At 69.1% G+C, this 54,750-nt stretch carries 55 protein-coding genes and 2 tRNA genes (1 of these 57 only partly in view); 25 read left to right on the plus strand and 32 right to left on the minus strand.

Annotated elements, in window-relative coordinates; all coding sequences use genetic code 11:
• Together KW83_RS22030 and KW83_RS22035 are read left to right on the plus strand one after the other, a co-directional pair.
• Window positions 1–346 (plus strand): helix-turn-helix domain-containing protein (locus KW83_RS22030; protein ID WP_036180821.1); only part of this gene is annotated, 346 nt, incomplete at its 5' end.
• 32 nt (window positions 347–378) lie between these two features.
• A complete protein-coding gene (locus KW83_RS22035; RefSeq protein WP_407667877.1) occupies window positions 379–918 on the plus strand; it encodes an IS630 family transposase in 540 nt (179 codons plus the stop codon).
• Between the two features lie 113 nt (window positions 919–1,031).
• Here KW83_RS22035 and KW83_RS15555 read toward each other — a convergent pair whose 3' ends face one another.
• From KW83_RS15555 to gspG, 8 genes are all read right to left on the minus strand, one after another.
• On the minus strand, window positions 1,032–1,892 hold the full coding sequence (locus KW83_RS15555; protein ID WP_036180824.1) for a PhzF family phenazine biosynthesis protein: 861 nt from the start codon (window positions 1,890–1,892) through the stop codon (window positions 1,032–1,034).
• Window positions 1,889–2,581 carry a DUF533 domain-containing protein gene (locus tag KW83_RS15560; protein WP_036180826.1) on the minus strand — a complete coding sequence of 231 codons (693 nt, stop codon included), beginning with the start codon at window positions 2,579–2,581 and terminating at the stop codon, window positions 1,889–1,891. Before KW83_RS15560 ends, KW83_RS15555 begins: the two co-directional genes overlap by 4 nt.
• Before the next feature lie 70 nt (window positions 2,582–2,651).
• Complete coding sequence (locus KW83_RS15565; protein ID WP_036180828.1) at window positions 2,652–4,256, minus strand: acyl-CoA dehydrogenase family protein; 1,605 nt, start codon at window positions 4,254–4,256, stop codon at window positions 2,652–2,654.
• A 383-nt stretch (window positions 4,257–4,639) separates the two neighbouring features.
• Window positions 4,640–6,583 carry a type II secretion system secretin GspD gene (gene gspD, locus KW83_RS15570; protein WP_081904649.1) on the minus strand — a complete coding sequence of 648 codons (1,944 nt, stop codon included), beginning with the start codon at window positions 6,581–6,583 and terminating at the stop codon, window positions 4,640–4,642.
• A gap of 14 nt (window positions 6,584–6,597) precedes the next feature.
• Window positions 6,598–7,461 carry a type II secretion system protein N gene (locus KW83_RS15575; RefSeq protein WP_036180830.1) on the minus strand — a complete coding sequence of 288 codons (864 nt, stop codon included), beginning with the start codon at window positions 7,459–7,461 and terminating at the stop codon, window positions 6,598–6,600.
• The gene (gene gspI / locus KW83_RS15580) at window positions 7,458–7,838 is read right to left on the minus strand and encodes a type II secretion system minor pseudopilin GspI (RefSeq protein ID WP_036180832.1); all 381 of its coding nucleotides are present in this window, start codon (window positions 7,836–7,838) and stop codon (window positions 7,458–7,460) included. The genes KW83_RS15575 and gspI overlap by 4 nt, the downstream gene beginning before the upstream one ends.
• Window positions 7,835–8,299: a prepilin-type N-terminal cleavage/methylation domain-containing protein gene (locus KW83_RS19335; protein ID WP_051928569.1), complete on the minus strand. Its 465-nt coding sequence runs from the start codon at window positions 8,297–8,299 to the stop codon at window positions 7,835–7,837. The genes gspI and KW83_RS19335 overlap by 4 nt, the downstream gene beginning before the upstream one ends.
• A gap of 9 nt (window positions 8,300–8,308) precedes the next feature.
• Window positions 8,309–8,791, minus strand: coding sequence for a type II secretion system major pseudopilin GspG (gene gspG, locus KW83_RS15590; protein WP_051928570.1), 483 nt, complete (start codon window positions 8,789–8,791; stop codon window positions 8,309–8,311).
• A gap of 108 nt (window positions 8,792–8,899) precedes the next feature.
• Between gspG and gspL the strand changes: the two genes are divergently transcribed.
• Genes gspL through KW83_RS15610 form a run of 4 tightly spaced genes read left to right on the plus strand, consistent with a single transcriptional unit; the run spans window position 8,900 to window position 13,140 of the window.
• The gene (gspL, locus tag KW83_RS15595; RefSeq protein WP_036180834.1) at window positions 8,900–10,000 is read left to right on the plus strand and encodes a type II secretion system protein GspL; all 1,101 of its coding nucleotides are present in this window, start codon (window positions 8,900–8,902) and stop codon (window positions 9,998–10,000) included.
• Window positions 9,997–10,446, plus strand: coding sequence for a type II secretion system protein GspM (gene gspM / locus KW83_RS15600; protein ID WP_036180837.1), 450 nt, complete (start codon window positions 9,997–9,999; stop codon window positions 10,444–10,446). The genes gspL and gspM overlap by 4 nt, the downstream gene beginning before the upstream one ends.
• The gene (locus KW83_RS15605; RefSeq protein WP_036180839.1) at window positions 10,443–11,930 is read left to right on the plus strand and encodes a GspE/PulE family protein; all 1,488 of its coding nucleotides are present in this window, start codon (window positions 10,443–10,445) and stop codon (window positions 11,928–11,930) included. Before gspM ends, KW83_RS15605 begins: the two co-directional genes overlap by 4 nt.
• 4 nt (window positions 11,931–11,934) lie before the next feature.
• Window positions 11,935–13,140: a type II secretion system F family protein gene (locus KW83_RS15610; RefSeq protein ID WP_036180841.1), complete on the plus strand. Its 1,206-nt coding sequence runs from the start codon at window positions 11,935–11,937 to the stop codon at window positions 13,138–13,140.
• An 11-nt stretch (window positions 13,141–13,151) separates the two neighbouring features.
• On the opposite strand, the gene gspN is transcribed toward KW83_RS15610, so the two are convergent.
• Complete coding sequence (gene gspN / locus KW83_RS15615) at window positions 13,152–13,751, minus strand: type II secretion system protein N (RefSeq protein WP_161785518.1); 600 nt, start codon at window positions 13,749–13,751, stop codon at window positions 13,152–13,154.
• Window positions 13,752–13,792: 41 nt separating this feature from the next.
• Here gspN and KW83_RS15620 point away from each other — a divergent pair, with 41 nt between their 5' ends.
• From KW83_RS15620 to KW83_RS15630, 3 genes are read left to right on the plus strand one after another with little or no spacing between them, the layout of a single operon-like run.
• Window positions 13,793–14,890 (plus strand): penicillin-binding protein activator, encoded by a 1,098-nt coding sequence (locus tag KW83_RS15620; protein ID WP_152563618.1) that lies wholly within the window; start codon window positions 13,793–13,795, stop codon window positions 14,888–14,890.
• Window positions 14,887–15,393: a type II secretion system protein GspJ gene (locus KW83_RS19340; protein ID WP_051928571.1), complete on the plus strand. Its 507-nt coding sequence runs from the start codon at window positions 14,887–14,889 to the stop codon at window positions 15,391–15,393. The genes KW83_RS15620 and KW83_RS19340 overlap by 4 nt, the downstream gene beginning before the upstream one ends.
• Entirely contained in the window at window positions 15,390–16,277 is an 888-nt protein-coding gene (locus KW83_RS15630) for a type II secretion system protein GspK (protein ID WP_036180850.1), read from the plus strand. Before KW83_RS19340 ends, KW83_RS15630 begins: the two co-directional genes overlap by 4 nt.
• A gap of 51 nt (window positions 16,278–16,328) precedes the next feature.
• On the opposite strand, the gene KW83_RS15635 is transcribed toward KW83_RS15630, so the two are convergent.
• Together KW83_RS15635 and KW83_RS15640 are read right to left on the minus strand one after the other, a co-directional pair.
• Window positions 16,329–16,553, minus strand: coding sequence for a hypothetical protein (locus KW83_RS15635; RefSeq protein ID WP_036180852.1), 225 nt, complete (start codon window positions 16,551–16,553; stop codon window positions 16,329–16,331).
• Between the two features lie 23 nt (window positions 16,554–16,576).
• A complete protein-coding gene (locus KW83_RS15640) occupies window positions 16,577–18,160 on the minus strand; it encodes a DUF4331 domain-containing protein (RefSeq protein ID WP_036180853.1) in 1,584 nt (527 codons plus the stop codon).
• A 135-nt stretch (window positions 18,161–18,295) separates the two neighbouring features.
• Between KW83_RS15640 and KW83_RS15645 the strand changes: the two genes are divergently transcribed.
• On the plus strand, window positions 18,296–18,772 hold the full coding sequence (locus KW83_RS15645) for a prepilin peptidase (RefSeq protein ID WP_051928572.1): 477 nt from the start codon (window positions 18,296–18,298) through the stop codon (window positions 18,770–18,772).
• Between the two features lie 319 nt (window positions 18,773–19,091).
• Here KW83_RS15645 and KW83_RS15650 read toward each other — a convergent pair.
• From KW83_RS15650 to KW83_RS15680, 7 genes are all read right to left on the minus strand, one after another.
• A tRNA-Gly gene (locus tag KW83_RS15650) sits at window positions 19,092–19,165 on the minus strand.
• Between the two features lie 496 nt (window positions 19,166–19,661).
• Window positions 19,662–21,671, minus strand: coding sequence for an ASKHA domain-containing protein (locus KW83_RS15655; protein WP_036180856.1), 2,010 nt, complete (start codon window positions 21,669–21,671; stop codon window positions 19,662–19,664).
• A 64-nt stretch (window positions 21,672–21,735) separates the two neighbouring features.
• Complete coding sequence (locus KW83_RS15660) at window positions 21,736–21,945, minus strand: hypothetical protein (protein WP_036180923.1); 210 nt, start codon at window positions 21,943–21,945, stop codon at window positions 21,736–21,738.
• A gap of 47 nt (window positions 21,946–21,992) precedes the next feature.
• Window positions 21,993–22,961 (minus strand): methyltetrahydrofolate cobalamin methyltransferase, encoded by a 969-nt coding sequence (locus tag KW83_RS15665; RefSeq protein ID WP_036180859.1) that lies wholly within the window; start codon window positions 22,959–22,961, stop codon window positions 21,993–21,995.
• Complete coding sequence (locus KW83_RS15670; RefSeq protein WP_036180860.1) at window positions 22,958–23,617, minus strand: HAD family hydrolase; 660 nt, start codon at window positions 23,615–23,617, stop codon at window positions 22,958–22,960. The genes KW83_RS15665 and KW83_RS15670 overlap by 4 nt, the downstream gene beginning before the upstream one ends.
• Window positions 23,614–24,534, minus strand: coding sequence for a methylenetetrahydrofolate reductase (locus KW83_RS15675; RefSeq protein ID WP_036180861.1), 921 nt, complete (start codon window positions 24,532–24,534; stop codon window positions 23,614–23,616). The genes KW83_RS15670 and KW83_RS15675 overlap by 4 nt, the downstream gene beginning before the upstream one ends.
• A 41-nt stretch (window positions 24,535–24,575) precedes the next feature.
• Complete coding sequence (locus tag KW83_RS15680) at window positions 24,576–24,872, minus strand: virulence factor (protein ID WP_036180863.1); 297 nt, start codon at window positions 24,870–24,872, stop codon at window positions 24,576–24,578.
• A 243-nt stretch (window positions 24,873–25,115) separates the two neighbouring features.
• Here KW83_RS15680 and KW83_RS15685 point away from each other — a divergent pair, with 243 nt between their 5' ends.
• A complete protein-coding gene (locus KW83_RS15685; RefSeq protein ID WP_036180864.1) occupies window positions 25,116–26,231 on the plus strand; it encodes a Ppx/GppA phosphatase family protein in 1,116 nt (371 codons plus the stop codon).
• A gap of 38 nt (window positions 26,232–26,269) precedes the next feature.
• Here the strand turns inward: KW83_RS15685 and KW83_RS15690 are convergent, their stop codons facing one another.
• Entirely contained in the window at window positions 26,270–26,623 is a 354-nt protein-coding gene (locus KW83_RS15690; RefSeq protein WP_036180866.1) for a DUF1428 domain-containing protein, read from the minus strand.
• Window positions 26,624–26,828: 205 nt separating this feature from the next.
• Between KW83_RS15690 and KW83_RS15695 the strand changes: the two genes are divergently transcribed.
• Together KW83_RS15695 and KW83_RS15700 are read left to right on the plus strand one after the other, a co-directional pair.
• Window positions 26,829–28,022, plus strand: coding sequence for a PQQ-dependent sugar dehydrogenase (locus KW83_RS15695; RefSeq protein WP_200879698.1), 1,194 nt, complete (start codon window positions 26,829–26,831; stop codon window positions 28,020–28,022).
• On the plus strand, window positions 28,012–28,584 hold the full coding sequence (locus KW83_RS15700) for a c-type cytochrome (RefSeq protein WP_051928574.1): 573 nt from the start codon (window positions 28,012–28,014) through the stop codon (window positions 28,582–28,584). The genes KW83_RS15695 and KW83_RS15700 overlap by 11 nt, the downstream gene beginning before the upstream one ends.
• Before the next feature lie 591 nt (window positions 28,585–29,175).
• On the opposite strand, the gene KW83_RS15705 is transcribed toward KW83_RS15700, so the two are convergent.
• The gene (locus KW83_RS15705) at window positions 29,176–29,892 is read right to left on the minus strand and encodes an invasion associated locus B family protein (protein WP_051928575.1); all 717 of its coding nucleotides are present in this window, start codon (window positions 29,890–29,892) and stop codon (window positions 29,176–29,178) included.
• 527 nt (window positions 29,893–30,419) lie between these two features.
• On the opposite strand from KW83_RS15705, the gene KW83_RS15710 reads away from it, so the two are divergent.
• The 3 genes from KW83_RS15710 to lon all read left to right on the plus strand — a co-directional run bounded on the left by KW83_RS15710 (window position 30,420) and on the right by lon (window position 35,050).
• A complete protein-coding gene (locus tag KW83_RS15710; protein WP_036180867.1) occupies window positions 30,420–31,238 on the plus strand; it encodes a class I SAM-dependent methyltransferase in 819 nt (272 codons plus the stop codon).
• A gap of 43 nt (window positions 31,239–31,281) precedes the next feature.
• Window positions 31,282–32,406 (plus strand): tRNA guanosine(34) transglycosylase Tgt, encoded by a 1,125-nt coding sequence (tgt, locus tag KW83_RS15715; protein ID WP_036180868.1) that lies wholly within the window; start codon window positions 31,282–31,284, stop codon window positions 32,404–32,406.
• A gap of 295 nt (window positions 32,407–32,701) precedes the next feature.
• Window positions 32,702–35,050: an endopeptidase La gene (gene lon, locus KW83_RS15720; RefSeq protein ID WP_407667878.1), complete on the plus strand. Its 2,349-nt coding sequence runs from the start codon at window positions 32,702–32,704 to the stop codon at window positions 35,048–35,050.
• Between the two features lie 132 nt (window positions 35,051–35,182).
• Here lon and KW83_RS15725 read toward each other — a convergent pair whose 3' ends face one another.
• Together KW83_RS15725 and KW83_RS15730 are read right to left on the minus strand one after the other, a co-directional pair.
• A complete protein-coding gene (locus KW83_RS15725) occupies window positions 35,183–35,362 on the minus strand; it encodes a hypothetical protein (protein ID WP_036180871.1) in 180 nt (59 codons plus the stop codon).
• Window positions 35,363–35,435: 73 nt separating this feature from the next.
• On the minus strand, window positions 35,436–36,335 hold the full coding sequence (locus KW83_RS15730) for a 5'-methylthioadenosine/S-adenosylhomocysteine nucleosidase (RefSeq protein WP_036180872.1): 900 nt from the start codon (window positions 36,333–36,335) through the stop codon (window positions 35,436–35,438).
• Window positions 36,336–36,555: 220 nt separating this feature from the next.
• Between KW83_RS15730 and KW83_RS15735 the strand changes: the two genes are divergently transcribed.
• Both KW83_RS15735 and KW83_RS15740 read left to right on the plus strand, forming a co-directional pair.
• Window positions 36,556–36,630, plus strand: a tRNA-Val gene (locus KW83_RS15735).
• Between the two features lie 77 nt (window positions 36,631–36,707).
• Window positions 36,708–37,019: an antibiotic biosynthesis monooxygenase family protein gene (locus KW83_RS15740; protein WP_036180873.1), complete on the plus strand. Its 312-nt coding sequence runs from the start codon at window positions 36,708–36,710 to the stop codon at window positions 37,017–37,019.
• Window positions 37,020–37,054: 35 nt separating this feature from the next.
• On the opposite strand, the gene KW83_RS15745 is transcribed toward KW83_RS15740, so the two are convergent.
• The 3 genes from KW83_RS15745 to KW83_RS15755 form a co-directional block, all read right to left on the minus strand.
• Entirely contained in the window at window positions 37,055–38,542 is a 1,488-nt protein-coding gene (locus KW83_RS15745; protein ID WP_036180874.1) for a DEAD/DEAH box helicase, read from the minus strand.
• A gap of 134 nt (window positions 38,543–38,676) precedes the next feature.
• Window positions 38,677–39,105, minus strand: a complete 429-nt coding sequence (locus tag KW83_RS15750) for an OsmC family peroxiredoxin (protein ID WP_036180876.1) — start codon at window positions 39,103–39,105, stop codon at window positions 38,677–38,679.
• 81 nt (window positions 39,106–39,186) lie between these two features.
• The gene (locus KW83_RS15755) at window positions 39,187–40,794 is read right to left on the minus strand and encodes a peptide chain release factor 3 (RefSeq protein ID WP_036180932.1); all 1,608 of its coding nucleotides are present in this window, start codon (window positions 40,792–40,794) and stop codon (window positions 39,187–39,189) included.
• 217 nt (window positions 40,795–41,011) lie between these two features.
• Here KW83_RS15755 and KW83_RS15760 point away from each other — a divergent pair, with 217 nt between their 5' ends.
• Window positions 41,012–41,269: a SnoaL-like domain-containing protein gene (locus tag KW83_RS15760; protein WP_235191442.1), complete on the plus strand. Its 258-nt coding sequence runs from the start codon at window positions 41,012–41,014 to the stop codon at window positions 41,267–41,269.
• A gap of 9 nt (window positions 41,270–41,278) precedes the next feature.
• Here the strand turns inward: KW83_RS15760 and KW83_RS15765 are convergent, their stop codons facing one another.
• Entirely contained in the window at window positions 41,279–42,286 is a 1,008-nt protein-coding gene (locus KW83_RS15765) for a Hint domain-containing protein (protein WP_036180877.1), read from the minus strand.
• Between the two features lie 261 nt (window positions 42,287–42,547).
• Here KW83_RS15765 and KW83_RS15770 point away from each other — a divergent pair, with 261 nt between their 5' ends.
• Entirely contained in the window at window positions 42,548–43,327 is a 780-nt protein-coding gene (locus KW83_RS15770) for an SDR family oxidoreductase (RefSeq protein ID WP_036180878.1), read from the plus strand.
• A 144-nt stretch (window positions 43,328–43,471) separates the two neighbouring features.
• Window positions 43,472–44,551 carry an ABC transporter ATP-binding protein gene (locus KW83_RS15775; RefSeq protein ID WP_235191445.1) on the plus strand — a complete coding sequence of 360 codons (1,080 nt, stop codon included), beginning with the start codon at window positions 43,472–43,474 and terminating at the stop codon, window positions 44,549–44,551.
• Here the strand turns inward: KW83_RS15775 and KW83_RS15780 are convergent.
• Window positions 44,548–45,417, minus strand: a complete 870-nt coding sequence (locus KW83_RS15780) for an endonuclease/exonuclease/phosphatase family protein (protein ID WP_036180880.1) — start codon at window positions 45,415–45,417, stop codon at window positions 44,548–44,550. The two genes, KW83_RS15775 and KW83_RS15780, sit on opposite strands and share 4 nt — an antisense overlap.
• Before the next feature lie 88 nt (window positions 45,418–45,505).
• Here KW83_RS15780 and KW83_RS15785 point away from each other — a divergent pair, with 88 nt between their 5' ends.
• Window positions 45,506–46,441: a 2-hydroxyacid dehydrogenase gene (locus tag KW83_RS15785; RefSeq protein WP_036180881.1), complete on the plus strand. Its 936-nt coding sequence runs from the start codon at window positions 45,506–45,508 to the stop codon at window positions 46,439–46,441.
• A 65-nt stretch (window positions 46,442–46,506) separates the two neighbouring features.
• Here KW83_RS15785 and KW83_RS15790 read toward each other — a convergent pair whose 3' ends face one another.
• Genes KW83_RS15790 through KW83_RS15800 form a run of 3 tightly spaced genes read right to left on the minus strand, consistent with a single transcriptional unit; the run spans window position 46,507 to window position 48,786 of the window.
• Window positions 46,507–47,685, minus strand: coding sequence for a DUF3618 domain-containing protein (locus KW83_RS15790; RefSeq protein WP_036180882.1), 1,179 nt, complete (start codon window positions 47,683–47,685; stop codon window positions 46,507–46,509).
• A gap of 1 nt (window position 47,686) precedes the next feature.
• Window positions 47,687–48,121: a phage holin family protein gene (locus tag KW83_RS15795; protein WP_081904650.1), complete on the minus strand. Its 435-nt coding sequence runs from the start codon at window positions 48,119–48,121 to the stop codon at window positions 47,687–47,689.
• Entirely contained in the window at window positions 48,118–48,786 is a 669-nt protein-coding gene (locus KW83_RS15800; protein ID WP_152563620.1) for a hypothetical protein, read from the minus strand. Before KW83_RS15800 ends, KW83_RS15795 begins: the two co-directional genes overlap by 4 nt.
• 278 nt (window positions 48,787–49,064) lie before the next feature.
• Here KW83_RS15800 and KW83_RS15805 point away from each other — a divergent pair, with 278 nt between their 5' ends.
• On the plus strand, window positions 49,065–50,039 hold the full coding sequence (locus tag KW83_RS15805) for a DUF808 domain-containing protein (protein ID WP_036180884.1): 975 nt from the start codon (window positions 49,065–49,067) through the stop codon (window positions 50,037–50,039).
• 42 nt (window positions 50,040–50,081) lie between these two features.
• Here the strand turns inward: KW83_RS15805 and eno are convergent, their stop codons facing one another.
• A complete protein-coding gene (gene eno, locus KW83_RS15810; protein WP_036180886.1) occupies window positions 50,082–51,356 on the minus strand; it encodes a phosphopyruvate hydratase in 1,275 nt (424 codons plus the stop codon).
• Window positions 51,357–51,586: 230 nt separating this feature from the next.
• Here eno and KW83_RS15815 point away from each other — a divergent pair, with 230 nt between their 5' ends.
• Complete coding sequence (locus tag KW83_RS15815) at window positions 51,587–53,353, plus strand: thiamine pyrophosphate-requiring protein (RefSeq protein ID WP_036180887.1); 1,767 nt, start codon at window positions 51,587–51,589, stop codon at window positions 53,351–53,353.
• A 10-nt stretch (window positions 53,354–53,363) separates the two neighbouring features.
• Complete coding sequence (locus KW83_RS15820) at window positions 53,364–54,452, plus strand: enolase C-terminal domain-like protein (RefSeq protein WP_036180889.1); 1,089 nt, start codon at window positions 53,364–53,366, stop codon at window positions 54,450–54,452.
• Here the strand turns inward: KW83_RS15820 and KW83_RS15825 are convergent.
• Window positions 54,449–54,750 carry the 3' portion of a sensory rhodopsin transducer gene (locus tag KW83_RS15825; RefSeq protein WP_036180890.1) on the minus strand. Its footprint extends 70 nt past the window's final position, so 302 of the gene's 372 nt are visible here — the last part of the coding sequence; its start codon lies off the right edge, out of view; its stop codon occupies window positions 54,449–54,451. The genes KW83_RS15820 and KW83_RS15825 overlap by 4 nt on opposite strands.

Raw genomic sequence — 54,750 nt, forward strand, 5'->3', positions numbered from 1 at the left:
GAAGTACATTGAAGAAGGGTCAAGCGGGCGCGCGGCGGCGTTGCGTCTGAAATTGTCGCCAGCGACGGGCGCGCGGTGGGCGCGCCAGGTGAGAACCAAGGGCCATGCGGAACCGSCCCCCCAGGGACCGCCGCACGGCAAGGGGAAGCTGGCACCGCATCAGGCTTTCCTTGAGGAGTTGATCGCACAGGACCCCGACATCCCGCTGTTCGAGTTGCGCGATGCGCTGGCTGAGGCAGAAGGCGTGCGGGTGCACCACTCTTCCATCGCCAACCTGCTGTCCCGGCTCGGGTTCACGTACAAAAAAAGTCACTGGTCGCGACCGAGCGCCGCCGTGCCAAGGTAAGGCAGCAACGGGCCGAGTGGTTCAAACACCGTCTGCCTGCCATTGCGGCCTTGCCGGATCGCGTTGTCTTCATTGATGAAACAGCAGTGAAGACGAACCTCACGCGCCTGCGCGGCAGGGCCAAACGCGGTCAACGACTGACGATGGAGGCGCCTTTCGGAAGTTGGGGCACGCAGACATTGATTGCAGGGCTGACACAAGATGCGTTGATCGCGCCGTGGGTCATCAAGGGCGCGATGGACGGCCCCGCCTTTGCCGCCTACATCCGCGAGGTGCTCGTTCCAGAGATCGTACGCGGCACCGTCGTCATCCTCGACAACTTGGCCACGCATCGGAATAAGGAGGCCGCGCAGGCCTTGCGAGACCACGGCTGCTGGTTCCTCTACCTGCCGCCATACTCACCCGACCTGAACCCCATAGAGCAGGCTTGCTCAAAGCTGAAAGCCCACCTTCGAAAAATCGGGGCCAGAACCTTCACCGAGGTCTTTCAAGCCATCGGCGCAATCTGCGATCTCTACGACCCAGCAGAGTGCTGGAACTACTTCAAGGCTGCCGGATATGTTGCAGGTTAAAACCGAAAGGCTTTAGCGGTTGCGATTCGCGCGCCGGCCTCGCGCTTACCATTTTGCAATCCTGCCGGGGCCATCATTTCAGGCGATGCGCGCCGTCGGTCCCCGCCGTGTCTTCAGGGAAAGAGCCGGCCTTCCATGACCCGCACGGCATGGCCGGAAACCGCGACGCTGCCGGCCTCCGCCGATACGGAGATGACCGACGGCCGCCCCATCTCGACCCCCTGGTCGATGGTCACCTCCACCGGCCCCTGGGCAAGATCTGCCAGCAACAGCCCCAGGGCGGCGGCGGCGCTGCCGGTCGCGGGATCCTCCGGTATATTGTCGAGCGGCGCGAACATCCGGGCGCGGATCCGGTCCCCGCCCATGGAACGGTCGTACGCATAGGCGTAGACGGCGAAGTCGAAGGGCAGGGGACTGGCCGCCTGCGCGCGGCGGAATGCTTCGATTCGGGGGCTGATCCCGGCAAGGGCCGCGGGATCGTGGAGTTCCACCAGACAGAAGGGCAGGCCGGCCGAGGCGATCACCGGTGCATGGTGCCGGGTGAGCAGATTGACCGCGGAAAGCCCCAGGCAGTCGGCGACCAAGGCGGGGTCCGGCGTGCCCAGACGCTCCAGCCGGACGCTGCGCACCAGCGCGCCGCGCCCGTCGCGCGCAAGGCACGGGACCGGTCCCGCCCCGGTCTCGATGAGCATCCGCGCGGGCCCGCCGTCATCGGCCAGCGCCACCGCGGCGCCGATCAGCGGGTGGCCGGCAAACGGGATCTCCTGCGTGGGGGTGAAGATCCGTGCCGCCCGCGTGCCGCCCGCGCGCGGCGGCAGCAGATAGATCGTTTCCGAATAGCCGAACTCCCGCGCGATGTCGGCCATCGTCGCGGGATCCAGCCCGGACGCATCGGGGACGATGGCAAGCGGATTGCCCCCGAAGGCCCGGTCCGTGAACACGTCATAGACCAGATAGCCCGTCGCCGCCCTCACACCGTGTAGAGCGGCGGCTTGCCCTGGGCAGCGTGGATCTCGTTCACCACCTCCTGGCGCAGGCCCAGCGCGCGGGCGAGCCGGTCGAGATGCTCCGCCTCGGCCCGGTTGTCGGGTTCGATGGCGACGACGGAGGCGGTGTAGACCTCTACCTCATGGCCTTTCGGCGTGTCTTCGGCCAGTGCCTCTGGGTTCACCGGCTCTGTCATCTGCCGCTGGATGAACGCGGTCTCCTCGGCGTCGGCGTCGTTGGTCACCTCCAGGATCGCCTTGCGCTCCTGTTCGTCGATCTCTCCATCGGCGCGCGCGGCCTGGATCATCGCGCGGATCATCAGTCCCGACACCTGCTCTTCCTCCGCGCTGCCCTCGGGGGTTTCGCGCGTCGTGTCCAGCAGCCCCTTCATCCGGGTGCCTGCCGCAGCGCCGCCGGACGCGCCGGCCAGACCGCCCAGAAGCCCGCCAAGCCCGGAGGACCCGCCCGATCCGCTGTCCTGGATGCCAAGCTGGCTCAGCAGCCCGCCGATCCCTCCGCCGGTCCCGCCTCCGGTGCCGCGTGCCCCGCCGCCCTGCTGGCTCTGCGCCAGCTTGTCCTTGACGCCCTGGAGTCCGCCGGCCTTCTGGAACGCCTGGACGCCCTTCGCCGCGGCCATCGCCAGCGCCATCTTCACCGCCATGTTCTTGAGCGACATCGTTCGTTCTCCTTGTGGTTCGCTGGTTCCCAATCTGGGCATTGCGCGCGCGACGACAAGGCAACGCGCCTCAGACAGTGTGGATCCGTCCGATCAGCGCGGCGGTGTCGATGCCCGCCGCCGCGCCGTGGATGCGCGGCGCCCCGGCGATCCGGGCGGCGACGTAGCCTTCGGCCACGGCGGCGGGCGCGGTGTCGATCAGGGCCGCGGCGGTCAGAAGCTGGCCGGCCGTCTCGGCGAAGGCCCGCGCCTCCTGCTGGGGCACAGGGCCGGGCCACCGCGCGCGCATCAGGGCCAGGGCGGTGTCGTAGCGGCGGTCGGTGCCCGTCGCACGGTCGAGCTCGGCCCCCAGCGCCGCGGCGGCATCGGCATCGCGGGCCAGGGTGCGCAGGATGTCCAGGCAGATGACGTTGCCCGACCCTTCCCAGATCCCGTTGAGCGGCGCCTCCCGGTAGAGCATGGGCAGGGGCGTATCCTCGACATAGCCCATGCCGCCCATGACCTCCATCGCCTCGGCGATCACCGCCGGGCAGCGCTTGTTGGCCAGGAACTTCGCCAGCGCCACCCCGATCCGCGCGAAGGGCGCGCCATCGGGGGCGTCGAAGGCCTGCGCCACCCGCAGCCCCAGCGCCAGCGCCCCCTCCCAGTCGAGCGTCAGGTCCGCCAGGACCGCCCGCATCAGCGGCTGGTCGATGAGTTTCTTCTGGAACGCGGTGCGGTGCTCACACCACCACACGGCCTCGGCCAGGGCCGCGCGCATCAGACCCGCGGGCGCGATGGCGGTGTCCAGCCGGGTGTGGTGCACCATGGTCAGGATGGCGCGGACGCCGTTGCCGGGGGTGCCGACCAGGCTGGCCAGGGCGCCGTGATACTCGATCTCGGCCGAGGCGTTCGCGTGGTTGCCCAGCTTGTCCTTGAGGCGCATCAGGTGGATGGCGTTGCGCGTGCCGTCCTCCAGCCAGCGCGGGACCAGAAAGCAGGTCAGCCCGTCGCCGGTCTGCGCCAGGGTCAGGAACCCGTCCGACATCGGCGCGGAGCAGAACCACTTGTGCCCGGTGAGGCGCCAGAGATCGCCCTCCGGCGCCGCGCGGGTGGTGTTGGCGCGAACGTCGGATCCGCCCTGCTTCTCCGTCATCGCCATGCCCAGCGTGGCGGCGCGCTTGGCCGACAGCGGGGCCACGGCGGGATCGTATGCGGCGGTGGCAAGCTTGGCGGCCCAGTCGCCATACCCGCTGCCGGCCAGCGCGGGGACCCCGGCATAGGTCATGGTCATCGGGCAGCAGACGGCCGGCTCTATGCCCGACATCATGTGCACCATCGCCGCATGGGTGACATGGCCGCCCAGGACGCCCCCCCAGGGATGGGCGGCGTAGCCGTGCGACAGGCCGATCCCCAGGAGCGCGTGGTAGGCGGGGTGAAAGCGGACCTCGTCCAGCCGCCGGCCGTCGCGGTCGAATATCCGCGCCTCCGGCTTCTGGCGGCGCGCCTCCTGGCCAAGGGCGGTCGCGTCGGCCCCAGTGAGCGCCGCGCCGAACCCCGCCAGGTGGGCGCCGTCCCCGCCGCGGGCGGCCACATGGCCGCGCAGCGTGGGATCCGCCGCCCAGGGGTCCGGGTCGCGGGACCCGGCGGGCCGGTTGGTCACGTCATGGGTGGCGAGTCTGTCGGTCGGCTGCATGGCGACATGCTAGCAGCGAGCGCGCGGATCGAAAGGGCAAGACGCGCGGAATGTCGGAGCGGGCGAACGGCACATCCTTGGTCGCCATGCGGTTCGGTCCACACGGACAACCATCCGCACGCAGAGAAAACGCGTCTGCCGGCTGCGTGGCGCTTCCGGTGCCGCCGGCCTCGATTTCCGGGACACCGACTCCCGTGTGGTGGTTTGCTCCGCGATCACTCAACCTGCCGCGGCGTACCGAATGCCCCGCAAGGTCCGCTCCAGCCTCTCGGTCCTCCCGCGCGGCTGGCACGCGCCCCGCAGGCCCGGCCGCGAAACGACTCATGCCGGAGGGACGAGCGCGGCGACCCTGCGGGAAGCGCCGTTCACCCGATCCCGGCGCCTCAGTAGAGCCCGTTGATCTCAAGCGGAAGGCGGCGGATCTCGGGCGTCTTGGTGCCGAGCCGGGCGGGCGGCGGGCGGTCGACCTGGGCGGCGTTCAGCCGGTCCAGACGGCCCTGCGCGACGCCCTGGATCTGGCGCTGGTCGAGCAGCACCCGCGGACGCATGAACACGAAAAGCGTGCGCCGCGTCACGTCGCGGCTGCGGGCGCGGAACAGATTGCCGACCACCGGCAGATCGCCAAGCCCGGGGACCTTGCTCTCGGTGTTCTGCCGGTCGTCGGTGATCAGCCCGCCAAGGACGATGGTCCCGCCGTTCATCGCCTCCACCGTGGTGGTGATGACCCTGCGGTTGGTGATGAGATCGGCGGCGCCGGCAAGGCTGGTATTGACCAGGGACGAGACCTCCTGCGCGATTTCCAGCCGCACGATCCCGCCGGCGGTGACGCGGGGCAGGACCTCCATGGTGATGCCCACGTCGCGCCGTTCGATGGTGGTGAACGGGGCGACCGTGTTGCCGTCCGTTGCGAAGCTGCCGGTCCGGAACGGCACGTTCTGGCCGACGACGATGGTGGCGGGGCGGTTGTCCAGCGTGGTGATCGACGGTGTCGAAAGCAGGTTGGCTTTGGACGATCGCGCCAGCGCCTGCACCAGCATCCCGAAGTCGTCGCCGCCGGCCGCGACGGACAATCCGGTAGAAAGCGCGGATCCCCCGGTCGCGCCCAGCGCCACCAGGATGGATTGCAGCGACGTTCCGCCATTGCCGAAGGATGTCGCGGCCAGCCCGCCGCTCGGCATACCGCCGCCGAGCCCCAGCTGAACGCCGAGCCGGTCGGCCACGTCGCCCGAGACCTCGACGATCGCCGCCTCGATCATCACCTGCGGGCGCTGCACGTCGAGCGCGCGGATCAGGCTGCCGACCTCCTCGATCTGCCGGGCGGTGCCGCGCACCACCACGGCGTTGGTCTCGGTCGAGGCGGTCACGGCGATCTCGACCGCCTCTGCGGGATCGATCTGCAGGATCGGCTCGGCGCCCTCCTCGCCGACCGACTGCGCGACCGCGTTGGTCAGGTCGGCGCCGCCGCGCAGGGTCTCCTGCACGATCCGGGCGACGGTCTCGGCATCGCCGTAGTTCAGCCGGAAGATCGACGTGCTCACCGCCTCGCGCGGGTTCGCGCGCGGCGCCACGTCCATCTGCGCGGCCAGGTCGCGGATCTGCGCCACGTCGGCCGCCGAGCCGCGCACCAGCAGCGTGTTGCTCTGCGGATCGACCGAGATCCGCGCCGTGCCGATGTCGCCCAGGACCTCCACGATGGCGGCACCCACGACCTGGGCGCTGGAAAAGGCGAAGCGGATGACCTCCGTGCGGGAGTCGGCGTCGCTGTCGAAGGTGCGCGCGATCTCGAACAGGCGGTCGACGTTGGCGCGGGTATCGGTGACGACGATGGCGTTCGGATCGGCGATGGCCTCGATATACCCGGCCTCCGCCACCAGCGGTCCCAGCACGCGCACCGCCTCGGCAGAGGGCAGACGGTCGAGCCGCAGGAGCCGCGTCACGAAATCCTGGCTGCCGATGTCGGGCCGCGCGTCGCTGGCGCCGATGGTCCGGGCGTCGCCCTCCGGCACGACCTCCCAGATCGCGCCGCTGGGCACGGCCACGAAGCCGCGGGACCGCAGGATCGACTGGAACAGCGCCCAGACGCCGTCCTCGTCCAGCTCCTCGGCCGAGATCACGGTGACGTCGCCGCTCAGCCCCGGGTCCAGGATCAGCGTGCGGCCGGTGATCGCGCTGACCTGCTCGGCCAGCACGGCGATGTCGGTGTCGCGCAGATTGAGCACGTAGCTGCCGCTGGCGGTCGGGGTCTGGGCCCCGGCCACACTTGCCCACAGCGCCCAGAGAGCGAGAAGCCCGAGCCTTATGCCCGCCGTCCTGTCGAAGCGCCGCATCGCAGCCGCCTTCCTCATTGGAGCGGAAACGACATCGTCATCGTCTCGCCCCCCCGCTCGATTTCCACCCTGGCCAGTCCGGATGCCGCAATGTCATCGTAGAACCTGCGGTCTTCTTCTATGTCCCCGACCTGCTGGCCGTTGACCCTCCGGACGACATCGCCTGCCTTCAATCCCACCAGCCCAAAGGCGCTGTCGTGGGTTTCCGCGACCGTATAGCCTTCGTCGCCCGCCACCAAACCTATCGAATCGAGAAACTCTCCCGGATTGCGTCTGATGCGGTCGCGCCACAATTCCACGTAGTCGAGGGTGGTTTCGGGGGCCCTGGCGGGTGTTTCCGGGCGCGGCACGGCGGCGACGATGGCCGCCTTCAGCCGGTCGAGGGGGGATTGCGCCGCTTCCGCCGGCGCCGGTTCGTCGCCCGACGGCAACACCGTGGTCGGAAAGGCAAGCAGCTCCTCGGTCCCGTTCACGTCCAGCCGGACCAGACCCGGCTCGATGGCGGTCAGCGTCACGTCGGGCTCGATCGCGTCTCCGGCGGCGTAGCGTTCGGTGCGGCCGTCACGGGCGATGAACGCCGCCGACAGCGCCGGGTCGGAAGAGATCGCCACCCCGCGCAGCATCAGGTCGCGGCTGGTGGGGACGCTGGCCTGCGGTGCCTCCGGCGTCGGCGCCGGACGGCCGAAGGGGGCCAGGACGGCGATCGGCTCCAGGTCGGGCTGCGGCGGCGCTGTTTCCGGGCGGCGCTCGGCGAGGGGACGCGCCGGGATCGCGGTGTCGCCCGACCAGTGCCACAGCGCCGTGGCGAGCGGTCCCGCGATCCACAGCGTGACCGCGACCACGGCCGCGGCACGGACGGCCGTGACGCGGAGGGTCATCGCCCGGCCCCGGGTCGGGCGCCGCCGATATCGAGAAACCCGGTCAGCCGCGCCACGGGGTCGGCGTTCGACCGGTCATCCGGGCCATAGACCGACACGTCGATCCGCAGCAGGTCGGGATCGGCGGTGGCGCGGCTTTCGTCCACCACCCGCCACGCGCGCCCCAGCATGGAACTGCGCCCCGCGTCGGGGGCCAGCCCCAGCGACAGCTCCGAAAGCCGGTTCTCGGCGGCCCAGCGCGCCGCGGTGCGGTCGATCAGCCCGTCGGCCAGGCGCACGTGTCGCTCGACCGCGCCCAGAAGGGCGATGGCGCCGACGGCAAGCACGGCCATGGCGACCAGCGCCTCGATCAGCGTGAAACCCGCGTCGCTCCTCATCGCTGCGGTTCCGTGCGCGCGGCCAGCCCGTCGAAGACCACCGCGATCCGGGTCGCCCCGTCGGCAAGCACCCAGCGCAGCGGGCGTGCGCCGGACGGGGCGAGATCGGCGGCGATCAGGGCGCTCGCGCCGGTGTCGGTGCCGGCAAGGCGCATCTCGCCCAGCCGTTCGACCCTGCCCATGCCCGGCAGGTCGTGCGGCTGCCAGGCACCGTCGCGGAATTGCAGGAAGCGGTAGCCCTCCGGCGCCCAGGCGATGGCGGCGTCCTCTCCGGTGAGCGCGGCGCGCTCGGCCACAAGGGTGAGCCGCGAGGCCATCAGGTCGGCAACCCGGGTCAGGGCAGAGGCCGACCCCCGCCCGCCCACGGCCAGAGAGGTCAGACCCGCCATCGTCCCGATGATGACCAGCACGATGAGGATCTCCAGCAAGGTCACGCCCAGTTCGGCGTCGCGGTCGCCCATGTCCGCGCCTCAGTTCGATGCCGTGTCGCGCGCGGCGTTGCCCAGGTCCGCGGCGGTGCCCTCTCCGCCCGGCGCGCCGTCCGCGCCGAGGCTGGTCAGATCGAAGGGCGCGTCGCGGCCCGGCGAGGCATAGACATAGGGCGTGTCCCACGGGTCGCGCGGCACCTCGTTCAGGTATCCGCCCGCGGCCCAGTTCTGGGGAACCGGCGCCGACACGGGACGCTCGACCAGGGCCGAGAGGCCCTGCGCGGTGGTCGGATAGGTGCGGTTGTCGAGGCGGTAGAGCTCCAGCGCGCTCGAAATCGCGCGGATGTCCGTCTCGGCCACGGTGACGCGCGCCGCGTCGGGGCGGTCGATCACATTGGGCACGATCATCGCCGCGACGACGGCGATGATGACCAGGACGACCATCATCTCGATGAGGGTCACGCCGGCCTCCGGGTCGCGCCGGCTGCCGCGGGGCGCCACCGTCTGGAACTCTGGACGTTTCATGAAACTCTTGCTCCTGCTTCAACGTATCTTCGCTTGCTGGACAAAGACGGCGCATCGACAGTAGGGATGGTATAGACGGACCGGGCCCGGACACAAAGGGCTTATTTCATGACCGATCAGAAATCTGACCCGGCGGCGCCCGACGGTTCCGCAAAGGACGGCGGGCCCGCCTTCGCGTCCCTGCGCGACCGGTTGGTGGCCGCACGGCCCGGCGCCGTGGTGATCGCCGCCGAACGGGTCGGGCTGATCCGTTTCGATCTTCCCGTCAGGGGCCGGCGCCGGCGGATCCAGGCGGCGCCCTTCGCGATCGAGGACCGGCTCTCCGAACCGCCCGCCTCCCTGCATTGCGCGTTGCACCCCGGGATCCGGCCGCCGGAGGCGCTGGCCGCCGTGGTGCGGCACGATGCGATGCCGGATCGTCCGGCCGCGCCGGTGCTGGTCGAGACGATGGCCGTTCCCGCGCCCCCGGCCCGGGACGGACGCACCGCCTGGGCGGCGTGGCGTGAGGGTCCGCGGGTCGTCGTCCGCGTGTCGGACGGCTCCGGCTTCGCGGCGCGCAGCGACCAACTGGCGATCCTGTGGCGGATCGCCGGCCGGCCCGCCCTGACCAGCCTTGCCGGGCCGTTGCCCGACCCGTTGGAAGCAGAGGACCTTTCCCACGCCCCGCCGCCGCCGGATGCCGCCGACCTTGCGTTCGACCTTCGGCAGGGCGCGCTCTCGGCCGACGCGCGCGACTGGCCGACCGTCGCCCGGATCGCGGCGGCGGCCGTGGTGGCGGGACTGGTCCTGCATCTCGGCATCGCCGCGCTGGACCGCGCGGCACTGGCCCGGATCGCGGCCGCGGATCGCGCCGAGGTAGAGATCCGGCTGGCCGAACGCTTGCCCGGCGCGAGTCTGGGGATGGGAGTGCCCGCGCTGGTCGAGCGGCTGGCGCCGGCGCCGGCCGCGCCCTCCGGCAGCGCCTTCCTGCCGCTTCTGGGCGCGAGTGCCGCCGCCCTTCTGGGCGACGCGCCCGATCTGGACGTGCAACGGCTGAGCTGGGACGCCGCGTCCGGGGATCTTGTCATGGACGTCACCGCGGCCAGCCTGGAAGATCTGCAACGGATAGAGCGGCGCCTGTCGGAACGCGGCCTGGCCGTTTCCAGCGGTGCGGCGACCGCCGGTGACGGGACCGCGCGTGCGGACTTGCGGATCGGGGCCGCGCCATGATCGGGTCGCTGTCGGGGCGGGAGCGGGGTCTGCTCGGGATCGGCGGGATCACCGTCGCCGCGGCGCTGGGCTGGACGCTGCTGTGGCAGCCGCTGTCCCGCGAGCGCGGCGCGCTGTCGGACCGGATCGCCGCGGCGCGCACCGTGCTGGCCGCTCTCGACACCTACCCCGAAGGCACCGCCGCCGCCCCCGCCCCGGTGCAGGAGGCACCGATCGCCACCCGGGTGACCCGGTCCGCCGAAGCCGCGGGCGTCGCCCTGACGCGGATCGAGCCCGCCGGCGACGGGCTGGCCGCACTCGTGGACGAAGCGTCCTTCGACGCGGTGATCGGCTGGATCGCGGACATGGAAGCGACCGGCGGCCTCCGCCTGCGGGCGATCGAGATCGGCCGGCGCCCCGTGCCCGGCGTCGTTTCCGCCCGGCTCGACCTGGAGACCGCGCGATGACCGGGTTGCCGCGCCTGGGCTACCACTTCGCCCATGAGGCCGGCGTTCTGATCGATCCCGGCGGCGACCTGGCGACGATCCTCTATCGAAGCGGCGCCTCGGTCGAGGCGATCGTCGAGGCCCAGCGCGCCGCGGGCCGGCTGTTGCCCTTCGCCGAACTCGACCCCGCCGCCTTCGAGGACGCCCTGTCGCGCCTCTACCGCGATTCCGCAAGCGAGGCCGCCGAGGTCGCCGCCGCCGTCGACGACGACCTGCACGCCCTGGCCGAAAGCGCCGCGTCGGTGGACGATCTGCTGGACCAGAACGACAGCGCGCCGGTGGTCCGCCTGATCAACGCGCTGCTGCTGGAGGCGGTCAAGGAGGGCGCGTCGGACATCCATATCGAGATGGAGGAGCGCCGGCTGGTGGTGCGGTTCCGCGTCGACGGGGTGCTGCGCGAGGTGATCCAGCCCAAGCGCAGCCTGGCGCCGCTGCTGGTCAGCCGGCTCAAGGTGATGGGCAAGCTCGACATCGCGGAAAAGCGCCTGCCGCAGGACGGGCGCGTGTCGCTCCGGGTCGGCGGGTACGAACTGGACGTGCGCCTGTCCACGATCCCGTCGCAATATGGCGAACGGGTGGTGCTGCGCCTTCTGGACCGGGGCCAGACGCGCCTGGGTCTGGCGCATCTGGGCATGGCGCCCCGCGATCTGGAGGCGTTCGCGCGGATCCTCGCGCGGCCCGACGGGCTGGTGCTGGTCACCGGGCCGACGGGATCGGGCAAGACCACGTCGCTCTATGCCGCGCTCGACCGGCTCAACGACCGCTCGCGCAACATCATGACGGTCGAGGATCCGATCGAATACGCCATGGACGGGGTCGGGCAGATGCAGGTGGACACCCGCACCGACCTGACCTTCGCGCGCGGCCTCCGCGCCATTCTGCGACAGGATCCCGACGTCATCATGGTGGGTGAGATCCGCGACGGCGAAACCGCCCGGATCGCGGTGGAAAGCGCCATGACCGGGCACCTCGTGCTGTCGACGCTGCACACCAACACGGCCGTCGGCGCCGTCTCCCGGCTGGTGGACATGGGGGTGGAGCGGTTCCTGCTCGCCCCGATGCTGCGGGGGCTGGTGGCCCAGAGGCTGGTGCGCCGTCTCTGCCCGGACTGCGCGGCCCCCCATGCGGTGACCGAGGCCGAATCGGCGCTGCTGTCCGGCGCGGTGCCCGCCGGGAGCGGGATCCGCCGCGCGGTGGGCTGCGACGCCTGCCACGGGCAGGGCTATCGGGGCCGCCTGCCGATCTACGAGGTGATCGAGACGGACGCCGGGATCGAGCGGCTCATCCATGACGGCGCGGCCGAGTCCGAGCTGACCCGCACCGCGCGGGCCAGGGGGCCCGGGATCCTGCAGGACGCCGCCGACAAGCTCCGGGACGGGCGTACCAGCGTCGAGGAAGTCGCCCGCGCGGTGCGCGACGACGGTGCCGCCATGGCCGGGGTCTAGGGCGATGGGCGCCTATCTCTACCGCGCCGTCGATCGGCGGGGAAAGAGCACCAAGGGCGTGGTCGAGGCCGCGAACGCGGCCGGTGCGCGCAAACAGCTGCGCGACCGCGCGATGGTGCCCCTCTCGGTCGAGGCGACGGCGCCGGGGCAGACCGCCGGACCCGCGGCGCGCACGCGGATCGGGGCGCGCGCGCAGGTGCTGCTGACGCGCCAGCTCGCCACGCTGATCGGGTCGGGCGTCAGGATCGACGACGCGCTTCGGACCGTCGCGGACCAGAGCCGGCAGGCCCGGCTGGTCTCGCTCTGTCTGGATCTGCGGGCCGCGGTGATGGACGGGCAGAGCCTTGCGTCCGCGCTCGACGGCTATCCGGGCGTGTTCGACCAGTTCTACCGCGCGTCGGTCCGCGCCGGAGAGGGATCCGGCACGCTGGGGCAGGTGATGGACCACCTTGCCGACCATGTGGAAAAACGCGCCGAGAACCGGCAGACCGTGCAGTTGGCGCTGCTCTATCCGGTGCTTCTGGCGATCGTATCGCTCGGCGTGATCGTGGCGCTCCTGACCTTCGTGGTGCCCGACATCGTGCGCGTCTTCTCTGCGCGCGGCGCGGAATTGCCGATGTTGACGCGGCTCCTGATCGGCGGATCGGAGAGCCTCGGGACATACGGCCCGGCGCTGGCCCTGGGCGCGGCGGTCGCGGTGGCGTCGGGCGTCGCCCTGCTCAGGTCGCCGGCGCGGCGGCGCGGATGGCACCGGGCGCTGACGGCCGCGCCGGGCATCGGCGGCGTGGTCCGCCAGATCGCCGCGGCGCAATACGCCTCGACCCTGGCCACGCTGGTGGTCAGCCGCGTGCCGCTCTACGACGCCCTCATCGCGGCGGCGGCGACGGTGGGCAACCTTCACGTCCGCGCGCGGGCCGAGCGCGCCGCGATCCGGGTCCGCGAAGGCGCGCCGCTGGCCCGGTCCCTGCGGGAGGCCGAGGTCTTTCCACCGCTTCTGATCGCGATGGTCGCAAGCGGCGAATCCTCCGGCACGCTGGGCGAAAGCCTGACCCGCGCGGCCACCCAGCAGAACCGCAGCATCGCCGCCACGGTGGCGACCATCGTCGGACTGGTGGAACCGGCTGTCCTGCTGGTGATGGGCGGGATCGTCATGCTGCTGGTGCTGGCGATCCTGATGCCGATCATGGGCCTGAACCAGTTGGCCGTATGAGCGGGCCCGGCTCAGAATGCGGTGTCGACCTCGATCGGGGCAGAGGACGGCAGGCCGGCAAGCGCCGCGCCTGCGGGCTCGATGCGCAGCAGCAGCCGGCGCCCGGGGGTGATGCGGGCGCTGGCCAGCGCCGTTCCGGACGCCGCGGTTGCGGTGATCAGGATCGCGTCGCCCGCGCCGGTCAGCGCGACCCGCGTATCCGGAAGATCGCGTTCGCGGCCCGCGATGACGCAGGGCCCGCCATCGACATCCACCTCTCCGTCCGCAACGGCGCGGCCGCGGTCGAGCACGAGCTTCCGCAGATCGACGCTGCCCCGCGATGCGCAGGGCGCGCCGACGATCGACGCTGCAAGGTCGGGGCCGAAGCGCCCGGACACGTCGCCCAGCGTCATGCCCCCCGGCCGCAGCGCCGCCGTTCCGGCAACGCGCGTCTCTGCACCGCCGAGGCGCCACGTCCCCCCGACCCGCGCCGTAAGCAGCAGCAGCGGGTCCAGCGACCACGAAAGCGTGGTGCCGCCGGCCAGCCGCGCGCGTCCGTCCCGGGCGGATCCCTCCAGGGCGACGATGCGTGGCGGGAGCGGGGCGAACCGTGATAGCGTCTGCGCGGGCATCGTCCACAACAGCGCCGCAGAGAGCGTGAGGAGACACAGGCATGCAACACCCGTCCACAGCATCAGACGGCCCCATCGCGGGCCGGCCCGGGATGGGGCGGCGGGCGCTCCTGCGCGGTCTGTCCGCCGCATCGGCGGTTCCTTTCCTGTCGGCCTGCGGCGCGCGGCCCATGCCCGCGCCGGGGACGCGGGGCCGGGCGGCGCTGCTCCTGCCGCTGACCGGGCCGCGCTCCGACTTAGGCCAGATCCTGAGAGGTGCGGCAAGCCTCGGCGGCACCACCGTGGGGGCAGGATCGGAGATCGAGGTCCTCGACAGTGGCGACGACGCGGCGGGGGCCGTCCGCGCGGCGCGCGCCGCGGTCGATGGCGGCGCGCGGATGCTGATCGGTCCGCTGTTCGCGGAGCAGGCGCGCGCCGTCGCGGAGGTCGTCCCGCGCGGCATCCCGGTCGTGGCGCTGAGCAACGACGACAGCCTCGCCGGGGGGCCGGTGTTCGTCTACGGGGTCACGCCGCGCCATTCCGCCCGTGCGGTATTCGGCTACGCGGCGACGCGCGGGATTGCAGAGACCGCCATGGTGGTCCCGCCCGGCGCCTTCGGACAGCGCGCGGTCGAGGGCGCGGTGGCGGTCGCCCGGGAGGTCGGCGTGTCCCTGCGCGCCCCGGTCACCGGCACGGACGCGTCCGCCGTGACGCGGGCGCTGGGCGGATCGGCGCGGGCGATCTACCTGCCGGCGGCGGGGCCGGACCTGCCGGGACTGGTGCAGGCGGCGCGGTCGGCGGGCGCGCAGCCGCTCGGGTCGGTGCAGTGGTCGTCGCTCGATCTGGCGGGGCGGGCGGAGTTCGACGGCGCCTGGGTCGCGGCGCCCGATCCGCTGCGGTTCGCGCCCTTCGCCCAGGCGCTCGCGGCGCAGGGGCTTCCGGCCGGAGTCGTGACGGGGCTCGTCTTCGACGGGGTCGAGATGGCGCGCACGCTGGGCCGGGTCGGGCAGCAGGACCGCAAGGGCCTGCTGCGCAAGGAGGGGTTCCGCGGCGTGCTCGGCCCGTACCGCATCCTGCCCTCCGGGCTGACGGCGCGGGGGCTGGCCGTGCTGGGGGTCGAGAGCGGCGGCCTGACGCTGCTGAGTTCGAGCGGCGTATGAGCCGGCGCGACCCCGAGGCAGGCGTCACGCTGATAGAGACGCTGGTCGCGGTCGCGCTCTTCGGGCTGATCGGCGTCGCGGGCTTCACCATGCTCGATGCGATGTTGCGTGCCAACGGTCGCGCGGAGGCGGCGCTCGACCGGGTCGCGGCGCTCGACCTTGCTTTCGCGGTGCTGCGCCGCGACCTGCTCGAAACCGATGCGGGCGGGCTGCGGCTGGACCAGACCGGCCTGCGCCTTCCCGGGGCGCGGCCCTTGGGCTACCGGGTCGAGAGCGGCAGGCTCGCGCGGACCGTGGGGGATCCGGGGGTCGAGCAGATCCTGCTGCCAGAGGTCCTCGGCGCGGAGTTCCGGGTGCTCGACGGCGCGCGCGACTGGCATTCCGACTGGCCGCCGCAGGACGGCGCCGCCGTCGCGGCCGCGGTCGAGCTGACCGTGGAGACCGCCGCCGGAGAGGTGGCGACGCGGCTCTTCCAGCCGCTCTCGACCGGTGCCGGGCCGTGACGGGCCGGGACGGCGAGGCCGGCGTCATCCTGGTCAACGTCCTGGTCGTTCTGGCCATTGCGGCGGGCCTCCTGGTGGTGATGCTGGACGCCCAGGACCGCGCGCTGTCGCGCGGGCGCCTGGGCGCCAACGTGGCCCAGGCCGAGGCCCTGGCGCTGGGTGCCGAAGCCTCTGTCCGCACGGCGCTGCGCCGCGACATGACCGATGCCGCCCGCGAGGATCACCTGAACGAGCCGTGGGCCACCGCGCTTCAGCAAGAGGTGACGCTGGACACCGGGCGGTTCCGGGTCGCGGTCCGCGACGCGAACGCGAAATTCGACATCAACCGCCTGTCGGAGCGGCGGATCGAGGATGCGCGCGCGTTCCTGCGCATCGGTGCGGCGGCCGGTCTGGACGAGGCCGCGGCAACCGCCGTCGCGGCCCGCATCGTGACGGGGGGACCGATCCGCAGCCTGAGCGATCTGGCCGGCTCCGGGGTTCCCGCGCGCGACATCGCCGCGTTGCGGCCCCTTGTCGATGCGCTGTCCGGTGAGGAGCGGGTGAACCTCAACACCGTGGGCGAGGCGGCGCTGTCGGCGCTGCTGAACAACCCGATCGCGGCCGCGCGCCTGGTGCGGATACGCACCTCCGCTGGCCGGATCGATCCGGCGGATCTGGAGAGGGTCGGGGTGGTACAGCCGGTGGGAACGGGCTTCACCTCGGATCTGTGGGACATCGACGTGGCGGCTCAGGTCGACGATGCAGAGGTCCGGATGGTGTCGCGGGTGCGGCGGATCCGGGGCGTCGGTGCCAACGCGGTGGTCGCGGTGCGGCGCAGACGCGGCCCGGACGTCGGCGAACGTCCCGACCCGCCCGCTGGGCTGGGGGACCGGTCTGTTCGTTGAGGCGACCGGCGGCCTTGGGGCCGCCGATCCGATCCTGGCGCCGCGACGGCCCTACGGATCGAAAGGTTCGATCCTGGGCGTCCGCGTCAGCTTGATGTCCTGGGCGTCGAACGGTTCGGCGTTCGGAGCCTGGTTGAACGCCTTGACGAAATCGGCGCCGAGCGTGGCGATGCCCTTCTTGGCCGGGACCCCGCCGCCGCCGCCGGAGTCGTTGCACCCCGCCAGGACCGTGACCAGGCCGAGGCCGAGCGAAAGGACGAGCGTCTTGCTTGACATGGGTTGTCTCCTTTGCGCTGGGGTTACCGGGTGGCGCCGGGCAGGGGCGTGTTCAGATAGGGGAACACGTCCTGCAGGTCGGTCGCGGCGAGCGGGGCGCCGTCGGTGAACGGCTCGTCGCCGACGGGGGCCTGGTCGGGCGTGCAGTAGCCGAGGTTCACCAGATCCGAGGGCTGGTCCTCCACGGCGCCGGCCACGCCCAGTTCCGCGCCCAGCGGCAGCGGATAGCACAGCACACCCATGACGACCCGGAGCGCGATGTCCACGGTGTCGTCGCCGGGCCGGCGGCCGTTCGGGAAGCCGGCCAGGTCTTCGCCCGCGACGCCGAAGTTCGACTGCTTGTCGCGCGGCGTCGGCGGGATCGCCGTGTTCAGACGCAGCATCTCGGACGCGGTGACGCCCTTGGGCTGGTTGAGACCGGGCAGGCCCGTCAGGAACGCCGCCACCAGGTCGGTCCGCGGCAGGTTGACGGGCGCGATGTTGCCGTCGTTCGCCTGAACGTCGGACTGGCCGGAAAAGGCGTCGCCGAAGAGGATGTCGAGCAGGGCGGGCAGGGTCGGATTGGTCACGTAGGTGGCAAGGGCCGCGTCCTGCATCGGCTCGGCCGCGTTGAACAGGTTCTTGTCCGGCAGGCCGATGACAAGCTCGTTGACCAGCGGTGCCGACAGGCGCGACTGCTGTACCCAGGCGCCGCCGAAGACGGAGTCCGTGTCGTAGGTGGGCGACGGATCCTCGATCTGGGCCTGGGGAAGGCTCGATGTTGTCCAGGCGCCGAAGATCGGATTGTCGCCTTTGGTCAGGCACTTCGTCGGCACTTCGAGCGCCAGAGAGGTGACATTGGCCTTGCCGACCAGATCGTCGTTGGCCGCCCGGTCCTGGTCGATCGCGCCTTCCAGCGGCACGAAGTTCACCAAGTCGAAGATGGGGCCGAGGTTGACGGCGAAGGCTTCGGCGCGCTGGCCCACGAAGACACGGCCCTGACGGCCGCATTTGGGGATCTCGATGTCGTAGATGAACGATTCCGCATAGCCGGCGTAGTTCGGAAAGGTCTTGTCGCCGATGTAGTCGGCCGGCTTGACGAAGTTGACCCTGTCGCCCGACTTGACCGACGCGCGGCTGCCGCTGCGGCGGTCGCCGTCGATCCGGGTCAGGGTGTAGCTTTCGGTCTCGTTCAGGGCGCTGCGGTCGTTGGCCTTGATGACTCCGGCCTGCCGCAACGGGATGGCGACGGTCTCGTCGCCGATCTCCAGCGCGATCCCCGCGCCGTCCATGGCCAGTTTATTGTCGAAGTCGAATTGAAAGGTGATGTCCTCGATCGCGTCGCCGTCGTTGTCGATGTGGATCTCGTAGATCGCATCGGGATCCATGGTGAAATAGTTCGGCCCGCCATAGGGCGCCTGGACGGGACCGTAGTTGGCGATGAGGGTCGTGTAGCCCGCGCGCCCGGTCTCATAGGATCGGAACATGTAGAAATCGGTGCCGTCGAGCTTCGGCGTCTCCGTGATCGCGGGGGCCTCGCGGTGCGACGCGGCCATGGCCCCGACCGCCACAGAGGCCAGCAACAGCGCGGCACCTCCGGTACGCAACGGTTTATTGAAGAAGCTCATCACTGTATCTCCCTGTTGACGCCTTTGACCGTCCGGGACAGTCCGGACGGCGGCGTCTGAAGCTACGGGACCCTCGATCGGGAAGTTTCAACAAATGGTAAATATTTCCGGAACCATCCGGCGGGTCCGGCCGCGATGAGCCCGTTCCACGTCGTCGGATCGATCGTTCTGCCGCCGATCCTTGCGGCCCTCGCCGTCATCGACATCCGGTCGCATCGTCTTCCCGACCTGCTGACAGTGCCGTTGGTCGCGCTCGGCGTGCTGGCCTCGGGACTTGCCGGAAACGGCCTGCTGGTCCCGTCCCTCGCCGGGGCGGCGGTGGGATACGCGGCCTTCGCGGTTCTGGGCGCGTTCCACCATCGCCGCCGCGGAACCGAAGGGCTGGGGCTGGGCGATGCCAAGCTGCTTGCCGCGGGGGGCGCGTGGCTCGGTGTTTCCGCATTGCCCTTCGCCGTCCTGGGCGCGGCGCTTCCCGCTCTTGTGTTCGCCGTCACCCGAGGCGCGTCCGCGTCGACCCGGATCGCGTTCGGCCCTTGGATCGCACTGGCGATCATGGTGCTCTGGGGAATGGATGTCCTGGGGCTCGGTCCGGCCGGTCCCCGCACCGGATAACAGGGCGCAACAGACCCGATGCGGCGCGGCCGGGCCATGCTTTGCCGGCGCGAACGCGTCGAACCCATCAGATCCTGGCCCGCTCCGGACATGCCCTGTGGCGATGCGGCTTGCCTGCGGCTCCGGCCGCGCCGGGCGCCATGCCGGCCTATGGGGTCGGACCGGCCCCGGGGTCTCCGCCGCGGGGTCCGGACCACGGCTCCAGCGCAACCGGCGGGATGTCGCGAAAGAGCCAAGACAGCGTCGGACGATGGGACATCGAACCCCCCGCGACGGCGACGTCCTGTCGGAACAAATCCTGCGAAACACGGGCGAGTTCTGGAGCGGGTGAAGGGAATCGAACCCTCGTCTGGAGCTTGGGAAGCTCTCGCTCTGCCATTGAGCTACACCCGCCTCGGCATCCGGATTACGCCCAGGCGGGATGTGTCGTCAAGCGAAAGGGCCGCAGCGCGCCGCGGCCCCTCCGGCCGGCCCGCGCGCGGGCCGGCGGCGCCGCAGCACCCCGTCGATCGCATGGATGTCACCGGTCGGCTGCCGGTCATCCGCGTTCGCCGCGCAAGAGGCATAGCCGCGGTCGTCGAAACCATCGGCTTCGCCCGATGCAACATCTGCGCAGAATGCGCGCCGATCGGGCGAGCGGTCGGGACAAGGGTGATACGTTCGGCGGATCTCGCCGCGTTTTCGACGATGGTCCGGTCCGCGAACATATCGGCGGCACCTACCGTCGGGTGCGGGACCCCAAGGGGCGCCGAAAGAGCCTGAGCGGCAAAGGCAAGGCTGGCCGGGCCGCTGCGAAAAAACGGGTCTGCATCGTCATCGAAACCCGCCCCGTGGCGCTGCAAGCTGCCTGTCAGGGGGCACCCGGAGCCGCGGGACAGGCGCAAGGATTTCAGCCGCGCTTTCGGCGCCTGGGGCGGCCGCCGTCGCCGCCGGTGTTGAAGGACACGTCGGGCAGGGGCGCTATGGCGCGCAGCTGCGAAAACGGATCGGTGGCGTGGGGCAGGGCGCTGGCGGCCACGAAATGCTCCTGAAAGCGCGGCTCTATGGCGGTTTCGACCTTGTGGATACGGGTGACCGCCGCTTCGATCTCCGCGCGCGCGGACCGGTTCAGAAGTGCGATCCGTGCGCCGGTTCCGGCGGCGTTGCCCGCGCTGGTCACATGGTCGAGCGCGACGTCGGGGATCATTCCCAGCACCATCGCGTGCCTGGGAGAGATATGCGCGCCGAAGGCGCCGGCCAGCACCACGCGGTCCACGTGGTCCACGCCGCGTTCGTCCATGAGCAGGCGCGCCCCGGCATAGAGGGCGGATTTGGCCAGCTGGATGGCGCGGATATCGCCCTGGGTCACGCTGATGACCCGGTCGCCGTCGCGATGGAGCACATAGGCGTGGGTGCGGCCCTCGGCCTCGATCCGGTCGGTGCCCACCTGGGCGGCCGAGCCGATGAGCCCGGAGGCGTCGACGATCCCGGCCATGCGCATCTCGGCCACCGCCTCGATGATGCCGGAGCCGCAGATGCCGGTGATCTCGGCGTCGAAGGCCGGATCGTCCGACCACAGGTCAGACCCGATGACGCGGAAGCGCGGGGCGCGGGTTTCGGGGTCTATCCGTACCGCGTCGATGGCGCCGGGGGCGGCGCGCTGGCCGCTGGAGATCTGCGCGCCCTCGAAGGCGGGTCCGGTGGGCGAAGAGCAGGCCAGGACGCCGTTGCGATCGCCCAGCAGGATCTCCGCATTCGTGCCCACGTCCACCACCAGGGTGAGTTCGTCGCGGTCGCCGGGGGCCTCTGACAATGCCACGGCGGCCGCGTCAGCGCCCACATGGCCGGCGATGCAGGGCAACAGATAGGCGCGCGCGGCCGGGTTGAGGCTGGTCAGCCCCAGTTCGGACGCGGCGCACTCCACGGCCTCCGACGTGGCCAGCGCGAACGGCGCCTGACCCAGTTCCACCGGGTCGATCCCCAGCAGGAGGTGATGCATCACCGGGTTGCAGACGACGACGGTCTCGACGCAGGCCTCCGGCGCGATACCCGCGTCACGGGCGGTATCGCGCGCCAGCGTGTCCATCGCGTCCCGCACGGCGGCGGTCATCTCGGCATCGCCGCCGGGGTTCATCATGGCGTAGGAAACGCGGCTCATCAGATCCTCGCCGAAGCGGATCTGCGGGTTCATGATCCCGGAGGAGGCGCGGACCTCGCCGGTGTCGAGATCGCACAGATGCGCCGCGATGGTGGTCGAGCCGAGGTCGATGGCAAATCCGAAAAGCCCGCTTTCGTAAAGGCCGGGCCAGATGTCGATCAGCCGGGCCGGGCCGCGATGGGCGTGGTGTATGGCGACGGTGACGCGGAACCCGCCGCGGCGGAGCGCCGGCTGAAGCTTGCGCAGCAGCGGCAACGTGGCCTCGACCGGGCCGACCTGCCACTGATCCAGCAGCGCGCGGTTCAGGCGCTGCAGATCGCCGGCGGGTTCGTGCATGTCGGGTTCAGGAACCTCGACGAAATAGAGGCGGGTGGCGGGGTCCATGCGAATGTCGCGCTGCGCCGCGTCCTTGCGGACGACCTGACGGTGCACCTGGCTTTCGGGGGGCACGTCCAGGACCACGTCGCCCCGGATCTCCGCCTGGCACCCGAGCCGGCGCCCGGCCTTCAGACCGCGTTTTTCGTGGTAGCGCGCCTCGACCGCGTTCCATTCGGACAGGGCATCGGCGGCGACGGTCACGCCGTGCTTCGAGTGCTGGCCGAATTGCGGGGCGACCTGACATTTCGAGCAGATACCACGCCCGCCGCAGACAGAGTCGAGATCGACCCCCATGCGCCGGGCCGCATCCAGAACGCGGGTGCCCGAGGGCACGCGGGCGCGCTTGCCAGAAGGGGTGAAGATGACAAGGGGATCCAGGGTCACGAAAGAAAGCCGATTTTTGTTCCAAAAATCTGCGTTGTCCCGATTTTCGGAACAAAAATCGTGCTCAACAGACCACTTCGATGAAGCCCCGATTGCAGATGACGACATACTGGCCGCCGCATCGGATCATGTGAAAGCCGCGTGCCTGCACCTCGCGAATGAGACGGTCGCGCCCGATCTGCTCGTCCGCCCAGACAACGGAGCGCCGCACCACGCCGCCGCGGCTCACCGCTTTCGCGGAGAACATCAGGCGCAGATTTGCTTCGATCGTCATCGGGGTAAGCATGTCGCGAACCCACCATGAAAGTGCTTACCATCCGGTTACCCCCGGCGTCGACGTCCGCCGGAGCGCCCGCCGCGCCCGCCGCCCGCCGCCTCCGCGACGCGGGCGGCATCCGCAAAACTTTCCCCTGCCTCGACGGCATCCAGCACCCGGGAAAAGCTGATCCAGGCGCCGCCGTTCGGATCGTGGTTCATCAGAAAGTTCGCCGCCCGGATCGCCTCCATCTCCACGGGGCGGACCGGGTTCATGATCGCGCTCGTCATGCCGGCAGCGATGGCCATGGGCAGGAAAGCTGCGTTGATCCCGTGGCGATGGGGCAGCCCGAAGGAGATGTTCGACGCGCCGCAGGTGGTGTTCACGCCCAATTCCTCGCGCAGGCGCCGCACCAGCGTGAACACCTGCCGTCCCGCGCCGGCCATGGCCCCCACGGGCATCACCAGCGGATCCACCACGATGTCATGCGCGGGAATGCCGAAATCGGCGGCGCGCTCCACGATCCGCTTGGCCACCGCGAAGCGCACGTCGGGATCCTCGGAGATCCCGGTGTCGTCGTTCGAGATCGCCACCACGGGCACGCCGTATTTCTTGATCAGCGGAAAGACCAGCTCCATGCGCTCTTCTTCCCCGGTGACGGAGTTGACCAGCGGACGGCCCTCGGCGGCGGCCAGACCGGCCTCCAGTGCGCCCGGAACGGAGCTGTCGATGCACAGCGGCACATCCACCAGCCCCTGCACCAGCTCGATCACCGCGCGCATCAGCGGCGGCTCGGTCTCGTTCGGATTGGGGTTGGAATTGTAGACCACGCCCGCGTTCACGTCGAGCACCATGGCCCCGCAGGCGACCTGCTCCAGCGCGTCCTTCTCGACGGTCGAGAAATCGCCCGCCTCCAGCTCGGCGGCCAGCTTCTTGCGCCCCGTGGGATTGATCCGCTCTCCGATCACGCAGAACGGCTCATCGAAGCCGATGGTGACGGATTTGGATTTCGATTCCAGAACGGTGCGGGTCATGCTGTCTCCTGTTGGATACGGGCGCGCCAGGGCGCGAATCCCGGATCGGTATAGTCGTGAATGCTGGCGACCGCACCCGCCGCCCGCAGTGCCGCGTCGTCGAGCGAACTGCGGATCCCGACGGTGGCGATCCCCGCGCGGGTCGCGGCCGTGACGCCGGAGACGCTGTCCTCGAAGGCCAGCGCCTCCTCGGGGGCCAGCCCGAGACGCTCCAGACCGGTGACGTAGGGCAGGGGATCGGGCTTGCCGCGGGGCAGGGCGTCGCCGATCACCACGGCATCGAACCGGTCGGCAAGCCCCATGGCCGAAAGCATGGCGTCGGCGTTCCTTGCCGGAGCGTTGGTGACCACGGCCAGGGCCAGGCCCGCCTCAGCCGCCTCGTCCAGAAGGGCGGGAAGGCCACGCACCGGGGCGGCGCTGGTCCCCAGCCGGTCGCGGAACCGCGCCTCCTTGAGGTCGGCCAGGGCCGTGCCGTCCTCGTCGGGGAAGAACTCGGCGAAGATATCGGCGTTGAGACGCCCCTGGATGCGGTCGCGGAAGAATTCGGCGTCGATCCGCCGTCCGCGTTCGGCAAAAAGGTCCGCAAAGACCGCGACATGCAGCGGATCGGACAGGATCATCGTGCCGTCCAGATCGAAGAGCAGTCCGCGGATCATCGGCTGGCGCGGCCCGGCTCCGGCGTGGCGCGCTCCCGGGCCCAGTCGGCCGCCGCGGCGATCCCGCCCAGCGGAAAGATGTGCAGACCGTCGATGGGGAACGCGGGATCGGCGGCCCGGGCGCGGGCCAGATCGGCCAGCATCTCGTCGGGCGTGTAGGGCAGCACCAGCTTGGTGACGTCGAGCGCGCGCTTCTGCAGGACCTTCAGCGACGGACCGACCCCGCAGGCGATGGCGAACTTCAGCAGCGTCTGGAGCTTGGCCGGACCGGCAAGGCCCAGGTGGATCGGCAGGTCGATCCCGGCGGCGCGCAGACCCCGCGCCCAGGCCAGCGCGGGGCCGGCCTCGAAGCAGAACTGCGTGACGATGGCCATCCGCGCGTCGGTGCGGCGCGAGAAGTCCTGCTTCCAGCGCAGCGCGTCCGACACGTTCCTGTCCGAACCGTCGGGGTCGATGTCGCGGTTGCCCTCGGGGTGGCCGGCGACGTGCAGATCGGTGAAGCCCGCCGCATCGAAGAGTCCGGTTCCCAGCAGGTCCATGGAGGTGGCGAACGCCCCGCTGGGCTGGGCGATGCCGCCCGCCAGGATCAGGCCCTGCGTCACGCCCGCCTCCCCCTGGTAGCGCGCGATCCAGTCGGCCAGCGTGGCGCGGTCGGGGATCGAGCGGGCCGGAAAATGCGGCATGACCCGAAAGCCGTCCCGGGCCAGCCGCGCGGCGGTGGCGACCATTTCCTCGATCGGGGTGCCGTCGATATGGGCGATGTAGACGCGGGTGCCGGGGGCGAGGAGGGCGGTGAAATCCTCGACCCTGGCGGCGGTGCGGGGCATGACCTCGATCGAATGGCCGGCCAGCAGATCGGCCCCGGCGTGGGCCGCAGGGACGGCGGGGCGGGAACGGCGGAACGAAAGGATGGACATGAGCGCCTCCGGCAGCGATGTGGACGTTGCGGGGCAGCGCATCAGTCGCGGCCGCCCCGGTCGATGAGTGCCCTGAGGCGCCCGGTGTCGTACTCGGCCTCGATCCGCGCCGCGGCGGCCCGTGCCGCGTCCGCATCCGTGCCCTCGACCGTGACCGGCGCCGCGCGGCGCCAGTCGGCCAGGTAGGCGTCCGTGCCCTGCGCGCCAGAGGCCATGGCGGCCCGGTCGATCGCCTGCTCGAACCGTTCGGACAGGGGCACCTTGGTGCCCCTTCGTCCCTTGCCCGCGATGACCTGCGCGGGGATGTCGCGCCAGTAGACGATGGTGATCTCGGCCATGGAACCCTCTCGGCTCGGTGTCTTCCTACGCGGGTCCGCACCGGGTTCGATGCCCGATTTCGACCCATTCCCGCGCCCCTGCGACGCCTATGTAGGCAATCTTCGCGCCGCCGGCCACGATCGGTTGCGGCAATTCGGTTCATGATGATCGTGAAACGGTCGCGGGCCCCCGACGGCACGGTCACGGCTTGCAACACGGGCGTGCGGGCCCTACCGTAACCGCAACTGATTGGAGGGCGGCCCATGGCGCCCAGGCGTCCCGAAGGTGCGGGCGCGTTCCCGAAGCCGGTCGAGCCGCCGCGCACCACACATGTCGATCCGGCCTCGCTCTACGCGGCGCTCGACCTCGGCACGAATTCGTGCCGGATGCTGATTGCCCAGCCCAAGGGCAACCAGTTCCACGTGGTGGACAGCTTCTCGAAGTCGGTCCAGCTGGGCCACGGGCTGGAGGCGACGGGCCGGCTGTCGCGCGCCTCCATGGACCGGACCGTGCACGCGCTCAAGATCTGCCGCGGCAAGATCGACCGCCGCGGGGTCAGCCATATGCGGCTGGTCGCGACAGAGGCGTGCCGGAGGGCCTCCAACGGCGCGCAGTTCCTGGCCAAGGTCGTGCGCGAGACGGGGCTGCGGCTGGACGTCATCGCCCCGGAGGAAGAGGCGCGGCTGGCGGTGATCTCCTGCGCGCCGCTGGTCTCGACCCGGACCGAGCAGCTGCTGGTGGTGGACATCGGCGGCGGGTCCACCGAGCTGGTGTGGATCGACCTCACGCGGGTGCCGCGCCACGACCGGCCGCGCGCGATCATGCGCCTGCACGCGGGCTTCAAGCCAGCGGACGGATCGCCGTTTGCGGCCGCCCGGGTGGTGGACTGGATCTCCGTGCCGCTGGGTGTCGCCACCCTGCGCGAGCAGTTCGACGACGTGCGCAACGATGCCGCGCGGTTCGCCCTGATGAGCTGGTTCTTTGAGGAAAACCTTGTCAATTTCGCGCCCTATGCCAAGGAGCAGACGCGCGACGGGTTCCAGATCATCGGCACGTCGGGCACCGTGACCACGGTCGCCGCCAGCCACCTGGGCCTCAAGCGCTACGACCGCAACCGGGTGGACGGGCTTCGGATGACCTCCGACCAGATCGACGCCGTGATCCGGGACTATCTCAGCCTCGGCCCCGAAGGCCGGCGCAACGATCCGCGCATCGGCCGGGACCGCCACGCGCTGATCATGTCGGGCTCCGCGATCCTGCAGGCGCTGTTGCGGGTCTGGCCGACGGACCGGCTGTCGGTGGCCGACCGCGGCCTGCGCGAGGGGCTGCTCTATGCGCAGATGTCCGCGGACGGGGTGCTGGACGACGGGCCCTACTGACGCGCCTGGGGCCGGGTCCGACAGCCGCGCGGCAAACGTCAGGCCGATACGGTGACAAGCTCGGTGAACCCGCCGAAGATCATGCGCCGGCCGTCGAAGGGCATGTCGCCCATCCCCTCGCCCCCGCCGGACATCATCTTTTCCCAGCCGGCGTCCCGGGTCGCCTTGTCCGGCCACAGGATCCGGCTGGCGACGACGGTTTCCCCCGGCGCGGCTTTCACCGCCATGGGAAGGGACGTGACCTCTCCGTCCGGAATGTCGTCGCCCCAGTAATCCGCGACCTCCAGGGCGCCAAGGCTCAGGATGTAGCTGCCGGCCTTTTCGCAAAAGGCCCTGTAGGCGTCCCGCCTCTCGTCCGGCACCGACGCGATGCTGATGTCCGCATAGGCCATGATCCTGTCTCCCTGCGCTGTGTGAACCGCGCCCCGATCCTGCGCCGGGATCCCGCGCGGGACAAGCGCCGGGTCGGGCGCGGCCGATGCGGCACGGCCGGCCCCTCCGCGCGCGACAGGCAGGCGGGGCGCGTAGTGCTTTCGTTTGAGTTGCATCGCGCGCGCCGATGCGCTGGAGTGGTCCCGGTCAGGGAGGACATTTCACATGACACGTTCAACGACTGCACTTGCCGCGATCCTCGCCCTCGCTTCCGCGCCGGTCCTGGCGCAGGACGAGCCCGAAAAGGGCAGCCCGCTGGAGGGACGGCCCGACACCCCGGCCGCCCAGGAACTGGCGCCCGAAACGCCGCCCGCCCTGCCCACGGCAGAGGCCGATCTGCCGCTCGACATGCTCAAGGCGCCCGAAGGCTTCTCGGTCGAGGTCTATGCCAGCGGCATCGACAACGCGCGCACCCTGCGGGTCGCCGACGACGGGACCGTTTTCGTCGGCAACTGGCAGGGCAACGACGTCTATGTGATCCCGGCCGGCGGCGGCGAGCCGCGGAAGATCTACGAGGATCTGGACTGGCCCAACGGGCTCGCGCTGCATGACGGCGATCTCTACATCGCCGAGCACACCCAGATCTCGGTCGCCGAGAACATCATGGACAACCTCGACAGCCCGCCGGAGCTCAAGGTGATCTACGACGAGCTGGGCGAGCCGCGTCCCCACGGCTGGCGGTACCTGGCCGTGGGACCGGACGAACAGCTCTACGTGTCGAATTCCGCGCCCTGCAACATCTGCGCGCGCGAGGAGGGGTTCGGAGAGATCCGCCGCATGGGACTCGACGGGTCCGGCGCCGAACCGATCCTGACGGGTATGCGCAACACCGTCGGCTTCGACTTCAACCCGGAGACCGGCAACCTGTGGTTCACCGACAACCAGCGCGACTGGCTCTCGGAGGACATCCCGGAGGATGAGCTGAACGTCCTGACCGAAGAGGGGCAGGATTTCGGATTTCCCTACTGCCACAACGGGCTCTACACCGATCCTGAATTCGGCTGGGGCCGTCAGTGCAGCGAATTCACGGATCCCGTGGCCCTGCTCGGGCCGCACACGGCGCCGCTCGGGATGCGGTTCTACACCGCCGACGCCTTCCCCGAACAGTACCGCGGCCAGATCTTCATCGCCAAGCACGGCCCATGGAACCGCACCCGGAAGGAAGGGGCCGAAGTCGCCGTCGCCTATCTCGACGGTGAGACGGGGATCGAGCGGACCGAGCCGTTCCTGACCGGCTTCATCCAGGACAATGAGTATGTCGGGCGGCCCGTGGACGTGGAATGGCTGCCCGACGGCTCCATGCTGGTCTCCGACGACTGGAACGGCGCCGTCTACCGCGTGAGCTACGATGGCTCCTGAGGGATGGATCGCCGCCGGTCTCGCCATTCTGGCGGGGCCGGCGGTGGCGCAGGGGTTCGAGGAGACGAAAGAGCAATGCGTGGCCTGCCACGCGGCCGAATCCGCCGCGCCGGAGACGCCGCTCCTCGGCGGGATCGACGAGAAATACGCCCTTCTGCAACTCGTCGCGTTCCGCGAGGGCAACCGCGCGGGCGACGTCATGCCGGCCATGGTGGACGGGTTCTCCAACGACGATCTGCGCGCGGCCGCCGCATGGGTGGCCTCGCTCGATCCGCCCGCCGCGCCCGAGACGGGCGCTGATGTGGACATGGAGGCCGGCCGTCGGCTGGCCGAGAGCAATCGCTGCAACGTCTGCCACAAGGCCGACTACCGCGGGGGCGACCAGATCCCGCCGCTGAGAAACCAGCACGCCGCCTATCTCGAGTCGTCGCTGCTCGACTACAAGGCCGAGCGCCGCATCGGCGACCGCGCCGCCATGGTCGAAATCGCCCAGGCCCTGTCAGACGATGAGATCGCCACCCTCGCCGGGTTCCTCGCGACCCTGCCGGCGGCATCCGAATGAGATGACGGCCCCGGCCGCGGGGATCGCGGCAGGGGGCGGCCCGCCGGGCCACGGCCGCGCGCGGGGCGCTGTTGACCGGATCGCTGTAGGCGTCGCTGCTCGACGACAAGGCCGAGCGCCGCATCGGCGACCGCGCCGCCATGGTCGAAATCGCCCAGACCCTGTCAGACGATGAGATCGCGACCCTCGCCGGGTTCCTCGCGACCCTGCCGGCGGCATCCGTATGAGATGACGGCCCCGGCCGCGGGGATCGCTGCCGGGGGGCAACCCGCCGGGCCACGGCCGCGCGCGGAGCGCCGTTGACCGGATCGCTTTACCTGTCCTGCGGGGTGCCGTCACGCGGGGCGCCGTTGACCGGAACGCTGTACCGGTCCTGCGGGGTGCCGTCGCGCGGATCGCTGTGCCGGTCCTGCGGAGGTGCCGTCGCGCGCGGGGGCAGCCGGCCGTTCCGTCCGGCGTTCCCGGGCGCGACCGGATCCAGGGGGCCGGTCCGCAGGGTGCGGACGTCCGCCCGGACCCGCCTCCCGGAAAGGCCGGGTTCCGGGACCCGGCCCCGGCGCCTCCGGAACGCCCCTCAGCGCCGGGCGCGGGTCACTCGCCCGCCGTATTGGCCTTCGCCACGGCGTCGTAACCGGCGGTAAAGCCGGACAGCGAGATCGTCAGCTCGATCTGCTGGTCCGGCGCGGCGGCGGGCACGATGACCATCGTCGCGGCGGATCCGCGCTTGAACTGGTCCACTTCGGCCTGCGTGAACCCCACCCGGGCGAAACATCCCTGCTGGGCGCAGAAGTCGAACGGATAGCGCCGCGACTGGCCGCCATCGACAGAGATCGTGACGGCGCGGGTCAGCAATGTCTCCAGCGGTGTGATGATGGTCGATCCGGCCGCCGCCTCGCGCCCCTGGGGCAGGGGAAAGACGCTCATCTCCGCCACCGCGTTGCCGTTGTCGTCCTTGAGAAGCTGGTAGAGCTGGCAGGGATCGGTGCCCTCTGCGGTGCGGACGCAGCGCTGCTCCCAGTCGCCGAAGGTGCCGGCGGCGTAGGAGGATCCCGGCCCGGCCTGGGGCGCGTCGGCGGGCTCTCCCATGTTCAGCCCGTCGGTGCCGGACGGCTCGACCACCTGCGGCTGGTCGCCCGTGGCGGGCGCCTCCGGGCTGCCGGCGCCGTCGGCGGCGGGGGTGTCGGCCTGGGGGGTGTCGGCCTCCTGCGCCTGCGGGGCGGCGGGCGGGGTCTCTGCATCCTGGGCTGCGACAGGTCCGCCGCCGGCCAGCAGCGCTGCCAGAAAGATCGGCTTCAGGAGATCGGGCATTGTGGGTCCATCGGTTGTTGCTCGAATTGAGGGGCCATGTATCAGGAAGCCCGCGCCCTGTCAGGTCTCATTCGCGGCACCGGCCGGACGTGAAAAAGGCCCCTCAAGAGGGGCCTTTTCCCTATGCTTTCTCCCTGGCGGACTGGCCAGTTATCATTGATTGCGCGGACGCTACGGACTTCGTTTCATTCCGTCAACAGCGAAGTTCCGCCGATAGGGCGGCCGGCGCGCTTTGCGCGCGGGGCGCGAAGATCCGCCGTCCCGCTCGCCCGTTTTCCGGGCCGCGGGCCCGCGCACAAGGCTGGCGGACGGGCGCCGGGCCTGTATGCTGGGCCGGACCATCCGCAAGAGGGCACAGGGACGATGGAGAGCGTTTTCGCAGGCGGCGGGCCGGAGCGCGCAGGGCCGCAGACGCTTTCGCTGCCCGGTGGACCGTCTCCGGGGCGGTCGTCACGCAACCTCGGGGGCGCCACGGGCAGGCGGATCCTGCGCCGTCTCCCCGGTTCGCTTTCAAGGGACGCCAGCAGATGAACAACGACGAACAGCGCGCCTACTGGAGCGGTGAGGTGGGCACCCGCTGGGCCACGCTCGGCTCTGTGATCGACACCAGCTTCGCGCCGGTGACGGAGGCCATCGTCGCAGAGGCCGACCTGACCGGCACGCACGCGGTTCTGGACGTGGGCTGCGGCGGCGGCGCGCTGACCCGCGCGCTGGCCGCGCGGGCGCGGCAGGTGACCGGCGTCGATGTTTCCGCACCGATGCTGGCGACGGCCCGCGCCGCCGCCGTCCCGAACACGCGGTTCCTGGAGGCCGACGCGCAGATCCATGCAGCGTGGGACGACCGGTTCGACCGGATCGTGTCCCGCTTCGGCGTCATGTTCTTTGCCGATACCGTCGCCGCCTTCGCCAACCTGCACCGCGCCGCGGCGCCGGACGGCCGCCTGATCGTCGCCGCCTGGGGCCCGGCCGAGGCGAACCCGTGGTTCACCGTGCCCCGCGCCGCCGCCGTGGCCAGGCTGGGACCTGTGCAGGACGATCCGGACGCGCCCGGCCCGTTCCGCTTTCGCGACGCCGGCCGGGTGGTGGACTGGCTGTCCCGGGCCGGCTGGCGCGACGCTGCGGCCACGCCGCTGGACCTGTCGCTGACCCCGCCCGGCTCTCCGGCCGAGGTCGCGGCCTTTTCCACCCGGATCGGCGGTGCGTCCCGCGTGCTCTCTGCCCACGGCGCCGATGAGGCCGCGCGCTCGGCTGTCGCGCGCGACCTGGAGCCTGCCTTCGCCGCGATGACCGGCATGGGCGGCACCCGCGTGCCGGCCCGGATCAACCTGTTCACCGCCCGGGCCTGAGCCGGGCTTTGCACTGGCGCGCGATTTGCGGCACAGGGGCGGCATGGGATTTTCCTTCAGCCTCCATGCCACCGACGGCGCCGCCCGCACCGGCGCCGTGCGGACGCCGCGCGGTGAGATCCGCACCCCCGCCTTCATGCCGGTGGGCACCGCGGCGACCGTCAAGGCGATGCTGCCGGGCAGCGTCCGCGCCACCGGGGCCGACATCCTGCTGGGCAACACCTACCACCTGATGCTGCGTCCGGGGGCGGAACGGATCGCCCGTCTGGGCGGGCTTCACCGTTTCATGAACTGGGACCGGCCGATCCTGACCGATTCCGGCGGCTTCCAGGTGATGAGCCTGGCCGACCTGCGCAAGCTGACCGAGGACGGGGTGACCTTCCGCTCGCATATCGACGGTTCGCGCCATGAGCTGACGCCGGAGCGCTCCATGCAGATCCAGAAGCTGCTGGGCTCCGACATCGTGATGGCCTTCGACGAGTGCCCCGCGCTGCCCGCCACGGATGCGGCCGTCGCCGCCTCCATGCGCCTGTCCATGGGCTGGGCAGAGCGGTCGCGCGACGCCTTCGGCGACCGCCCCGGCCACGCGCTCTTCGGGATCATGCAGGGCGGCGTGACGCGGGACTTGCGTGAGGAATCGGCCCGCGCGCTCACCGCCATCGGTTTTCACGGCTACGCCATCGGCGGGCTGGCGGTGGGAGAGGGGCAGGAAGCCATGTTCGGCGTGCTCGACTACGCGCCCGGCCTGCTGCCCAGGGACGCCCCCCGCTATCTGATGGGAGTGGGCAAGCCCGACGACATCGTGGGCGCGGTGAAGCGCGGCGTCGACATGATGGACTGCGTGCTGCCCTCGCGTTCCGGGCGGACCGGACAGGCCTGGACCCGGCGCGGGCAGGTCAACCTCAAGAACGCGCGCCATGCCGACGACCCGCGCCCGCTGGACGACGCCTGCGCCTGTCCGGCCTGCCGCGGCTATTCGCGCGCCTATCTCCACCACGTCCACCGCGCCGGTGAGATGATCGCGGGAATGCTGCTGACCTGGCACAACCTGCACTACTATCAGGACCTCATGGCCGGGATGCGCGACGCCATCGCCGAAGGCCGGTTCGGCGCGTGGGAGGCCGGGTTCCACGCCGAGCGCGACGCGGGCGACATCGCCCCCCTGTGATCCGCGCGACCGCGTCAAACCGGGCCGGATTCCGGCGCGCGGCGTACGGATCGCGTCCGAAAACGTCCCGCCGTGTACAGAAGTCCCGGCCCATCCGTGCAAACCGCCGTCTCCGGCGCCGGTCCGGACGGCAGTTGCAGTCCGCCCGCGGAAGCCCCACATTCCCATCGTAAGCCGGAGGGCCGAGCGCGTTGCCGCATGACGGGACCGACCGCGCCCTTGCCAAGAAGGAAAACAGATGACCGAGCATACTTACCCCGTCCTGCCCCTGCGCGACATCGTCGTCTTTCCGCACATGATCGTGCCGCTCTTCGTGGGGCGCGAGAAATCCGTGCGCGCGCTGGAAGAGGTGATGGCCGACGACAAGCAGATCCTGCTTGCCAGCCAGATCGACCCCGGCGTGGACGACCCCGACACCGATGGGATCTACCGCGTCGGCGTGCTTGCCAACGTGTTGCAATTGCTGAAACTTCCCGACGGAACGGTAAAGGTTCTGGTCGAAGGCCGGGCGCGGGTGAAGATCAGCGAATTCATCGAGAACGCGCGGTTCTTCGAAGCCCGTGCCGATGAGCTGGCCGAGACGTTCGGCGATGAGGACACGGTGTCCGCCCTGCTCCGTTCGGTCGGAGAGGAATTCGAGCGCTACGCCAAGGTCAAGAAGAACATCCCCGAAGAGGCGCTGGCGTCGGTCGGAGAGACCTCCGATCCGGGCAAGCTGGCCGATCTCGTGGCCGGTCACCTTGGCGTGGAGGTCGAGCAGAAGCAGGACCTTCTGGAGACGCTGGAGATCGCCGGCCGCCTTGAGAAGGTCTATGGCTTGATGCAGGGCGAAGTGTCTGTTCTGCAAGTGGAAAAGAAGATCAAGACCCGCGTCAAGAGCCAGATGGAACGCACCCAGCGCGAATACTACCTCAACGAGCAGATGAAGGCGATCCAGAAGGAACTGGGCGACGGAGAGGACGGCGCCGGAGAGGTGGCCGAGCTGGAAGAGCGCATCGCGGCCACCAAATTCTCCAAGGAAGCGCGCGAAAAGGCCGAGGCCGAGCTGAAAAAGCTCAAGAACATGAGCCCGATGTCCGCCGAGGCCACGGTGGTGCGCAACTACCTCGACTGGATGCTGTCGATCCCGTGGGGCACCAAGTCCCGCGTCAAGAAGGACCTGAACCGCGCCCAGAAGGTGCTCGATGACGACCACTACAGCCTGGAGAAGGTGAAGGAGCGGATCGTCGAGTATCTGGCCGTGCAGCAACGCTCGAAAAAGCTGAAGGGGCCGATCATGTGCCTCGTCGGTCCTCCGGGCGTGGGCAAGACCTCTTTGGGCAAGTCGGTCGCCAAGGCCACCGGGCGCGAGTTCATCCGCATCAGCCTCGGCGGCGTGCGCGACGAATCGGAGATTCGCGGCCACCGCCGGACCTATATCGGCTCCATGCCCGGCAAGATCATTCAGGCGCTGAAGAAGGCCAAGACCACCAACCCGCTGATCCTGCTCGACGAGATCGACAAGATGGGCCAGGACTTCCGTGGCGATCCCGCGTCGGCCATGCTGGAGGTGCTCGACCCCGAGCAGAACGCGACCTTCGTGGACCACTACCTTGAGGTCGAATACGATCTCAGCAACGTCATGTTCCTGACCACGGCGAACTCCTACAACATGCCGGGTCCGCTTCTGGACCGGATGGAGATCATTCCGCTGGCCGGCTATACCGAAGATGAGAAGGCAGAGATCGCCAGGCGGCACCTGATCGCCAAGCAGATCAAGAACCACGGCCTGAAAAAGGGTGAGTTCGACATCGAGGACGCGGCGCTGACCACGATCATCCGAACGTATACCCGCGAGGCCGGCGTGCGGAACCTTGAGCGCGAGCTGGCCAAGCTGGCGCGCAAGGCGGTCACCAGGATCGTCCGCAAGGAGGTCGACAAGGTCGTGGTGACGCCCGAAAACCTCGGCGATTTCCTGGGCGTGCCCAAGCACCGCTACGGGCTGGCCGAGGAAGAGGACCAGATCGGCGTCGTCACGGGACTGGCCTATACATCGGTCGGCGGCGAGCTTTTGCAGATCGAGGCGCTGCGTCTGCCGGGCAAGGGCCGGATGAAGACCACCGGCAAGCTGGGCGACGTGATGAAGGAGTCCATCGACGCGGCCTCAAGCTTCGTGCGGTCGATCAGCCCCCGGATCGGGGTCAAGCCGCCGAAGTTCGACACGCTGGACATCCACGTGCACGTGCCCGAAGGCGCGACGCCGAAGGATGGGCCGTCCGCCGGTCTGGCAATGGTGACCTCCATCGTCTCGGTCCTGACGCAGATCCCGGTCCGCAAGGACATCGCCATGACGGGTGAGGTCACGCTTCGCGGCAATGCCCTGCCCATCGGCGGGCTGAAGGAAAAGCTGCTGGCGGCCCTCCGGGGCGGCATCAAGACGGTGCTGATCCCGGCCGAGAACGAAAAGGATCTGGTCGAGATCCCGGACAATGTGACGAAAGGCCTGACGATCATCCCCGTCCGCCACGTAAACGAGGTGCTCGAGCACGCGCTGGTACGAAAGCCCGATCCTGTGGAATGGGACGAGGCCGCTCAGGAGGCCGCGGACGCGGAGCATCGCGCCAGGCTTCAGGCGGCCGAAAGCTCCATGACCGTCACCCACTGACGCGACGGATATTGGCAAAGCCCCTCGGTCTGCGTCCGATGCGGTCCGCGGGAGGTTCCGGATCCTGACCTGTCGCGTCCGTCGCGGCAGGTCTTTTTTTGTTGGCCTGGTCGTGCCCCCGGAGTGGGACGGTCAGTCGTTGCCGGTCAGCAGGACCGCCAGCAGCGCGAACACCAGGATCGGAACGGCCGGGCCGTCCATCACCGACGTCGTCGGCTCATAGATGACCGTGGGCTGCGTCGTGGCGGGGGTGGCGGCAGCAGGCGCGGCGACAAGGCTCAGCGCTACGAAGGCAATGGCGGTTCGGGTCAATGGGTCAGGTCTCCTGGGGGACGGTTTCCCCATAGACGGACGCGGCGGGGCCTCTGTCAACGTCTCCCGCGCATCACTCCAGCGCAGAGAGGAACGCGCGCATCACCGCGGCGCTGTTGCCGGCCGCCAGTCCCATGAAGGTGCCCATCTCGTTCTCGGCCGCGCCGCCGCCGGCCAGGTCGGACAGTGACCGAAAGGCGATGAAGGGCGTGTCGTTCGCATAGGCCACATGGGCGACCGCAGCGCTTTCCATGTCCAGCACCCGCGCGTCGAACGTGTCGAACGCCCAGTCGCGCAGGTCTGCGTTGTCGACGAAAGCCGCGCCGGACACGCCGTTGCCGCCGGTCACGATCCGTGGCGGTGTGCTCAGGCATTCGGCGCCCGCGACGCAATCGGGCAGGGTCACGTCATCCGCCACGCCGCGCGCGACCTCCAGCATCCGCGCATCCACCGGGAACCAGAAGCGCCGCTCCGGCTCCGCCGCGCCCGCGCGCTGAACCTCCTGGCTGCGGACGAACCGCATCCCCAGGTTCGGGAACTCCGACGACATCCACGGCGGAATGGCGAAGCCGTCCGCGGTCTCTCGCGCCATGATGGCGTCCAGGTACTGGCCCCACCGCTCCGGCACCACCACGTCACCGATGCCCAAGGCCGGATCGACCCCGCCCGCGATGCCGGAGAACACGATGCCCTCAATCTCGAACCGGTCGAGCGCGATCTGCGTGTTCATCGCCGCGTTCACCATCGACACGCCGGAGAGCACCAGCACCACCTCCTTGCCCTCCAGCACACCGGTCACGAAGGGGCTGCCGTTGATGTCGTAGGTCTTGGCACGCTCCAGCCCGTCCTGAAGGATCTCCCATTCGGGCGCGAACGCCGACATGACCGCAAGGCGCGGCGTCGGGTCGACAGGATCGGCAAGGGCCGGGACGGCGCAGAGAACGAGGACGGGAAGAACGGGCAGGTGGCGCATCCGAAGAACTCCTGGCGGGGACACCTCACCCTAGTCGTGCGGACCGGGGCCGGCCACCGCATCGACCTGCCGGATTGGCGGCCTGCACGCATTTTGATCGCGAAACGCTCCGGTGATGACCTGTTGGGCGCAGGGTGTGACGACCCGATAACGACCGGCCGTTCGGGCGACGAGGAGGGCCTTGCAGACGCGGTCGAGGACGGCTAAACGCGCTGTCACCGGGCGATTAGCTCAGCGGTAGAGCACTTCGTTCACACCGAAGGGGTCACTGGTTCGATCCCAGTATCGCCCACCATCCTTCCGCGGAAAGCGCACGATGCCGTGCGTTTTTCCGTCGGGGGAACGGGCCCGGTCGCCAAAGCGAGGTGCGCGATGTATCTGACCATGAACCGCTTTCGGGTGATGATCGGGCAAGAGCGCGCGTTCGAGGATATCTGGTCCCGCCGCGACAGTCATCTCAAGCAGGTGCCGGGGTTCGTGGCCTTTCACCTTCTGCGCGGCGCGACCGGAGACGATCACACGCTCTATGCGAGCCACACGGTCTGGGAGACGAAGGCAGCTTTCGAAGGCTGGACCCGGAGCGATGCGTTCCGCAAGGCCCATGCCGGTGTCAGGCCGCAGACGGACCTCTACCTGGCTGCCCCTGAACTGGAAGTATTCGAAAGCGTCCAAGCCGTGACGTGACGGCCCCGTGATCCCGAACCCGTGGGCCCTCCGGCTCAGGAACTCATGCGCTCCTCGAAGCTCTTCTCGATGAAGCCCGGCAGATGGTCGCCCATGCCGATCACCTGATCGTTCTGACCGCGCCCGCGGGATCCGCCGCCGCGTCCACCGGACGGCGGGCGCCGGTCGTGCTGTTCGGGGGCCGGCCGCGCCTCCGGTTCGGGGGGTGTCGGCGCGGGGTCCGCGGATTCCGCCGGTCCGGGCGCCGCCACCGTGGTGTCGGCAGGGGTACTGCGGCTGCGGCTGCGGCTCGACCGCGAGCGGTTGCGAGCCGGTTTCGCCTCCGCCTCTGCGGGGTCCGCGATCTCTGGCGCGTCGGTCGAGGCCGGGGCGGATCCTGTCGGGTCGGCCAGGCGGGCGATCTGCTTTTCCAAAAGCCGCTCCACATCGTCGAGATTGCGCTCGTCGGAGGTCTGGCAGATGGTGATGGCCTTGCCCGCGCGGCCCGCCCGTCCGGTCCGGCCGATCCTGTGGATGTAATCCTCTGCGTGGGACGGCACGTCGAAGTTGAAGACATGGCTCACCGACGGCACGTCGAGCCCCCGCGCCGCCACGTCGGAGGCCACCAGGATCCGCAACTCGCCGGCGCGGAACCCGTCGAGCGTCCGGGTCCGCTGGGACTGGTCCAGGTCGCCGTGGATCGGGGCGGCGTCGTAACCGTATTTCTTCAGGCTCTTGGCGACGATATCCACATCCGTCTTGCGGTTGCAGAACACGATGGCATTTGTCAGCCCATCCCCCTCCGCGTCGATCAGTGCGCGCAGCGCATTGCGTTTCTCGGACGCCTGGCGGTCGCGGCGCGAGGCGCGGAACATCAGAACGCCCTGGTCGATGGTCTCGGATGCGGTCGCCTGGCGCGCGACCTCGACCCGGTGGGGGTTCGACAGGAAGGTATTGGTGATCCGCTCGATCTCCGGCGCCATGGTGGCCGAGAAGAACAGCGTCTGCCGGGTGAAGGGCACCAGGCTGAAGATCCGCTCGATATCGGGGATGAACCCCATGTCGAGCATCCTGTCGGCCTCATCCACGACCATGATCTTTACATCGGTGAGCAGCAGCTTGCCGCGTTCGAAATGGTCGAGAAGGCGGCCCGGCGTGGCGATCAGCACGTCCACGCCCTTGTCAATCAGCTGGTCCTGCTCCTTGAACGACACGCCGCCGATCAGCAGCGCCTTGGTCAGCTTCACGTGCTTGGCGTAGGTGTCGAAGTTCTCCGCCACCTGGGCGGCGAGTTCGCGGGTCGGCGCCAGCACCAGGCTGCGCGGCATCCGCGCCTTGGCGCGTCCGCGGGCCAGCTGGGTGATCATCGGCAAGGTGAACGACGCCGTCTTGCCGGTGCCGGTCTGGGCGATCCCCAGCACGTCGCGCCCTTCGAGCGCGGCGGGGATGGCTTGTGCCTGGATGGGGGTGGGCGTTTCGTAGCCCGCCTCGTCGATAGCTTTCTGAACCTTGGGGCCCAGCTTGAGGTCGCTGAATTTCGTCATGTACGTCCGAAGATTGGGCCGACGCCGCCGGCCAGGGGTTGGGACGTACCCGTTCGACGCCCCGCCTCGGGCGCACGCGCATCGCCGCCCGCGTCCCCTCTAGCGACAGGAGGGCCCATCGTCAATCTTCGCCGTCAGGACAGCCGCGCGGTCACGTCGAGCGAAATCCGCAGGGCGCGCGACATCGGGCAGTCCGCCGCCGCCTCCGTCACGATTTCCTGAAACATGTCGTCGGTCAGATGCGCGACTCGACAGTCCAGGTTCATGCGGGTGCCGGAAATCTCGACGCGGCTTTCGCCGATGCGGTCGAGCTGAACCGAGGATGAGATCGCCAGTTCCTCCAGCGGCGTGCCGTTCTGGGCCAGCAACAGAGCCAGATGCGTGGCGAAGCAGGACGCATGGGCCGCGGCAAGAAGTTCTTCGGGGTTGGTTCCGGGTTCGTCGAGAAACCGGCTGCCGAAGCCGAAAGGCTTCTCGCTCAGCGCCTCCGATTCCGTCGTGATCTGCCCGCCGCCGTCGGTCAGGTCGCCGACCCACTCGATATTCGCCAAACGTGTCTTCATGTTGTCCGTCGCCCGTCATGCCCTGTCGTTGCATTTCGACGGATGTATCGCAGAGGCAGGTTAAGGCTCGGCTAATGCGGTTCAGACCATCATCTCCTTGGTCGCGGAGAGGGTCAGGTCGGGGTGATCGCGCTCGACCCTGTCGATGTCCCATTGCAGGCGGGTCAGGAACACCAGGTCGCCGTCGTTGTCCGTCGCCATGTGGCCCTTGTTGGCCTGCGCGAAGGATTCCACCTTGTCCCGGGGGCCGCTCACCCACCGGGCGGAGGTGAATTGCGACGCCTCGAAGCGGACCGGCAGACCGTATTCCAGCTCGATCCGGCTGGCCAGCACCTCGAATTGCAGCGCGCCGACCACGCCGACGATGAAACCGGCGCCCAGCATCGGGCGGAACACCTTGGCCGCGCCTTCCTCGGCGAATTGCATCAGCGCCTTGTCGAGATGCTTGGCCTTCATGGGATCGCCCGCGCGGCAATTCTGTAAAAGCTCCGGCGCGAAGGACGGAATGCCCTGGACACGCAGCGACTCGCCCTCGGTCAGGGTGTCGCCGATGCGCAGCTGACCGTGGTTGGGGATGCCCATGATGTCGCCGGCCCAGGCTTCCTCGGCCAGTTCGCGGTCCGATGCCAGAAACAGCACCGGGTTCGACACCGCCATCGGCTTTTTCGTGCGCACATGGATCAGCTTCATGCCGCGTCTGAAATGCCCCGAGGCAAGGCGGACAAAGGCCACGCGGTCGCGGTGCTTTGGATCCATGTTCGCCTGAACCTTGAAGACGAACCCCGCGACGGCCTCCTCATCGGGTGAGATCTGGCGCGGTTGCGCCTTTTGCGGCTGGGGCTGGGGGCCGAAGCGGCCGATTCCGTCCATCAACTCCTTCACGCCGAAGGAGTTGATGGCCGAGCCGAACCAGATCGGCGACAGTGTTCCGTCGAGCAGCGCCTGCTGGTCCAGCGCCGGCATCAGCGCGCGCGCCATCTCGACCTCTTCGCGCAGCTTGGCAAGGAGGGCGGACGGGACGTGCTCTGCCATTTTCGGGTCGTCCAGACCGTTGAGCCGCACGCTCTGGGCCACCTTGTTGCGGTCGGCGCGGTCCATGAGGTCCAGCCGGTCGTTCAGCATGTCGTAGCAGCCCAGGAAATCGCGTCCGGTCCCGATCGGCCAGGAGGCGGGCGTCACGTCGATGGCCAGGTTCTCCTGGATTTCGTCGATGATGTCGAAGGTGTCGCGGCTTTCGCGGTCCATCTTGTTGCAGAACGTCAGGATCGGCAGATCGCGCAACCGGCAGACTTCGAAGAGTTTCTGGGTCTGGCTTTCCACGCCCTTGGCGCCGTCGATCACCATCACCGCGGCGTCCACGGCGGTCAGCGTGCGATAGGTGTCCTCGGAAAAGTCGGAGTGGCCGGGCGTATCCACCAGATTGAAGCGGAACGCGCCGAAATCGAATGACATCGCCGAGGCCGAGACCGAAATCCCGCGGTCCTTTTCCATCTGCATGAAGTCGGACCGGGTGCGCCGTGCCTCACCCTTGGCGCGGACCTGTCCGGCCATCTGGATCGCGCCGCCGTAAAGCAGGAACTTCTCCGTCAGGGTCGTTTTCCCGGCATCGGGATGGGAGATGATCGCGAACGTCCGCCGCCGCGCGATTTCGGGCGGCAACGGGGCGGCGTTGTGGGTTCTGTCCAGCATGGGGCGCATATAGCCCCGCCGGTGGGGCGGCGGAAGGGGGCGCGAGGTCGGGCTTGGTCGGCGCGTCCGATCGGCGCCTTATCTTGCGACAAAGCCGGAGGAGAGCGCGATGACGTTGAATGAGATTGCCAAGGATCTGGTCGATGGCTGCCGCGACGGACAGGCGGCGCGGAACCTGGACCGCCTCTAAGGCCCTGACGCGATATCGGTTGAAGCGGTGTCGCCCGACGGACGGGACCGTATCACGCGCGGGCGGGACGGCATCCGGCAAAAGCACGTCTGGTGGGACGAGAACGCGACCGTCCATGCCTCTGCCGTCGAAGGGCCGTTCATCGGCGGCGACGACAGCTTCGCCGTGGTGTTCGAGGTGGACGCGACGCTGTTCGGAGAGCGCGCGAAAACGCGGGAGGTCGGACTTTATACCGTGAGGGGCGGCCTGATCGTGCGCGAAGCGTTCTTTCATGCCGCGCCCTGACCGATGGCCTCAGAGGACGGCGGCCCGGTCGCCCGGGCCGGCTGACGCGGAATGGATGCGGTCCGCTTCCGCGTCGGCCACGTCGGGACGGTGGCCGTGGCCGGGACCGAACCGGCGGAAGATCCCGTCGGGAAAGGCGAAACGCGTTGCCTGGTCGAGAAGCAGCGTCTCGACCGGGATCCCTTCGGCATAGACGACCACATGGCGCTCGAAAAGCATCTGGAAGTAGTCCACGAATCCGCCGCCGGTCTGCACCACGGACCGCCCGTCCAGCAGGTCGCGGGCGCGCGACAGCGCTCCTCCGGTCCCTGCGTCCGAACGATCATCGTCCGCAACATGGACGCGATGGTTCGGGCTTACCAGCAGGTCGCCGAGGTTGCCGAGCGCGCCCGCACGGATGCGGACCGGGGCGAAGTCGCCCACGGCGCGGACGGTTCGGTGCCCGATCCACCGGATCGGCTGTACTCCGTGGTCTCGGGTGAGCACCCTGTCGCCCTCCCGCAGGTCCTCGACCGCCACCTGCGCCCCGCAGGCCATGGCGATCCGCGCCCTGCGGGTGAAGGACACGCAGCAGAACTCCGCGAACCGGGACCATCCGCGGGCAGTGTCGATCTCTACAATGGCGTAATCCGTGCGTGGTGAAATCTCCGCCAGCGCAAACAGGTGGATCCGGGATATGTCCTGGGTGATGCGGTCGAGTTCGACCAGGATCAGGGCTTCCAGCGTGGTGCCGTCCGGCGACATCAGCGTAACGCAGCAGTCGATATGGAGCACCGCGCCGGATTGCCCAGTGGGGCATTTGCGGGCGACGCGGAAGCCGGGCGCGTCGGGCCGGATCGTCACGTTCAGCGGCACACGCACCGCGTTCGGCGACAGATGGTAAACGTCCCCCTCGACCAGTTCGCCGGCGATGGAGATCGGGTCGCCCATATGGGCGCCGTCGACCACCGCGAAGGCAGCGGCCGGATAAACGGCGAGCGACTGGAGCGCGCCGAACTCGAAACCTGCGATGCTCATCGACCCTGACCCCTGTCCCCCAACCCGGCCTGGCAGACCCGGTTTCCGTGCGATGCGTCCCGAAGTTATGCGCAGGGCACACGTTTAGCGGGAACTTCTATCACCAACTATCGTTTGAATCAATTAAGGGCAAATTCTCCAGTTTGCGCTCTCTCCCCAAAAAACGCCTGTCGATCCGCGGCGCGGACACTGATGGCAACTGGCCCTTGGCCGTGCGCGGTCTATGCTCTGGGACAGTGGCGAAACAGAGGCGGAACCGGTATGGATCTGGGTATAAGCGGGAAAAAGGCGCTGATAACGGCCTCTTCCAAGGGGCTGGGACTGGGGTGCGCCAGGGCGCTCGCGGCGGCGGGCGTGGATGTGGTGATGAATGCCCGGGGCGCCGACGCCCTGGCGGAGGCGGCAGATGCGATCCGCGCGGAGTTCGGCGTTTCCGTCACCGAAGTCGTGGCCGACGTCACGACCGCAGAGGGATGCGCGCGGGTGCTGGACGCGGCCGGCGCCACGGATATCCTGGTCACCAACGCCGGCGGGCCGCCACCGGGCATGTGGACCGACTGGAGCAGGGACGACTTCATCGCCGCACTCGACGCCAATATGCTTACCCCCGTGGCGCTCATGAAGGCCTGCCTTCCCGAGATGATGGCCCGGGGCTGGGGACGGGTGGTCAACATCACGTCGCAATCGGTGAAGTCTCCTATCGCCGTGCTGGGCTTGTCGAACGCCGCGCGCGCCGGGCTCACGGGATATGTCGCCGGAACCGCGCGCCAGGTGGCCGGGAAGGGCGTGACCATCAACAATCTGCTGCCAGGGATCCACGACACCGACCGGGCCACGTCGCTGGATCGGGGCGTGGCAGAGCAGAAGGACATCTCCCTAGAGGAGGCGCGGAGCGAACGCGAAGCGACCATTCCCGCGCGCCGCTACGGCACGGCGGATGAGTTCGGCGCGGCCTGCGCGTTCCTGTGCTCGGACCGCGCCGGGTTCATCGTGGGACAGAACATCCTGCTGGATGGCGGCGCGGTGAATCTGACGATCTGAGCTTGCGGCTCCCCGCCGCCAAAAGCCGTGCCGTTCCGGCGGCAGCGTCGGCAGCGTCGGCGGCGCAATGGCGGGCGGGGCCGCCTTGAACGCGATGCGGCGCGCTGTTAGCTGCGGACCTGAGTGTTCCTGTCGGGAAAGCGGATCGCACGCGTGTCTCAGAGACTGGATATCGAGGGTCTGACCTGCGCGTTCGACGGTCAGACTGTCGTCGAGGACGTGTCGCTATCCATCGCCGCGGGGCAGGTCCTGTGCCTTTTGGGGCCGTCGGGTTGCGGCAAGTCCACCACGCTGCGCGCCATCGCCGGTGTCGAGGCGCCGGTTGCGGGGGTGATCCGCATCGACGGCCGGGTGCTGTGCGGCGATGGGCCGATGGTTCCTCCGGAGCGGCGCGGCGTCGGGCTGATCTTTCAGGATTTCGCGCTTTTCCCGCATCTGTCGGTTGCCGAGAACGTGGCCTTCGGCCTCAAGGGCACCCGGGCGGCCCGGCGGCGGCGGGCGGGCGAACTTCTCGAACGGGTGCACCTGTCGCCGTATCTCGATTCCTACCCCCATGAGCTGTCGGGCGGCGAGCAACAGCGTGTGGCTCTGGCCCGCGCGCTGGCGCCGAAACCGCGGGTCATGTTGATGGATGAGCCTTTCTCCGGATTGGACAACCGCCTGCGCGACGGGATCCGGGACGAGACGCTGGGGCTGTTGAAGGAAGAGGGGACCGCCGTCCTTCTGGTCACCCATGAGCCCGAAGAGGCCATGCGCATGGCCGATGAGATCGCGTTGATGCGGGGCGGCCGGATCGTCCAGAGGGGCGCGCCCTACAATATCTACAACAATCCTGCCGACCGGGCGGCGGCGGCGTTTTTCAGTGACATCAATGTGATAGAGGGGGAAGTGAATGGGGCGCTGACGGCTACCCCGTTCGGGCGGTTCCTGGCGCCCGGGGTGCCGGATGGCACCCGGGTGGACATCGTGATCCGTCCCCAGCACGTGCGCATCGATTTCGACCGGGCCGGGCGCGGGCCGAACCCGACGCCGCAGGACGGCTCTCCGGCGCGGGCGGTCGTCACGCGGTCGCGCTTCATCGGCAAGGAGAGCCTGGTGGAGTTTCGCCTGGACGAGGGCGGAGAGATGAGCGCCACGGTCCCCTCGGTTTTCCTGCCCAAGCCGGGCACGCCGATGTGGCTGGCGATCCGGCGCGACCGCTGCTTCGTGTTTCCGCAACCCTAGTAGGTGAGGTCGACGGCCACCGGGTAGTGATCCGACGGCCATTCGCCGCCGAACCGCGACCGCAGCACCATGGGCTCTGACACTTGGCGCGCATTGGCATATCCCACATGGTCGATCGCGCCGAAAAGGTTGATGCCGCGATTGAAGTGATAGGTTGCGCCGCGCACCCCGGCGAAGGTCAGGCCCGCCTTTTCCAACCGGCGCAGGGGCCCCATGAACGCCAGGGCGTTGAGATCGCCGGCCAGGATCACCGCGGTGCCGTCGGCGATCCAGGGCGCGATGCGCCGCGCGATCAGATCTGATGAGAGCCGCCGGTTGAGTCGGCTGAAGGCGTCGAGATGGACGTTGACCACGGTCACGGGTTGGCCCGTACGCCGGTCTTCGAACGCGGCCCAGGACGCGAAGGCGGGGTAGGACCCGTTGAAGGTCTGCGAATAGATCACATCCGGCGTCTCCGAAAAGAAGAACCAGCCCTGGTCGACGGGACGCAGCACCTCCGGGCGGTAGAAGATCGGCTGGGTTGAGGGAAAGCTTCGCCAGTCGCCCGTGGCAGCGGCCGCGAGATCCGGTATCTGGTCCAGCAGCCAGTCCCGCGCGAGGTTGACGCTGCCGTCCGAGCCGCGGCGAAAGCTCTCCATCTCCTGAAATGCGATCACATCCGCAACGGTCGCGCGCACCGCGCTGGCAAGCGGTCCGCGCCGCCGCTTCCAGTCGGCCACCGACCACGGGCCGGTCTCCTGCCCCAGCACGATATAATGAACATTGTAGCTGGCGACGCGCAGCGCACCCTCCGGTCGGGGCGGGAGCCTGTCCGGACCAAAGGCGCAGGCGTTGAGAAGGGCAAAAAGGGCGAGTGCGCGGACCATGGTCGCGACCTTCGCAGGTCGCCCCCGGTTGGCAAGCGTCTTGCGGGTGTCCTAATCTGCGCCGGCACCCGGACGCGAAAGGACGCCCATGACCGCCACGCTTGCCATCGGACCCTACGGGCGCGGGGATGCCGCCGCCCTGGAACGGGCGTTCGACGCAAGGCGCGTTCCGTCGCTGGCGGAGGCGGGGGCGCTGGACGCGGCGGTGCGACAAGACATCCGCGCCGTCGCCTACCGCGCGCATGATCCGTTCGATGCGGATGCGATGGCGCTCTTTCCGTCGCTGGGGCTGATCGCGAATTTCGGGGTCGGGCACGATGCCATCGACGTAGGAGAGGCCGCACGCCGCGGCATCCGCGTGACCAACACACCCGATGTGCTGAACGATGACGTGGCGGACCTGGCCGTTGGGCTTCTCATCGCGCAGTTCCGCGACCTGATCCGGGGCGATGACCATGTCCGCGACGGCCGCTGGCCCGGCGGATCCCCGCCGCTTGCCCGCAGCCTGACCGGCGCGCGGATCGGGATCCTGGGGTTGGGGCGCATCGGCGGAGAGATCGCCGCGCGGCTGGCGGCGTTCAAGACGGAGCTTCACTACTGGTCCCGCTCACGCAAGACCGCGCCCCCCGGGACATGGCACGGCACGCCGCTGGACCTGGCCCGCTCTGTAGAGGTCCTGATCGTCTCTATCGTCGGGGGCGCCAGGACCAGGGGGATGGTCTGCGCCGAGATTCTCGATGCCCTCGGACCGGGCGGCGTGCTGGTGAACGTCTCCCGCGGGTCCGCGGTGGACGAGGATGCGCTGATTTGCCGGTTGCAGGACGGGCGGCTGGCGGGCGCCGCGCTCGACGTGTTCCGGAATGAGCCGCGGATCGATCCGAGGTTCATGGCGCTGGGGACCACCGTACTCCAGCCGCACATGGGGTCCGCGACACAAAAGGCCCGCAGCGCCATGGCGGCCGTCCAGCGCGACAACATCGCGGCGTTCCTGGACGGCCGGGACCTGCCGACGCCGGTTGTCTGAGCGCATGTGAAAACGCCCGCGCGAGAGCGCGGGCGTTTCGTGTGCTGATAATCGTCGGGCCTGGATCAGACCTTCCGGTCGTCGCGGGTCTCCTTGTCGACCTGTTTTTCGGCGGCGTCGGCCACACGGCGCGCGGCATCCTCCACCTTGTCCACCGCCGCGTCCGCGGCACTACCGTCACCAGGCGTTTCATTGTCGGCCCGATCCTTGAGATCGCGCGCCGCCGAGTCCATGGACCCCTTGGCCTCTTCGCCGACGCGCCGCGCTTCGTCGAGGGCGGCACCGGCCACCCGCCCGGCGCGGGCCTGCTCTTCACGGAACACGCGCTCTGCCTCGTCGTAGAGCGCGTCGCTTTCCTCACCGAAATACTCGTCCTCGGTGCGGGTGCGGGGCAGGGCGCCCGCGATCGCCGCGCCCACGGCAAAGGCGAGCGCGCCCGCCACGATGGGGTGGTCCTCAAAGAAGTCCTGCGCGCGATCGGCACCCGCCTGCATGTTCCGTCCGGCACGTTCACTCGCCTCGATGGCGCGTTCGCGGGCGGCGATGATCCGTTCGCGGGCCTCCTCACTCATCCGCTCGGTGCCTTCGGAGAGCCTGCGTGCCGTGTCCTCGGACCGATCGCGGACCCGACCCGCCACCCTTGACGCGCCACTGCCGACCGACGCGGCGCCGCTGGACGCGGCTGCACCACCGGCTTGCAGCCGCGCACCGGCCGATCGCCCGGCATCGCCTGTGGACCGCGCGACCCTTGTCCAACCGGCACGCATCCGTTGCGCGGCGCTGGGGCCCCTGTCGGCGTCCGACACCCACTCCGGCCCGCTGCCTTGCGGGCGCGGCCCGCGCGCAACCATGCCGGCCTCCGCCCCCTCGCCATAGGCACGGGCGCGGGTGACGCCGGTGCGGACCGGCGTCTGCGCGCCATACGCGCGGTCATGGTCATCCGGGTCGCCGGACCGGCCGACGGACCGGGCGCCGTGCTCGATGCGCCCGGCGCTTGGACCGTTGCCGAAAATCAGCCAGCCAAGGCCGATACCGGTGACGGCCAGCGCCAGCGGATTGTCCCTTGCCGCGGCCGAGATCGACCGGCCCATGTCGCCGCCATGGGTTCTGAACGTCTCGGTGACGCTGCGGACGATATTGTCGGCCGAAAACGTGTCCTGGAGGGTATTGATGGTCGAGGTCAGCGCTTCGCGATCCTGTTCGATGTCGCGCTCGATCTCGTCTGGTGTGCGAGTGTCGCTCATGTCAAATGGCCTTCTTCACGGCTTCGCCGTCGCGGCGCACGTTCTTTGCGGTCCGCGTGGGGGCGAGCGATGTGGTTTTCAGTTTGCCGGTTCCGGATTTCGCCAGGATCGCCGCGATGACCGCGAGCGAGATGCCGACGATCAGCGCGGACCAGCCTGCGTCGATTCCGATTTCTGTCAATGCGACCACCAGCGCGCTCGCCAGCACGTTGAGCGCGACCAGCATGATGACGACGCCGCCGACGATCATGCCCAGGCCGGCGCCGGCCTCTTTCACGTTCTGGTCGATTTCCGCGCGGAACAGATCCATCTCACCGCGCATGAGGCTGGTGACCTGGGTCAGGGCGTCGCCGACCAGCGATCCCGTCTCGCGGATCTGCTGGCGCGGGGTATCGTCGGTGGTACGGGTGTCGGCGGCGGGTTTGGTATCGGTCATGACCGGTCCTCCGGGATGGTGGTGACGGGCGCCGGGCGGATCGGGTCCGTGGTGCTGTCCGCTCCGGGAACGGGGCTGGTGGCGGGACCGGGGATCGTGTCGGAAGGCTGGGCCGCACCGACTGTCTCCGACCGGCCGACGGTGGTAGAACCGGAGGCAGCCGATCCGTACCCGGTCCGGCCAGACCGCTGCGACCCGTAATCCGATACTTCGCCGCCGTCGTTGTATCCGCTCGCGCGCGGTGTGCTGGCCGACGCCTTGGCGAACCGCGTTGCGGCAAACCCGGCCAGAGCCGCGCCGCCCAGGAACGCCATCGGGTTGCGGCGTGCAAAGGCGCTCACGTCGCCCGCTATTTCGGACATATCGCGGTCACGGATCGCCTCGGACGCATCGGCGAGCGTCTCGGCGATCTGGCCCAAGGTGCGCTCCTGGGGAGATCCCTGGCGCATATCCTGCGCGGCCTTGCGCAGGCTGTCGGCGATGCTTGACATCTCCGAGGCCGCCGCACCCTTGGCGCGATCCGCCTGGGATTGCGCCATGCGTTGCGCCTCATCCATCGCTTCACGTGTCACGCGCGACGCATCGTCTCCGAGCCGCTTGGCGGCGCGCTCTGCATCCGCGCGGGCCTCGGCGCCGGCCGTCTGGTTATTCTTTTCGTCTGACATGATTTCACCCACTAATCTCAAGCGATGATACCGAGGACGATCAGGATGACTGCGATCAGTCCGATGACGTAGATGATACTGTTCATTCTTTACACCCTGTGTTTCTTCGTTTCGGTCACTCTGAGCCGCGCGCCTATTCGCGCAGTACCGATCAAGAACCGGTGAAGTGGTTAATGGTTCCGCGAATTCGCCTGCTCTATCGCAAGGACTTTCAAACTTTGCCAAAGACGCTATGCTTTGAGTTGCAACGTTTTTTGACACTCTCGGGGGAAAATTGAATGAGCGGACTCGTCGCCCTGCTGGACGATGTGGCGGCGATCGCGAAAGTCGCCTCTGCCTCCGTCGACGACGTAATGGGACAGGCGGTCAAAGCGTCATCCAAGGCGGCGGGAGCAGTCATCGACGACGCGGCCGTGACGCCGAAGTATCTCACCGGGTTCTCGGCCAAGCGCGAGCTTCCGATCGTATGGAAAATCGCCCGCGGATCGCTGTTCAACAAGCTGGTGATCCTGCTGCCGGTGGCGCTCTTGCTGGCGGCCTTCGCGCCCTGGGCGATTTCGCCCTTGCTGATGCTGGGCGGTCTCTACCTCTGTTTCGAAGGGGCCGAAAAGGTCTGGCAGAAGATCAATCCATCGGACCATCATGCCAAGGATCTGGTGAAAGAGAAGATGTCCGCCGCCAAACTGGAGGAAAAGAAGGTCAGGGGCGCGGTAAAGACCGACTTTATCCTGTCGGCGGAGATCATGACGATCGTGCTGAACGCCCTGCCGCAGGACGGGTCGATCTGGATGACAGCGCTGAGTCTCGCCATTGCCGGGGTCATCATCACCATCGCTGTCTACGGGTCTGTCGCGGTGATCGTGAAGGCGGACGACGTCGGCCTGCACATGGCCGCACGGGGCGAGAGCGGTGTCATTCCGGCGACGGGCCGGTTCATCGTCAAGGCGATGCCGGTGTTTCTGCAAGTTCTCGTGGTGGTAGGCACCGCGGCCATGGTCTGGGTCGGCGGGTCCATCATCATGCACGGTCTGGATGTGCTGGGCTGGTCGTGGCCCTACGACACGATCCACGCGATCTCGGTGGCGGTCGCCGGCGCGGTCGGCACGTTCGAGGGCGCCGTTCAGTGGTTCGTCACCGCATTCCTGGACGGGGTGATCGGCCTGATCCTCGGATTTGCCATGATCCCGATCGTGACGCGCATGATCTCTCCGCTGGTCGCGGCGATCCGTCCCGCCTCCTCGGACGCCACCTGACGCCTTGGCGGGCAGCCCGCAGGGGGCCGCCCGTGCCGGGGATCAGCGCAGGATCGACCTGCCGGCATAGACCGCGGTTTCGCCCAGGATTTCCTCGATCCGGATCAGCTGGTTGTATTTCGCCAGCCGGTCTGAACGCGACAGCGAGCCGGTCTTGATCTGTCCGCAGTTCGTGGCCACGGCAAGGTCGGCGATGGTGCTGTCTTCCGTCTCTCCGGACCGGTGCGACATCACATTGGTGTAGCGCGCGCGGTGGGCCATATCGACGGCGCGGAGCGTCTCGGACAGGGTGCCGATCTGGTTGACCTTCACCAGCATCGAATTGGCGCAGCCCTTCGCGATCCCGTCGGCCAGGCGCTCCGGGTTGGTGACGAAGAGGTCGTCGCCGACAAGCTGCACACGGTCGCCCAGACGGTCGGTGAGCATCTTCCAGCCGTCCCAGTCGTCCTCGGCGCAGCCGTCCTCGATGGACAGGATCGGATAGTCGGCGACCAGCTGTTCCAGGTAGTCGACGTTCTCCTCTGACGACAGTGAGCTGCCCTCGCCCTTCATCTCGTAGCGGCCGCCCTCGAAATACTCGGTGGAAGCGCAGTCGAGCGCCAGCATGATGTCCTCGCCCGGCCTGTAGCCGGCCTTTTCGCAGGATTTCATCACGAAATCCATGGCATCGCGGGTGGACTTTATGTCGGGGGCGAACCCGCCCTCATCGCCGATGCCGGTGGCAAGGCCGGCGGCGGAAAGCTCTTTCTTCAGCGTGTGGAAGATTTCGGCGCCCATGCGCACGGCCTCTCGGATATTCGGAGCCGACACCGGCATGATCATGAATTCCTGAAAGTCGATCGGGTTGTCCGCGTGCTCACCACCGTTGATGATGTTCATCATCGGCACCGGCAGGGTCCGGGCCGAGGTGCCGCCGATATAGCGAAACAGGGGCTGCGTGGTGAACTCGGCCGCGGCCTTGGCGGCCGCAAGGCTGACGCCCAGGATGGCGTTGGCGCCCAGGCGCCCCTTGTTGGCGGTGCCGTCCATCTCGATCATCGTGGCGTCGATCGCCTCCTGCTCGGTGGCGTCCATACCCAGCAGGCCTTCGGCGATCTCGCCGTTGATCGCGGCCACGGCCTCGGTCACCCCCTTGCCCAGATAGCGCCCCTTGTCGCCGTCGCGCCGCTCGTGCGCCTCGTGCTGGCCGGTGGACGCGCCGGACGGGACGGCGGCGCGGCCCATGCTGCCGTCCTCCAGGATCACGTCCACTTCGACGGTGGGATTGCCGCGGCTGTCGAGGATCTCGCGGCCGTGGATGTCGATGATCGCGCTCATATGCGCCTCCATGATGTGCTGTCGCCCCTAGCTACCGCAACGGCCCCAAGGGTGAAACCCGAGCCCGCGCGATGCCCTCGGCGCGCTGCCGCCGCGGCCCAGATCGCTGCAAACCCGTCATCGGCCGGCGGTTGCGGCGCCGGGCGGTCGAAACCCGTTCCGAACCCGGAACCCCGCGGTTCCGCCGCACATTGTCATAATGTCTGGGTTTTGCGGCAAAGGATACCGAGATGGCGCACACGGTTGGTGATTTCATTCTGTCGAGACTGCACGAATGGGGGGTGCGCCGGATCTACGGATTTCCCGGCGACGGGATCGGCGGCCTGGTCGCGGCTCTGGGGCGGGACGACAAGATCGACTTCGTTCAGACCCGACATGAGGAAGAGGCCGCGTTCATGGCCTGCGCCCATGCCAAGTGGACCGGTGAGGTCGGCGTATGCCTGGCGACATCGGGGCCCGGTGCGATCCACCTTCTCAACGGGCTTTACGACGCCCGGCTGGACCATCAGCCGGTGTTGGCGATCGTCGGCCAGCAGGCCCGCGCGGCCATAGGCGGCAACTATCAGCAGGAGGTCGATCTTCAGACCTTGTTCAAGGACGTGGCGCGGGACTACGTGCAAACCTGCATGGCCCCGGCGCAGACCCGGCACCTGATCGACCGCGGGATGCGGATCGCGATGTCCAAGCGAACCGTCACCGCCCTGATCTTTCCCAATGACGTGCAGGAGGCGAAGGCGGTGGAGACGCCGGCCCACGCGCATGGCACCGTTCATTCCGGGATCGGGTTCTCCGCCCCGCGGGTCGTTCCCGAACAGGCCGATCTGACGCGCGCGGCGGAGGTGCTGAACGCCGGCAAGAAGGTGGCCATTCTGGCGGGCGCCGGCGCGCTGAATGCGGCCGAGGAACTGGTGCAGGTGGCCGATCTGCTCGGCGCGGGCGTGGCCAAGGCGTTGCTGGGCAAGGCCGTCCTGCCCGACGACCTGCCGTTTGTCACCGGGCAGATCGGGCTTTTGGGAACAGAGCCGTCCGACTGGATGATCCGCCACTGCGACACGTTTCTGATGATCGGGTCGCGGTTTCCCTACTCCGAGTTCCTGCCCAAGGAAGGCCGCGCGCGGGCCGTACAGATCGACATCGACCCGGCGATGGAGTCGATACGCTATCCGATGGAGGTCAACCTGGTCGGCGACGCGGCGGCGACGCTGCGCGCGCTGGTGCCGCATCTCAAGGCGCGCGACGACACATCCTGGCGCAAGGACATCGAATCCCGCGTCGCCAAGTGGTGGGAGGACGTGGAAGCCCGCACGATGCTGGATGCCGATCCGATCAATCCCGAGCTGGTGTTCTGGGAGGCGTCGTCGCGGATGCCCGACAATGCGATCATCTCGGCCGACTCGGGTTCTTCGGCGAACTGGTTCGCGCGCGCGATCAAGATCCGGCCTGGCATGAAGGCGTCGCTGTCGGGCACGCTGGCCACCATGTGTCCGGGGGTTCCGTACTCCGCCACCGCGAAGTTCTGTTTTCCAGAGCGCGTCGCGGTGGGTTTCGTCGGCGATGGGGCGATGCAGATGCTGGGGCTGAACGCGCTGATCACCATCGCCAAGTATTGGCGCGAATGGTCGGACCCCCGACTGGTGATCGCGGTCCTGAACAACAACGATCTCAACCAGGTGACATGGGAGCTTCGGGCCATGGGGGACAGCCCCAAAGTGCCGAAGACGCAGGAGGTTCCCCGCTTCGACTATGCCGGGTATGCCGCCTCGCTCGGGCTTCTGGGCCTGCGGGTGGAGACGCCGGAGCATGTCGGCGCGGCCTGGGACAAGGCATTCGCCGCCGACCGCCCCGTGGTGATCGACGCGCATGTGGACCCGGACGTTCCGACCCTGCCGCCGCATATCACGATGTCCCAGGCCAAGAGTTACGCCAAGGCCCTGGCCCAGGGCGATCCCGATCAAGCCGGGATCCTGTGGCAGACCTTCAAGCGCGTGACGGCCTGAGGGGCGGGCGATGAGCCGTATCGCATCGCTCGACGTCGCGGCCTACAGGGTGCCGACGGACGCGCCCGAAAGCGACGGCACGCTTGAATGGGACGCGACCACCATGGTCCTCGTGTCCGTTGCGGCGGGGGGGCAGACGGGCATCGGCTATACCTATGCCGATGTCTCCGCCGGTCGGTTGATCGCGTCGGTGCTGAAACCCTTGGTGGCGGGCCGCGACGCAATGGAGATCCCGGCCATCTGGCACGCGATGGTTCACGGGATCCGCAATCTGGGACGGCCGGGCGTCGCCTCGATGGCCGTTGCCGCCGTCGATGTGGCGCTGTGGGACCTCAAGGCCCGTCTGCTGGGTCTGTCGGTGGCCGACCTTCTGGGCCGGGCGCGGCAGAGCCTGGCTGCCTACGGCTCCGGCGGGTTCACCTCTTATGACGACGCCCAGCTCGAAAACCAGCTGGGCGGCTGGGCGGCAGAAGGGTTCGGCATGGTGAAGATGAAGGTCGGACGAGACCCGGATGCGGACATCGGGCGGATGCGCCGCGCGCGGCAGGCGATCGGTCCGGATGTGCAGCTCTTCGCCGATCTGAACGGCGCGCTCAGCCGCAAGCGCGCCCTTGCCTTCGCGGAACAGGCCGCCATGCAGCGCGTCGCCTGGCTGGAAGAGCCGGTATCGTCCAACGACCTGGCGGGCTTGCGGCTGATGCGGGACCGCGGACCCGTGGGCATGGACATCACCGCCGGAGAATACGGCTTCGACGCGCGCTATTTCCGCGACATGCTGGCGGCGGGTGCGGTCGATGTATTGCAGGCCGACGCCACCCGATGCGCGGGCATCACCGGGTTCATGTTCGCCTCGGCCCTCTGCGATGCGTTCGAGACGCCGCTCTCTGCCCATTGCGCGCCCGCGATCCATCTCCACCCCTGTCTTGCCGCGCGAAAGGCGGTGCATCTGGAATGGTTCCACGACCACGTGCGGATCGAAAACATGCTGTTCGAGGGCGCCCCGGTCCCGTCTGGCGGGCGGATCGGCACCAATGGTGCGGCGGGGCTGGGGCTGACGTTCAAGCAGGCCGATGCAGAGCCTTACCGCGTCGCGATCTAGCCGGACCAGGCGATCGTGCTGAAGATGGCGTTTTCGGCCTGACGGGAGTCGAGCCGCGTGTGCTGCACCACCACCGGCCGGTCGGATTCCAGCACGCAGGCATAGCTCAGGTTGGCGGGCACCGGCGCGGGATCGCTCAGATCGTTCAATCGCTGGTGCAGGGTTCGGCATGCGGGCACGTCCAGCCGATAGGGACCCACCGGATCGCGATCGGCGAAATAGAGGGTCAGAGAGATCCGGGCCACCTCGTCGCCGGCGTTGAGGATACAGACGGCCTCATGGCTCAGCATCTCGGGTC

The organism is Palleronia rufa, assembly GCF_000743715.1.
Lineage (GTDB): Bacteria > Pseudomonadota > Alphaproteobacteria > Rhodobacterales > Rhodobacteraceae > Palleronia > Palleronia rufa.

What these genes read in the sequence shown, in the direction of transcription:
- gspI (WP_036180832.1), bottom strand. Translation starts at nt 7,838, where the DNA reads ATGAGGAGCGACGCGGGTTTCACGCTGATCGAGGCGCTGGTCGCCATG.
- KW83_RS15755 (WP_036180932.1), bottom strand. Translation starts at nt 40,794, where the DNA reads ATGCTGGACAGAACCCACAACGCCGCCCCGTTGCCGCCCGAAATCGCG.
- tgt (WP_036180868.1), top strand. Translation starts at nt 31,282, where the DNA reads ATGGGATTTTCCTTCAGCCTCCATGCCACCGACGGCGCCGCCCGCACC.
- KW83_RS15640 (WP_036180853.1), bottom strand. Translation starts at nt 18,160, where the DNA reads ATGAGCTTCTTCAATAAACCGTTGCGTACCGGAGGTGCCGCGCTGTTG.
- KW83_RS15740 (WP_036180873.1), top strand. Translation starts at nt 36,708, where the DNA reads ATGTATCTGACCATGAACCGCTTTCGGGTGATGATCGGGCAAGAGCGC.
- KW83_RS15680 (WP_036180863.1), bottom strand. Translation starts at nt 24,872, where the DNA reads ATGGCCGAGATCACCATCGTCTACTGGCGCGACATCCCCGCGCAGGTC.
- gspD (WP_081904649.1), bottom strand. Translation starts at nt 6,583, where the DNA reads ATGCGGCGCTTCGACAGGACGGCGGGCATAAGGCTCGGGCTTCTCGCT.
- KW83_RS15750 (WP_036180876.1), bottom strand. Translation starts at nt 39,105, where the DNA reads ATGAAGACACGTTTGGCGAATATCGAGTGGGTCGGCGACCTGACCGAC.
- KW83_RS15800 (WP_152563620.1), bottom strand. Translation starts at nt 48,786, where the DNA reads ATGTCAGACGAAAAGAATAACCAGACGGCCGGCGCCGAGGCCCGCGCG.
- KW83_RS15665 (WP_036180859.1), bottom strand. Translation starts at nt 22,961, where the DNA reads ATGACCCGCACCGTTCTGGAATCGAAATCCAAATCCGTCACCATCGGC.
- gspN (WP_161785518.1), bottom strand. Translation starts at nt 13,751, where the DNA reads ATGCCCGCGCAGACGCTATCACGGTTCGCCCCGCTCCCGCCACGCATC.
- KW83_RS15820 (WP_036180889.1), top strand. Translation starts at nt 53,364, where the DNA reads ATGAGCCGTATCGCATCGCTCGACGTCGCGGCCTACAGGGTGCCGACG.
- KW83_RS15645 (WP_051928572.1), top strand. Translation starts at nt 18,296, where the DNA reads ATGAGCCCGTTCCACGTCGTCGGATCGATCGTTCTGCCGCCGATCCTT.
- KW83_RS15695 (WP_200879698.1), top strand. Translation starts at nt 26,829, where the DNA reads ATGACACGTTCAACGACTGCACTTGCCGCGATCCTCGCCCTCGCTTCC.
- KW83_RS15780 (WP_036180880.1), bottom strand. Translation starts at nt 45,417, where the DNA reads ATGGTCCGCGCACTCGCCCTTTTTGCCCTTCTCAACGCCTGCGCCTTT.
- KW83_RS15670 (WP_036180860.1), bottom strand. Translation starts at nt 23,617, where the DNA reads ATGATCCGCGGACTGCTCTTCGATCTGGACGGCACGATGATCCTGTCC.
- KW83_RS19340 (WP_051928571.1), top strand. Translation starts at nt 14,887, where the DNA reads ATGAGCCGGCGCGACCCCGAGGCAGGCGTCACGCTGATAGAGACGCTG.
- KW83_RS19335 (WP_051928569.1), bottom strand. Translation starts at nt 8,299, where the DNA reads ATGGGCGACCGCGACGCCGAACTGGGCGTGACCTTGCTGGAGATCCTC.
- gspM (WP_036180837.1), top strand. Translation starts at nt 9,997, where the DNA reads ATGATCGGGTCGCTGTCGGGGCGGGAGCGGGGTCTGCTCGGGATCGGC.
- KW83_RS15675 (WP_036180861.1), bottom strand. Translation starts at nt 24,534, where the DNA reads ATGTCCATCCTTTCGTTCCGCCGTTCCCGCCCCGCCGTCCCTGCGGCC.
- eno (WP_036180886.1), bottom strand. Translation starts at nt 51,356, where the DNA reads ATGAGCGCGATCATCGACATCCACGGCCGCGAGATCCTCGACAGCCGC.
- KW83_RS15635 (WP_036180852.1), bottom strand. Translation starts at nt 16,553, where the DNA reads ATGTCAAGCAAGACGCTCGTCCTTTCGCTCGGCCTCGGCCTGGTCACG.
- KW83_RS15620 (WP_152563618.1), top strand. Translation starts at nt 13,793, where the DNA reads ATGCAACACCCGTCCACAGCATCAGACGGCCCCATCGCGGGCCGGCCC.
- KW83_RS15575 (WP_036180830.1), bottom strand. Translation starts at nt 7,461, where the DNA reads ATGACCCTCCGCGTCACGGCCGTCCGTGCCGCGGCCGTGGTCGCGGTC.
- KW83_RS15690 (WP_036180866.1), bottom strand. Translation starts at nt 26,623, where the DNA reads ATGGCCTATGCGGACATCAGCATCGCGTCGGTGCCGGACGAGAGGCGG.
- KW83_RS15560 (WP_036180826.1), bottom strand. Translation starts at nt 2,581, where the DNA reads ATGTCGCTCAAGAACATGGCGGTGAAGATGGCGCTGGCGATGGCCGCG.
- KW83_RS15805 (WP_036180884.1), top strand. Translation starts at nt 49,065, where the DNA reads ATGAGCGGACTCGTCGCCCTGCTGGACGATGTGGCGGCGATCGCGAAA.
- lon (WP_407667878.1), top strand. Translation starts at nt 32,702, where the DNA reads ATGATCGTGCCGCTCTTCGTGGGGCGCGAGAAATCCGTGCGCGCGCTG.
- KW83_RS15705 (WP_051928575.1), bottom strand. Translation starts at nt 29,892, where the DNA reads ATGCCCGATCTCCTGAAGCCGATCTTTCTGGCAGCGCTGCTGGCCGGC.
- KW83_RS15745 (WP_036180874.1), bottom strand. Translation starts at nt 38,542, where the DNA reads ATGACGAAATTCAGCGACCTCAAGCTGGGCCCCAAGGTTCAGAAAGCT.
- KW83_RS15785 (WP_036180881.1), top strand. Translation starts at nt 45,506, where the DNA reads ATGACCGCCACGCTTGCCATCGGACCCTACGGGCGCGGGGATGCCGCC.
- KW83_RS15565 (WP_036180828.1), bottom strand. Translation starts at nt 4,256, where the DNA reads ATGCAGCCGACCGACAGACTCGCCACCCATGACGTGACCAACCGGCCC.
- KW83_RS15770 (WP_036180878.1), top strand. Translation starts at nt 42,548, where the DNA reads ATGGATCTGGGTATAAGCGGGAAAAAGGCGCTGATAACGGCCTCTTCC.
- KW83_RS15815 (WP_036180887.1), top strand. Translation starts at nt 51,587, where the DNA reads ATGGCGCACACGGTTGGTGATTTCATTCTGTCGAGACTGCACGAATGG.
- gspG (WP_051928570.1), bottom strand. Translation starts at nt 8,791, where the DNA reads ATGAAACGTCCAGAGTTCCAGACGGTGGCGCCCCGCGGCAGCCGGCGC.
- gspL (WP_036180834.1), top strand. Translation starts at nt 8,900, where the DNA reads ATGACCGATCAGAAATCTGACCCGGCGGCGCCCGACGGTTCCGCAAAG.
- KW83_RS15790 (WP_036180882.1), bottom strand. Translation starts at nt 47,685, where the DNA reads ATGAGCGACACTCGCACACCAGACGAGATCGAGCGCGACATCGAACAG.
- KW83_RS15700 (WP_051928574.1), top strand. Translation starts at nt 28,012, where the DNA reads ATGGCTCCTGAGGGATGGATCGCCGCCGGTCTCGCCATTCTGGCGGGG.
- KW83_RS15610 (WP_036180841.1), top strand. Translation starts at nt 11,935, where the DNA reads ATGGGCGCCTATCTCTACCGCGCCGTCGATCGGCGGGGAAAGAGCACC.
- KW83_RS15765 (WP_036180877.1), bottom strand. Translation starts at nt 42,286, where the DNA reads ATGAGCATCGCAGGTTTCGAGTTCGGCGCGCTCCAGTCGCTCGCCGTT.
- KW83_RS15685 (WP_036180864.1), top strand. Translation starts at nt 25,116, where the DNA reads ATGGCGCCCAGGCGTCCCGAAGGTGCGGGCGCGTTCCCGAAGCCGGTC.
- KW83_RS15710 (WP_036180867.1), top strand. Translation starts at nt 30,420, where the DNA reads ATGAACAACGACGAACAGCGCGCCTACTGGAGCGGTGAGGTGGGCACC.
- KW83_RS15605 (WP_036180839.1), top strand. Translation starts at nt 10,443, where the DNA reads ATGACCGGGTTGCCGCGCCTGGGCTACCACTTCGCCCATGAGGCCGGC.
- KW83_RS15730 (WP_036180872.1), bottom strand. Translation starts at nt 36,335, where the DNA reads ATGCGCCACCTGCCCGTTCTTCCCGTCCTCGTTCTCTGCGCCGTCCCG.
- KW83_RS15660 (WP_036180923.1), bottom strand. Translation starts at nt 21,945, where the DNA reads ATGACGATCGAAGCAAATCTGCGCCTGATGTTCTCCGCGAAAGCGGTG.
- KW83_RS15795 (WP_081904650.1), bottom strand. Translation starts at nt 48,121, where the DNA reads ATGACCGATACCAAACCCGCCGCCGACACCCGTACCACCGACGATACC.